This window comes from Thiohalorhabdus sp. Cl-TMA (assembly GCF_041821045.1).
Taxonomy (GTDB): Bacteria; Pseudomonadota; Gammaproteobacteria; order Thiohalorhabdales; family Thiohalorhabdaceae; genus Thiohalorhabdus; species Thiohalorhabdus methylotropha.
Genome location: NZ_JBGUAW010000006.1, coordinates 167,009 through 223,304, shown reverse-complemented (window position 1 = coordinate 223,304; position 56,296 = coordinate 167,009). Strand labels below are relative to the sequence as shown.

Below are 56,296 nucleotides of genomic sequence, written 5' to 3'. Positions count from 1 at the left end.
GGAAGATCCTTTCGCTTTGCGCGAAGGGCATGCTCAGGGGGCCGTACGGCCCCCTTTTTTGTATCGGCTAATGGAAAGGCGGGATATGACCTCTATCGCGGATACGCGTGCGGGGTATCTCCAAATGGTACTTGCCCGCCGGGCTCCCGGGTGGCCTCATGGCCCATTTCGGCTCCAACGCGGCGTATACAGGAGATAGCCCCGGTGCCATACCTCTATTTGGCTTTGGCAATCATAGGTGAAGTTACGGGCACTTCGGCCCTAAAGGCCTCGCAAGGATTTACCCAGGTACTACCTTCCGTAATCGTGGTGCTGGGCTACGCTTTTTCCTTCTTTTTCCTCTCCCTGGCCCTGAAGTATTTGGCCCTTGGTTTTTCTTATGCAATCTGGTGTGGCATGGGCATTATCCTGGTGGCCCTGGTCGGTGTCGTCCTCTACGAGGAGCGGTTGGATGGACCAGCCCTCTTGGGCATATTCCTCATTATTAGCGGAATCGGCGTCCTAAACCTCTTCTCCGGGGCGGCTGAACAGTAATAATCCAATTGGCTATAGCGGGCCCATGTTCACCGCCCTCCCGGCCCGGGCGCGGTGCACCGACAAGATCAGCCCGCGGGCCGGGCTGGGAATCCTGGTGACCCTGCACGGCGGGGGGGCGGGAGCCGGCCTACTGGCTGTTACCGATCGTGCCGGGCCTGATTCGGTTCATGGAGTATCCGGTCTGGGCACACCTGAAGGCTGGCCTCAGCTGGTGGCCCATGATATGGCTGTTGTGGAATTTCCTGCTGGGGCTTGCACTTTCCGTTACGGGAGCGGCCATAATGTCCACGGAGTGCAGCGGGGTCATGGAGGCCATCCGCGCGGTGAAGGCCGGCCCCGCCGAGGCGAAGATCGCCTCAGTGCCCCCGAGTGTGGTGAGCAACGAGGAGGCGTGAATGGCACGCACCATCCCCGAAGGGGAGCAAGGCGAGAGGATGCTGAAGCGCAGAATCGTGGTCGGAAACCTGCTGAGCTATACGGGAATGACCATCGCCCTGGTGGTCTTCTTCGGGTCGGGAGGCGCGGCCCCCTGGCTCTATGGGGTCGGCGGGGCCCTGGTGGGATCAGGCGTGGGTATGTCCTACTTCGCTTTGATGTCACTGCGGCGGAGGCGCCCAGCGGAATAGAGCCCGCCATTTCTCCAGGTTTGCTCACCCGACTGTAGATCCGCCTTCCGCGGACTGCGGGGCCCGCCTTCCGCCGCTGTGCCCCGCGCCTTCCGTGCGGCATCGAAGCACCGGCCGGTCCTCGGCTCCGCAGGCCGGCGTATCCGTTTTCCTTCCTCTCCCGGCGCCCCTGCTTCCCGCTTTTCCAACCTTGCCTGAAGCCCCGAATTCCCCGGCAGTGCGGGATATACCCTCAAAGGTATAACCGGCCTACGCCCAAAGTTAGATTTTTTTTAAAACCAAATATGAAAAGTTGAACAGTGCGGCGAGGGCGAAAAGCCAAGGGCTGAGCCCGAAAACGAATTCGAACCTTTGGGTCAATTCCGGACTAGGAAGCCACTATGGCACATCAACTATTACGGTTCGCGATGTACAAGGATCATCCCGAACCGCGGATGTTCAACACTCCGGATGAGCTACAGGACAGCTACGACGTGGTGATCATCGGAGGCGGGGGGCACGGTCTGGCCGCCGCCTACTATCTCGCCAAGGATCACGGCATCACCAACGTGGCGGTCCTGGAAAAGGGGTATATCGGCGGCGGCAACACCGGGCGGAATACCACGATCGTCCGCTCCAATTACCTGACGCCTGAAGGGGTGCAATTCTACGATAAAAGTGTGCGCCTTTTCCAGGACCTTTCCCAGGATTTCGACCTCAACATCTTCTACTCCACCCGCGGGCACTACACCCTGGCCCATACGGAAGGGTCGCTGAACACCATGCGGTGGCGCGCCGAGGTGAACAAGCATTTCGACGTGGATAGCGAGGTGGTCTACCCCAACGAGATCCGCCGGGATGTCCCCGAGATGAATCTGGAATGCGGCGGGGAGATGCCGGTGATGGGCGCCCTCTACCACGCCCCCGGAGCCATCGCCCGCCACGACGCGGTGGCCTGGGGCTACGGCAAGGGCGCCTCGCTGCGCGGCGCGGAGATCCACCAGAAGACCGAGGTCACCGGGATCAACATCGAATCCGGCCGGGTGACCGGGGTGGAGACCAACCGCGGGACGATCAACACGAAAAAGGTGCTGTGCGCGGTGGCCGGCTTCACGCCCCGCCTCACGGAGATGGCCGGGTTCTCCACGCCCATCCAGATCCGGCCCCTGCAGGCCGCGGTGTCCGAGCCGCACAAGCCGTGGCTGGATACCATCATCGTGTCCGGAACCCTGCATACCTACATCAACCAGTCCTCCCGCGGGGAGCTGGTGATGGGCTCCTCCCTGGATCCCTACGAGCTGCACTCCACACGGTCCAGCCTGGATTTCACCGAAGGCCTCATCGACAACGCCCTGGACCTGTTCCCCTTCACCTCCGAGCTGAAGGTGGTCCGCCAGTGGGCGGGCATGGCCGATATCACGCCGGATTTCGCGCCCATCATGGGTAAGACCCCGGTCGAAGGGTTCTACCTGGATTCCGGCTGGGGCACCTGGGGCTTCAAGGCGACACCGGTGAGCGGCAAGACCATGTCCGAGCTGGTAGCCACCGACCGCGTACCCGAGCTCATCGAGCCCTTCCGCCTGTCCCGGTTCACCGAGAACCGGCTGATGGGAGAACGGGCCGCAGCATCTGTGGGGCACTGATCATGAAACTGGTTCCTTGTCCGTTGAACGGCTGGCGGCCCGCTTCGGAGTTCGCCTACGGCGGCCCGGTGGAAGAAATGCCCGACCCGCAGCAGTGCACCGATGAGGAGTGGATGCACTACGTCTACGGGCACGACGGCGCACCGGGCGTGCAGAAGGAGTGGTGGTACCACAACGCCAGCGGCACCTGGTTCGTGGCTGAACGGGATACCGCGGCGGACAAATTCATCCGGAGCTATCTCCCCTAGAGCAATCCGTCCAGGGAGCATTTGGCATGGCCGAACGCCTGTCTTCGAACCCGAACGAGCGCATCGACCGCAGCCGTCCGGTGACCTTCCACTTCGAAGGAAAAAGCTACACCGGTTACGCCGGGGACACCATTACCACCGCCCTGTGGGCGAACGGGGTACGGATCCTGGGTCGAAGCTTCAAATACCACAGGCCGCGCGGAATCCTCAGTCTGGCCAACCATGACGTGAACGTGATGGTGGATGACGGGGAGACCCTCAACATCCGCGGCGACGTCACGCCCATCCGGGAGGGCCAGAACCTCACCGCGGTGAACACCAGCGGCGGCGTGGCCAAGGACCGCAACCGGTGGGTGAACAACTTCTCCAAGCTCATGCCGGTGGGCTTCTACTACAAGGCCTTCCATACGCCCAAGCGACTGTTCCCCATGTGGGAGCGTCGGATCCGCGAGATGGCCGGCCTCGGCACCCTCAACACCGCGGGTACTCGCACCTGGGCCGACAAGCGCTACGACTTCTGCGACGTGCTTGTGGTGGGTGCCGGACCCAGCGGCCTGTCCGCCGGGATCGCTGCGGCGCAGACGGGCGCCCGCACGGTGGTGGTGGACGAGAACCCCTACGCCGGCGGGACCCTCAACTTTCAGGGCGCCAACGATCCGGTGGTGGCGCAGCGCCGGGCCGAGCTGCTGGAGCAGGCCGAGCAGACGGAGGGCCTGGAAATCCGCACCGGAACCATGGCCGCCGGCTATTACAGCGATCACTGGGTCCCGCTGGTGGACGACCAGTTCCTGACCAAGATGCGGGCAGGCTCGGTGGTGGTCGCCACCGGCAGCTGGGAGCAGCCAACGGTCTTCCGCAATAATGACCTCCCCGGGGTCATGCTGGCCTCCGCCGCGCAGCGGCTGGTGCAGCTCTATTCCGTAAAGCCTTGCAAGCGGCTGGTGGTGGTTGCAGCGAACGCGGACGGTTATCGGGCCGCGCTGGACATGGCCGAGGCCGGGGTGGACGTGGCGGGAATCGCCGACCTCCGCGAGGAAGGGGAGGGCTCCGACCTCGCGGACCAGGTCGCCAAGGCCCGGATCCCCATCTACAAGGGCCATGCCGTCGGAGAGGCCCACGCCGGTTCGGACGGAACCCTCTCCGCGGTCACTCTCGCCCGGTTCCGGACGGAGCGGCCGGATGACTGGAGCGCCGGCGAGCGCATCGAGTGCGACGGTCTTCTCATGAGTACCGGCTGGACTCCGGCCCTGAACCTGCTCTACCAGGCCGGCGCCACGGTCCAGTACGACCCCCGGGTGCATCAGTTCGTGCCCGCCAGCGTCCCCGAGGGGGTGTTCGGGGCCGGCCGGGTGAACGGGCAGTACGTCCTCTCCGACAAGCTTACGGACGGCAAGCGGGCCGGGCTGGCGGCCGCCGCTCAGGTGGGCAAGGCGGTGGAAGAGGTACCCCAGGCGCTCGAGCCGCAGGGCCCGCCGCCGAGCCATCCCTATCCGATCCTGGCCCATCCCAAGGGCAAGAACTTCGTCGACATGGACGAGGATCTGCACCTCAAGGATTACCACAATGCCGCCAAGGAGGGCTTCGACAACATCGAGCTCCTCAAGCGGTATTCCACCAACGGCATGGGGCCGAGCCAGGGCAAGCATTCCAACATGAATGCCGTCCGCATCCTGTCGCGGATCCGCGGCGAGCCCATCGATCAGGTGGGCACCACCACGGCTCGGCCCTACTACCATCCGGTGCCCTTCAAGCACCTGGCGGGCCGCCGCTTCCGCGCCGTGCGCGTCAGCGCCCTGCATTCCAAGCACAAGTCCATGCGGGCCGATGAGTTCCTGCGCGCCGGTGCCTGGCTGCGCCCGGCCTACTACGCGGGCTCCGGCGCCGGCCGGGATGGCGCCATCACCGCCGAGGTGAACCAGATCCGCAATGCGGTGGGCATCATCGACGTGAGCCCGCTGGGCAAGATCGAGGTGAACGGCAGCGACGCTCCCGAGTTCCTGGACCGGTTCTTCACGGGCAAATACAGCAGCCTCCAGGTGGGACGGAGCTCCCTGTGCCTGCAGTGCGACGAGGCGGGGGTGGTCACCGCCGACGGTCTGGTGGGTCGGCTGGCGGAGGACCGCTTCTACGTGACCGTGGGCACCACGCACTCCTCCGGGGTGTACCAGGAAATGCAGCAATGCGCCATCGAATGGGGCATGTCCGACCTGTGGATGGTGAACGTTACGGGGCAGTTCGCCGGCCTGAATCTGGCCGGGCCCTACGCCCGCCGGGTCCTGGAGGGACTGACGGACGTAAACCTCGACGAGGAGCAGTTCCCCTTCCCGCATTTCCGGGAGGGCACCATCGCCGGGGTGCGCGGACGCCTTCTCCGGTCCGGCTTCGTCGGCGAGCTGAGCTACGAGGTCCACGTTCCCAGCCAGTGGGCCCAGCATGTTCTCGACCGGCTGCTGGAAGCGGGCGCCCCGTACGGGATCCAGGCCTGCGGCCTGGAGGCCCAGCGGGTTCTGCGCCTGGAGAAGGGCATCAACATAGTCGGGGTGGACAGCGATCCGCTCACGGACCCCTTCATGCTCGGCATGAGCTGGGCGGTGAAGATGGAAAAGCCCTTCTTCATCGGCCAGCGCTCCCTGCAGATGCTCCAGGACCGGCCCAAGGAGCGGCAGCTGGCCGGATTCTCCCTGCCGGAAGGCTACAGCGGAGCGCTGCCGAAGGAGTGCAACCTGGTCCTCGACGGCAACGAGATCACCGGCCGGGTCACCAGCATCGCCCACAGCCCCACCCTGGGTAAGCCCATCGGGTTGTGCTACCTGGCCCCGCATCAGGCGGAGCCGGGCACGCAGATCCCCATCAAGCTGGGTGATGGCTCCCGGGTCACGGCCACGGTGGAGTCGATTCCTTTCTACGACCCCAAAAACACCCGCCAGAAAGTGGATCCCGAGCCGCTTTCCGGCGGAGCGACGGAGGCGGTCACGCAATGAGCTCTGAAACGCAGCAGACCCCTCAGCGCCGCAGCCCCGTGCACGAGACCCCTGTGGTCCAGTCCGGGCCGCGGCCCGGGGGGGCCGAGGACCCGCTGGTCTGGCGGGTAGTGGATGCCGGGGTGGAGGCCACCGATCCGGCCCGGCTGGCGCTGGCGGACCTCTCCACCCTGCCTCGTATGGGGGTGAAAGGGCCGGATGCGGAGGAATTCCTGCGCACCCACGGTGTAACGCCCCCGGAGGCCGTCTTCCAGTGGCAGGAGCTGGAGGGGGGTGGCCTGGTGATCCGTACCGGCGGCAAGGAATTCATCGTCGAGGATGGAGGCTCCGGCGGACCGGTGGCGCAGATGGACGCCGACCTGGGCTTCGGCCGGACGGGCGTCTACCGCCTGGAAAAGCAGGACGCGGAGCTGGCGCTTACCGGCAGCGCGGCCCTGGAAGTCCTGGAGCGGGTGTGCACTTTCAACTTCCGCGGCCATACGGGCGCTTTTGTATTCACCCAGATGGCGGGCGGCGTCTCCTGCGGGATTCTGCCGCAGGAGAAGAACGGCAGCCCCGTTTATCGCATCTGGGTGGATTTCAGCCTGGGCGGCTACCTCTGGGACACGCTGTACGGCCTGGTCGACGAGCTCGGCGGCGGAGCGGTCGGCGCCGGCTGGGTCCTGGAAGGATAGTGACGCGGGCGGGGGGTGTGGATGGCGGTCGGATGTGGTCGTCACACCCCCGGACAGCTGGATGGCCGGGCGTCCGCCGTGACGGCACGGCATAGCCCGGCAACCGAGAGTCCTTTTCCCGGAGCAGAACGGCTTCGGAACAATCGTGGGCAATCCCACACAGGAGGGTGAGCAATGGCGACGGATCTTGAGAACTTCCTGAATACCCCAGGACGGGATGACAAGGCAAAGGAAGTCCGGAAGAAGATCGACGAGCTGGGCATCGAGTACATCTATTACCAGTTCGTGTCTGTCACCGGCCGGATCATGGGCAAGGGCGCCCCTGCCGACCATTGGGAGCGGATCTGCCAGGGCGGCTTCCAGCTGGTCTACGGCTCCACGGCCAACCTGTTTATCGACCGGAATGAAGACTATATCGGCTACGACGCCGGTGCCTGGGAGCTGGTTGGGCTGCCCGAGCCGGAGACCTTCGTTCAGCTTCCCTGGGATACCCGCGTGGCCCGCGTCTTCTGCACGCTGTTCCGGGGCCGGGAGGAGCCCGAGAATCCGGGGGCCTATCTGACCTCCGACTGCCGGGGCAACCTGCGGCGCATCCACGAGCAGTTCCAGAAGGAACACGGCATGCAGCTGCGCGCCGGCACCGAGCCGGAGATGATGTGGCTGAAGAAGGACGAGAACGGCAAGCCGGCCGGTGGGTACAGCAACCCCTTCTGCTACCACATCGACCAGTTCGAGTCCCTGCGCCCCGTGTACATGAAGTGCATCGAGTACGGGCGGAAGATGGGCCTGGACATGATCCAGGGCGACCATGAGGACGCCCCCGGCCAGCTCGAGCTCAACTTCACCTTCGACGATGTCATGAAGAACGCCGACCGGCTGACCACCTACCGGCAGATCTGCGCCCAGGTGGCCCGGGAGCACGGCCTAATCGCCTGCTTCATGTCCAAGCCCTTCATGAACCTCTCGGCCTCCGCCTGCCACACCAACATTTCTCTGTGGAAGGGCGGCGAGACCGAGACCAAGTCCCTCGGCCACACCGGCGATTTCCCGGGCATGGCGGAGAACTTCCAGTACACCAAGGGCGGCGAGAACCTGTTCATGCCCGAGGGGGACAACCCCCGCATGCCCGGCAAGGTGGGCCTGCAGGCCATGGGCGGCATGATCAAGCACATCCGGGGCCTCACCATCCTCGGCTGCCCCACCGTGAACTCCTACCGGCGGCTGCTGGACACCGGCTTCTGGGCGCCCGTCTATGCCAGCTGGGGCTACCAGAACCGGACCACCTCCATCCGGAACTCCGCCCCCGGCCGGTTCGAGTACAAGGTGGTGGATTCCTCCCACAACCCGTACCTGCTGTCCGCCGGCCTTCTAAAGGCCATGGACGACGGCATCAAGAACGACATCGATGCCGGCGAGCCCGAGCAGCGCAACATCTACGACCACATGGACGACGTGGAAGGGCGCTACGAGAAGCTGCCGTTCTCCCTCGGCGAGGCGCTGGAGGCCTTCAACGCCGACGAAGTGGTCAAATCGGCCCTGCCGGGCGATATGTACAAGGTCTTCCAGCACTACAAGTACGACGAGTGGATGCGATTCCTCTCCGAAGTGAGTGACTGGGACGTGAACGAGTACTTGGACATCCTTCCGTAGGTATTACTAGCCGGCCCCGGCCCGGCATGGCCGTCGCCGGGACCGGCCTTTAGGGCCTTCCGCGACTGTAACGAGGGCCGGAAAACTAAATGCATAGACAAGGAGCCTAAGAATGTGCGGCATTGCTGGACTCATTCATAGGGGAAAGAGCGGCAATGTGGGTCAGGAAATGACCTCCATGCTGCAGTCGCTCTGGCACAGGGGCCCCGATTCCTCCGGGTTCGGGCTGTACGGCACGGCGCAGGCCAACCACTTGGTCATGCGGCTGAAGCTCGCCGAGACCGAGGAGCTGACCCGCGGCTACGGCGTTGAGCGGGAGATCGAGCGGCGGGCCGAGCAGGTTCGGGAGCGGCTCAGCGAGCTGGGCGCCAAGATCATCGAGGAAGACAGCCCGACCGTCTACGCCCATCGCTATGTCATCGACTACAACGGCGACATGAACAAGTTCGCCGAATGGGTCCAAGATGATCACGTGGAGATCCTCTCCATCGGTCATTCCCTTGAGCTCATCAAGGACCTGGGCTCCGCCACCGACGTTTCCGAGAAGTACAACCTGAACAGCTTCACCGGAACCCACGGGATCGGGCACACCCGCATGGCCACCGAATCGGACGTGGACATCGCCTCGGCCCACCCCTACTGGGCGTTCCCGTACAACGACGTCTCCGTGGTGCACAACGGCCAGCTGACCAACTATTGGAAGTTCCGCCGCTACCTGGAGCATCGCGGCCACCGCTTCCACTCCAACTGCGACTCCGAGCTGATCGCCGTTTTCGTCGCCGACCGGATGGAGAAGGGCGACGAGCTCGAGGAGGCCATGAACCGTTCCATCTATGAGCTGGATGGCGTGTTCACCTACATCGTGGCCACCTCGGACAGCCTCGGCATGGCCAAGGACACCATGGCCGCCAAGCCCCTGGTCCTCTACGAAGACGATCAGTTCGTTGCCATGGCCTCCGAAGAGGTTGCCATCCGGAGCGTCTTCCCCCACGAGATCGATACGATTGACCCGTATGAAGAGGAGGTCCGGGTATGGCACGCGTAGAGGATCAGCACAAGTCCCAGGAGATGGGGCTGCATGACGAGCAGCTCACCGGCCGCACCCAGCAGATGTACTTCCGGGTGGAAGGCGAGGAAGAGCGCTTCCAGAAGCCCTTCGACATCGAGGTGGACTTCGACAAGAAGGCGGAGATCGATGCCGAGAATCTCTCCGCCACCGAGGTCAACCGCGAGATCAAGCGGCTCATGATGGACGGCTACGGCACCATCAACATCAAGAATCCCGGCGCCAAGCACTCAATGGGCGTGGGCTTCCTGAACCGGCTGAACCTGAATTTCGAGGGCAGCCTGGGGTACTTCGGCTGCGGTCTGCTGGACGGCCCCAACGTGAACGTGACCGGACGCGTGGGCTGGTCCTGCGGCGAGAACATGATGTCCGGCCGGGTGGTCATCGAGAAGAACGCCGGCTCCACCTTCGGTGCGGCCATGCGCGGCGGTGATCTGGTGGCCAAGGGCAGCGTCGGCTCCCGCACCGGTATTGACCAGAAGGGCGGGACCATCATCGTCGGCGGCGACGCCGGGGCCTTCACCGGCTTCATGATGCAGCGCGGCCGCATGATCATTCTCGGCGACACAGGCAAGAACCTCGGCGACACCATGTATGACGGCCTCATCTATGTGGCCGGAAAGATCAAGGATCTCGGGGTGGACTGCGTCGAGACCGAAATGACCGACCTGGACAAGCATTGGCTCCAGAACAAGCTGAGTCAGTACGGGCTCGAGGCGCCGAATGGCGTGGAGAACATGACCAAGCTTACCTCCGGTAAGAAGCTCTGGAACTACGACAACCTCGAACCCACCGAGAAGAAGCTGATTCTCTAAGCTTGCCAATGCGCTAAGGAGTGCAAAACATGGCTTCGAATCAACAGCCGCAACCATCTCCGGAAGAGGTCCCGGGCGAGGAGCCGGGGGTCGGGCAACAGATGCAGCGGGACCGTTATCGGCTTGGGAACAGCTTCGTTTTCCCGCCCAACGTGATCGATGACATCCACGTCAAGTCCGAGCTCGGCCGGTACCGGATGCGCGGGTTCTCGATCTTCAAGAAGATCCCGCACTGGGACGATCTGACCTTCCTACCGGGAACGTTGACCCGTTTCGTGATCGAGGGCTACCGGGAGAAGTGCGACACCCAGACCGTACTCGGTCCGCAGTGCGCCAATCCCATGAACCTGGATATTCCCGTGTACGTCACGGGCATGAGCTTCGGCGCGCTCAGCTACGAGGCCAAGACCGCGCTGGCCCGTGGCGCCACCATGGCGGGGACCGCCACCTGCTCCGGCGAGGGCGGTATGATCCCCGACGAGCGCCGCTATTCCCAGAAGTGGTACTACCAGTGCATTCAGTCCCGGTACGGCTTCAACCCGCACCACCTGCAGCTGGCGGACGGCGTGGAGTTCTTCATCGGCCAGGGCTGTAAGGTGGGTCTGGGCGGCCACCTCATGGGCCAGAAGGTCTCCGACCAGGTGGCGGAGATGCGCTCCCTGCCCGCGGGCATCGACCAGCGCTCCCCGGCCCGCCACCCCGACTGGCTCGGTCCGGACGACCTGGCGCTGAAGATCCAGGAGATCCGCGAGGCCACGGACTACAAGACGCCCATCCAGCTCAAGCTGGGCGCGGCCCGCGTCTACGACGACGTGCGGATGGCGGTGAAGACCCAGCCGGACATTATCTACATCGACGGCATGGAAGGCGGCACCGGCGCCGGCCCCCACCTCGCCACCGAGGAGACCGGCGTTCCCGGTATCGCCGCCATTCGCCAGGCCCGGCGCGCCATCAACGACCTGGGCATGAGCGACCAGGTCTCCCTGGTGTATGCCGGCGGCATCCGCAACGGCGGTGACCTGGCCAAGGCCCTGGCGCTGGGTGCCGACGCCGTGGCCATCGGCCACTCGGTAATGATGGCCCTGAACTGCAACAAGGACATCCCCGAGGCCGACTTCCACAAGGAGATGGGCGTGGAGCCCGGCTGGTGCTACCACTGCCACACCGGCCGCTGCCCGGTGGGCGTGGCCACCCAGGACCCCGAGCTGCGCAAGCGCCTGAATCCCGACGAGGCGGCCGAACGGGTGTACAACTTCCTGCACACCTTGGCCATCGAGTGCCAGATGATCGCCCGTGCCTGCGGCAAGACCAACGTGCATTCGCTGGAGCCGGAGGACCTGGCCGCGCTCACCTCCGAGGCCTCGGCCATCGCCATGGTGCCCCTGGCGGGCAGCAACCACACCGTCGGCCATCCGGAGATGAAGCGGTTCTGAACCGGCATTCCGAAGGCCTTAACCACGAATGTGATCCGTGCCCGGGCTCCGGGCCCTGGGCGCGGACCTTGGAGGCGATTGGACGATGACGGAAAAGAGTCAAGAGGATATCGACCGTTACCTCAAGGGTGACGAAGGGGTGGACAGCGAGCACGAGCAGTGGATTGGCCGGCATATCGGCTACCGCTACGACGTGAACCTGCTCCCCGATTACTCCCGTATTACCCCTTTCCTGCAGAAGTATATCGATTTCATGGGGTGGGAGGATCTGAACTGGCTGGAAGACGTCCACATGGGGTACGAGGAAGGCCGTCCCGCCGTGTTCGACCGGAACATCAACGGCTGGGTGACCGTGCCAGAAGACTGGGACCTCCCGGACAACCAGCAGGACCGCGACATGCTGGCCCGTGAGCTGCTGGTGAAGTTCCAGAATTCCGAGCGCCACCCCCTGGTGGACCTGAAGAAGGCCTACAAGAAGTTCTAGGCGCCTGCCGCGCCATCCTCGAAGCCGCCCCGTGCCTCCCGGCACGGGGCGGCTTTTTATGCGCTTGGCGGAGGGCGCGGGAGCGGACCGCTGGCGCGAAGCGCCGGCCCGGGAATCCCGTGGGCAGGGCGGAAGGTATCAGCCGCGGGCGGCGGAGGGGTCGGGGTCAGCTTCCACCCGATTCCAGTAGGGATCGAAGGCGAGGACCTGGACGCCGGCGGGCATCTCCGGATTGAACAGGGCGTTATGCCAATAGGTAGCCTCGAAGGCCGGATCCTCCGGCTTGAGAGCGGTCACCTTGCAGGGGAAGCGGTACTTGCGGTGCCGATCGGCGAAGTGGAGGATGCACTGCCGGTCCTGGCGCAGGCGGGCGGCCAGTTCTGATTCCGGGCCGAACAGGGCGGTCAGCCGGTCGGAGAATTCATCGGGATACTGATAGAACCATTCCTGCAGGTGCTCCAGGCCCTTCTTGTAGCGCTCCTGGGGGTCGATGGTCTTCTTGTTGATGAACTGGAGCCGTGCGTTGTCGTCCTGGGGCTGCTTCTTGATGAGGAGGGTGATGATGCGGGTCACAGGCTCCTCGTGGTCCGCCAGGGTCACCCACGGCTGCATGCCTTCCTCCGGGCGCCCCCCATTTTCCCGCACCGCGTGCTGACGAATGCGGCACTGCCATTTCAGGAATTCCTGCTCGATGGCCCGGATGTCTTCGAAGTTGAGGATGTTATCGCCGTTATCCGTCATGCCTTCCTCCAGCGGTGGAGACCGGATCCCTGCCGCCAAGCGAGCGCAGCGGGAGCCTTCCGGGAGGTCTTCCCGCCGCGTTGGATGGGTAGAGGGTGCTTCCTTCAGTCATGGTATGCGCGCCGGTAGACGGGGTCAGTACCCCCTTTTGAGGAGCTCCCGAGGAGCCGCTCCATCCGGTCCACCAGATATTCACTGAAAGGGAAGGCGCAGGTGAAAGCGGGGGAAACGGCGTTGATCAGGTGAAAGGAACGGTGATCGCCCTCGAAATGGAAGTCCATCTCCAGCCGGCGCTCCGCGAGGTTGACCGGCTGGGCGCGGATTCCGGGTCTTCCCCGGATCCGGCACTCCCGGGGATCGAAATCCCGAACCAGGTCCTCCGCCAGACCGGCCAGCTTGCGGCGGTTGTATTTCGGGAGCTCCTGACGGGCCAGGGACCGGAAATTGAACCAGTTGCCGAGTAGCAGCCGCGCCTCCAGGCCCAGGGTTTCGGCCAGCTCGCCGAGCCGAAAATTGCGCAGGCCATTGTAGTGCTCCCGCCAGAGGGCGGGAATGGCCGTGGGGCCGAGCTTGACCCGTCCCGAGACTGTGACCGTGAAATGGACGCCCAGGAAGGGGGTCGCCAGGTCCGGGACGGGATAGACGTTCGTGCGGAGGGGGCCCCGCTCCTGGGAATGCAGTAGGTAGAGGCCCTTGAAGGGGACGATGCGGTGGTCCTGTGAGAAGCCGAAGTCCCGGGCTATGCGGTCGGCGTACAGACCGGCGGCATTGACCACGTATCCCGGCTTGAGCGTCCCGTGGGAGGTCTGTACAGCTTCGCCCCTGCGTCCTTGATAGCCGGTGCCCAGCCGCACATCCACGCCCGCCCCGCGAACCTCTGCGAGGAGGGCGTCCAGGACGGCGCCGGGGTCCACGGACGACGTGGTGGGCGACCAGAGGGCGCGCTCCACCGTCCGGGCATGCGGCTCGATCTCGCGGAGCTGTGCGGCATCGATGGGCTCCAGGGGGACCCCGTTGGCCGTTCCCCGTTCCAGGAGGAGGTCGAGGCCGGCCAGCTCCCGCTCGCTGCGCGCCACCACCACCTTCCCGCAAGGGTTCAGGGGCAATCCCCGCTCCCGGCAATATTCCGTCATTCGCCGGTTCCCCTCCCGGGTGAAGCGGGCTTTCAGGCTGTCGGCGGTGTAATAGAAGCCCGCATGCAGCACGCCGCTGTTCCTGCCGCTGGCATGCTTCCCTGGCCCGCCCTCCTTCTCAAGCAGGCAGATTGCGGCATCCGGAAAGCGGCTGCGGAGCTCGCGGGCCACCATCAAGCCCATTATGCCGCCTCCGATCACCAGGAAATCCGGGTGCCGTGTGCCTTCGGTCGGGCCAGTGGCCATGAGGCTTGCCCTCGTCTGCGTAGTAAGTTCGCGCACAAAGCATTCCTGAAAGACCCGCCCCGGGTCCACCACTGCGCAACCGGGATCGAACTATTCCAAATAGGTAGGGTATCTCCAAGGGAATATTGAGCGCCAGGCAGGGAGCTATGCCAAAAGGTGGATGTTGAAAACGCTAATTTGGATGCACATTCCCATACCTCATTTTGCTTGCGCGGGATAGAAGCTGCGGCTCAAGGAGTGAGGCGCAAGCAACCGCAACAGGGTCTTCTGCATATGACCGATGGCTCCAAGGAAATCAAATGCGTGTGCGGGCCCGGAGGAGGTGGGCCATCCCGGAGCGGAGCTCTTGCACAGGAACGCAGAGGCCGGGCCCGGGACCTGGAAATCGGGCTGGAAGCCCGGCTGGGGGGCTCCTAGTGGTATCCAGGCCTCCCCTTTGCGCAACGGGTTCGGGAGCGCAATCCCGGTGGAAGGCCCCCCGAAGCGCTCCGTTAGGCCCGATGCAGGCCGGCTTGACGGGCCGGTCCCGACCCCCCTCGAACTGGGCAAATCCCGGAGCCCGGTCCTTCGCACTCTCCCAAGCAGCCGTTCGCCCGCCTCTCTCCCCAGCGCTGTCCACGTCGGCCCCCGGCTTTTCCGCAACTTTTTCCTTCGCAGAACCAGAACCACGCCTGACCACGGCAGGGACGCCAACTGCCCAGAAAGCGATCACCCGAGCCCAACCCCTGCGCCAACGGCCGTGGCAGGCCCCTGGCGCGATTCGGGCCGCAGAAGTGATCGCCAATGGATGGTCTTCGGTACACACCGCGGAGGGAGTGCCAGGGGGGCGCTCGCCGGCTAGATCGAAAATGAAAGGGGCTGGATGCCCAAGCCAGTCCCAGCCAATCCATATCCCGAGCGAGGAGAGCCCTATGTAAGAAAATCCATAACGATTGTTGGAATGAGGTTGACGCATTCCGGCTATTCCAACTCCCGGCGTTCGGTTATCGGGGTCGGAATTATTTTGGAACACTAAAAACGAAAATATGCCCAGGAGGTATATTCGTGGCTACAGAAGCAGCAGCCCCATTCGCCGAACAAGTCACCGTAAACATGCTTGTTCAAAATCTTGTCTATGCGTCCGGTACCGTCGGCGCGATATTTATCGTGATTGGCCTCCTGATGATTGATGTGGGCGGTGCGCGGCGCAGGAATAGCTTTAATGCCGTTGTCGAGAAGATAATTGGCTTCTTTATAAGTGTTGCTACCTACTTTTTAGTAGGGTTTTCTCTATGGGCATCGCAGTATTACATCATGGAAGGCGGCACGCTAATGGGCTCCATCAAGCACTGGTGGGCCGGCGGCGCGATGGCCAATTCCATGGCACACAACGTCGACCCGGCTACATTCCCGGGCTTGAATAACTTCCAGATCTTCATTTTCTTCCTTGCCTGCTTTGCGGGCATCGTCACCGTGCTCCTGCATTTTGCGGTATCGGAGCGGATGAAGGCGTCCGCCTTCTATGTGACGGCCTTCGTCGGCACGATCATGTCCTCGCTCCTGAGCTGGTGGACCTGGGGGTCCGTCGGTCCGTTGACCAACGCGGGCTACCACGACTTCTTCGGTGTCGGGTTCGTCTACCTGATCACCGCCGGCATGGCCCTGGTATTCGTCCCGAAACTGGGAGCGCGGCCCGGAGTGTACAGCGAGCATCCCAAGGTCACTGAGGCCCGGGCGCCGAGCATGGCGATGGTCGGCACTGGTCTCATGGTGATTTTCGCCGCATTGCCGATGGTGATTCTGTCGTGTCTGTTCTTCGTCGCCCCCGGGGCGATGGCCGTGAGTGCCACCATGGCGGAGACCAGCGTCGGCATTGCCTTCAACAATTATGCTGCAGCCTGGGCGGGCGGCGCCATCATGGGTGCCATCATTGCCTACGGCACCGGCAAGAGCTCGTACCTCCTTCTTGGTCCCTTGGCCGGGTATGTGTCCGGCGCATCGGGATTCGACGTCTATGTCCCCTGGGAAGTGTTCCTGGTCGCCATGGGGGCGCCGATCGTCTCCTATGCGGTGTATGAGTTCATGCTGAAACGGAACATCGATGAGCACAAGATCATCCCTGTGCTGGGCGGCGCCGGTGCGTACGGATTGATCATGGTCGGCTTGCTCGAGGCAGGCACGCCACGTGGCGGCTACATCGGCATCGAGGAGGGGCCATACGCCTTCCAGCACGGCGAGATCGGCGTCCTGATGCAGATCGTGGGCGTGCTGGTTTCCATCGGGCTTGGTGTGGTCACTGCCCTCGTGCTGTCCTTCGTCCTTGAGCGTACGACGGGGCTCCGGGTTTCCGACGAGGATCAGGCCGAAGGCCTCGACAAGGTCAAGTGGGGCATTGAGCCGGATGTCGCCCCCAGCCTTGAGTATCCGACCGGGCAGGGTTCGGAGGCTCCTCAGGGCGACAAGGGCCAGTTGGGCGTCGGGCCGGATGTCGCTGCCAAGGCGTAACAGCCGTAACTCGCGTGCCGCAAGTGCGGCGTGATCGCTTAATGTAGCGACGAACCTGCGATATATTCGCCAGGAACGCCCGTACCGGGTCCCCCGGTACGGGCATTTTTTTTGTTCTGGTCAAGCCGCAGTGGACACCGGCTTAAAAGACAGCCGCCAATTTGCATTCCGCGGGGCCTGCTGGTCTAGCGGGGTGTGTGGGGTCTTTCGCTGTTGTATTCCATCTGAATTGGGTAGGGGCCCTTGACGGGGGCAATTAATGGTTCCCTGAAAAGCCGGAGTCCGGGCTATGCGGTGGGCATACAGCCCGGCGGCATTGCCCACGTATCCGGGCTGGAATGTCCCGTCGGAGGTCTGTATGGCGTCGCCCCTTCCAGCATGCAGATTGTGGCGTCCGGATAGCGGCTGCGAGGCTCCCGGGCGCTGGGGAGCCCATGAGCCCGCCGCCAAGAATCAGGAAATCCGGCCGGTTGCGGTTTCCCGGCAGCGGATAGGAATTGTTTCTATTGGTCTTTCCGCGCATTCCTCGTTTGCTATCCCCGGAAGAAGAATTCGGATCGTTCTGAAGCCGGGAGTTTAACTTTAGTAAAAATTTTTGCAAATTATTATAATAAATGCCGGCATCCCGGCCTTCTAGAAGGTGTTTGTGATTAAAATATGGACTCGAGTTCATTATCAGCAAGAAATTTTTTGTGCAATATTTACCTGGTGCTATCCCCTATTGGGTAATCCTGCTACCCCAAATGCCGGATATAAGTTTTCATATTTCCTGTGAAAGTTTTGTAGGTGGACGGTGCAGATTGCATCAGAACATACGGCCATAGTGATCAAGCGGGTTTTTATTGCTGGAATTACTGAATATTGGCTTCTTAAACGGTTGCGGGGAGCGCGATCGGTTTACGGGCTGCTCCAGAATCCAACGGGCCGCGATGCGGCCGTGCAAAAGCGAGCCCGGTCAGGGCGGGGAGACCCGGCGTGGCTAATTGGGAGCTTTCCGGTCCGCTGGAGCCTCCCGAGAAGGAGGTCCAACGCGCGCGTGATCATGCCCGCTATCTGGGTCGCAGCGTATTCCTGTTCCATGGCGAACGGGGGTGGACCGTTGAGACCGATATCCGGGCCGTGCCGATGACGGGAACCACGCTGGAAATCCATCCCGAGCCCCAAGGGGGAGAAATGGATAACCAGGGCGGATGCTGAATCAGGAAGCCATGGACCGGAGGCGATCTCCGATCCTGCCAGGAGGATGGTTATGAGTGTCCATGCCCCGGGGGCCATGCGGGCCGCGGAGGTGATTCTGAACGGGAGGCGGGAAATCACCACTTCCGAAGGCGCGAAAACGCCAGGAGAGCTTGCGGATTACATCGAGGCGGAAACCCGGATCGTCGAGCTGATCGACGCTTCCAGGCGTCTCCTGCAATGCCTGGACGACAATCCGGATGCCTTGCAGGACGAGAAAGCCTCCGCGTCGGGGCCGACCCCGGAGCAGCGGGTGGAGCAGCTACGCGCCGCCCTGCGGGCCGTTATCGGCAGCGAGGAGGGTTCGGGTGCCGGCGGGGGCAAGCACTAGATCGGCTTGGTGCTGGATGGACGAATGTGGCCATTGGCAAAGGAGGGAACGGGAGCAATCAACCGTAACGGATCCGGGGGCGGCGGCCGGCATGCACGAGGGCGCGTGCATGCCGGCATCCCCGGAATCCCCCACACATCCCCTGCGGGTTAAAGGAGGATAAGCCAAGCGCGGAATCGTAAAGCGGAAAACAATCAGGGTTTTCTCTTCCCGAGCCTAAGCGCATGGCTATGCTTGAATATTAGCATAAATTTAGGAAATGGCCAACCGCCCGGAACAATTTCGGAGGGCTCGGAAAGGGAAGAGCAGCGCAATATGTCTGTTTAATTCAGGGAGAAGAATATGGCCAGCGAAACTGTAGCGGGCCCAACAGTCGCAGCCCCTTCGGGGGAGGCCCATGAGTTACACCGCACAATTAGCTGGACGCACGCCTTCTGGGTGGCAAGCGGCGTTCCCGCCCTTGTCCTGTTCTCCATTGGAGCCATTTCGGCCACCGTGGGAGCCCCCTCTCCCCTGGTCTGGTTCTTGTCCGTATTGTTCGGGTTTTTGCAAGCGTTCACTTATGCGGAAATCGCCGGGATGTACCCGGAAAAATCCGGAGGCGCCTCCGTTTACGGCGCCATGGCCTGGGTACGATACAGTAAGCTGATCGCCCCCCTTTCGGTCTGGTGCAACTGGTTCGCCTGGAGTCCCGTGCTGGCCATCGGTACCGGCCTTGCGGCGGGTTATATCCTGACCGGACTGTTCCCGGCCGACGCCGTCATCAACACCTGGTCCATGACCCTGGTGAATCTGGCCTGGATCAAGGAGGGCCTCACTCTCCGGATCAATGCCCAGTTCATTCTCGGCGCCTTGGTCCTGCTGGTGGTGTTCGGCATGCAGCACCACGGCATCCTGCGGGCCGCCAAGCTGCAGAAGATCGCCGCCCTCTCGGCCCTGATCCCGCTGCTGCTGGTGGGCTTGGTTCCGCTGATCACCGGCGACATCCCCAGCCAGAACTTCGCGCCTTTCGTGCCCCTGGAAACGGTGACCGCCGGCGGCGAGGTGGTGCCGGGCTCCTGGGATGCCCACGGCTGGACGCTGTTCATGGGCGGACTGTTCATCGCCGCCTGGTCGGCCTACGCCTTCGAGACGGCCGTCTGCTACACGCGCGAGTTCAAGGAGCCGGAGAAGGACACCTTCAAGTCCATCTTTTATTCCGGTCTGCTCTGCATCGCCGTGTACACGCTGGTGCCTTTCTCCTTCCAGGGATTCTTCGGGCCGGAAGGGCTGGTCGCGCCCCGGATCGCCGACGGTACGGGTGTGGCGGCGGCCATGTCGGAAATGGTGGGCGGCGGTGCCGTCATCCAGAATATCCTGGTGGTGATGCTGATCCTGGCCTTGCTCCTGGCCATCATGACTTCCATGGCGGGCTCCTCCCGGACCCTGTACCAGGGCGGTCTGGACGGCTGGCTGCCGCGGTACCTGGGCAAGGCCAACCAGCATGGCGCCCCCACCAATGCCATGTGGACGGACCTCGGCTTCAATCTCATTCTGCTGCTGATGTCCAACTACGTGTTCCTGCTGGCGGCGTCCAACGTTACCTATATCATCTTCAACTTCCTCAATCTGAACGCGGGCTGGATCCACCGCCTGGACCGCCCCGACTGGTATCGCCCGTTCCGCTGCCCCACCTGGCTGCTCGGCGTGGGCGTGGTCCTGTCCTTCGTGAACGCCGTGCTGCTCGGGGTGGGCTCCGGCGTCTGGGGCGAGAACACCCTGTTGGCCAGTGTGGTCTTCGCCGCGCTGATCCTGCCGGTTTTCTGGTTCCGGCACTACATCCAGGACGGTGGCAAGTTCCCTGAGGCCGAGCAGAAGGAGCTTCAGGCCGAGGAGAAGGTGCAGCTCCGCGCCGGTTATCTGCCCTATGTGGCCATCGCACTGGGTATCGCGGTGGTGCTCATCTCCCGGCAGTTTGCCGTGTACTCCTGACCGCACGCGGATGCGGCCAGCGGGCAAAGAAAAAGGCGATGCGGGATATCCCCGCATCGCCTTCTTTATGGGTCCGGCTTTCGGAGTCTCCCTTTGACCAAGCGTCCAGTCTGGGAAGGCTCCAAGAAAGCCGGAGCTAGTGGAGCTTGAGGCGGGGACGATGGCGATGCCCGATCCAGTCCCCCATGATGGCGATTCCCGTACGCAGCGTGCCGTACAGCACACGCTGATGCATGCGGTACAGGGATCGGTACGCTACCCGAGCGGCCCATCCCTCGATGGTGATAGAGCCGGCCAGATTACCCATCAGGTTACCGACGGTATTGTAATGGCTCAGGTTAATCAGCGACCCGTGGTCGTGGTAATGGAATTCCGCCGGCGGCTTGCCCTTCAAGCGGTTCTGTGCGGTGCGCAGCAGAGTGGTTGCCTGCTGGTGGGCCGCCTGCGCGCGTGGCGGAACGGAAGTCTCCTTCTCGGGCCACGGACACTGGGCGCAGTCCCCCATGGCGAAGATGTTGGGGTCGCTGGTCTGCAGGGTCTGGTCCACCACTAGCTGGTTGCGCCGGTTGGTTTCCAGTCCTTCCAGCTCGCTGAGGAAGTCCGGGGCCTTGATGCCGGCCGCCCAGACCTTCATGCGTGCCGGTATATAGCGGCCCGATTGCGTGGTAATGCCTTCCGCGGTGATCTTCTCGGCGGCCTCGCCGGTGACGATCTCGATGCCGAGGTCCTCGAGCTGCTTCCGGGTCTGCTTCGCCACCCGTCCGGGAAGGGCGGGGAGGATGCGGTCCGCGGCCTCGAGGATGGTGATGCGCATGTGCCGTTCGGGCGTGATGCGGTCCAGCCCGTACTCCACGAACTGCTGGGCGGCATAGTTGAGCTCGGCCGCCAGCTCGATTCCCGTTGCGCCCGCACCCACGATGGCCACGTTGAGCTGGCCTTCGTGCGGCGTTTCCTCCTGGGTCTGGGCATGGAGGAACTGCTCCAGGAAGACCCGGTGGAACTTGTCCGCCTCGTCGCGGTGGTCGAGGAAGTGGCAGTGCTCCCGCACGCCTTCCAGCCCCAGGTCGTTGGTCACGGAGCCAACGGAGATGATCAGGGTGTCGTAGCGGAAGCGGCGCGCGGGAACCACCTCCCAGCCGTCATCATTGCAGATGGGCGCCAGGCGGATCTCCTGGTTTTCCCGGTCCAGCCCGTTCATGCGGCCCATCCGGAAACGGTAGCCGTGCATGGCCCCCAGGGCGAGGAAGTCCACCGCGTCGCCCTGGGAGTCCAGGGTGCCTGCGGCCACCTCGTGCAGCAGGGGCTTCCAGAGGTGGGTCAGGGCACCGTCCACGAGGGTTACGGCGGCGTGGGAGGAATTCTTCAGCTTGTTGCCGAGCTGGGAGGCAAGCTCCATTCCTCCGGCGCCTCCGCCCACGACGACGATCTGGTGACGTTCATCGCCTTCACCGTAGGGGGAAGGTGCGGGTTTTTTAGGCTGGGCCATAGAAGCGATTTCCTGGTTGGTTTGTGGATTGTGGTTGGCGCGTTCTTTCTTTACAGGCGCTCGCGGCGCAGTCGTTTCGCATTTGTACGGGGTTCAGATTACAAGAGCTACAAACGAGGACGGTCCCGAGCTTGTGCCGGGACCGCCTCCTGACCTCCATCCGAATGGGATGCGTCCCCGTCAGCCCGTCTGCACGGTTGGCTCCTCGGGGGTCAAGTGCAGGTCCTGTTCCGCAGAGGGCTGAATCTGCACGGCGCAGTACTTGAACTCGGGGATCTTGGCATCCGGATCCAGAACATCCGTGGTCAGCAGGTTCGCCGCCGCTTCGTGATAGGCGAAGGGCAGGAAGACCTGGCCACGGTGCAGGCCGTCGTCGGCACGGGTGGCCAGATCGACGGATCCCCGCCGACTGTAGGTCCGGACCTTGTCTCCCGGCTGCAGGCCCATCTGCCGCAGGTCCTCCGGGTGCATGCTCAGGGTGGCCATGGGCTCGATGGCGTTGAGCACCTGGGTCCGACGGGTCATGGAGCCGGTATGCCAATGCTCCAGCTGGCGACCGGTGATCAGGACGAACGGATATTCGTCGTCCGGGAGCTCCTTGGCCCGGGTGAAGTCGGCGGTCTGGAAGTGCGCCTTGCCGTCCTGCGTCCAGAAGGTCTTGTCCAGGAACAAAATGGGCGTTCCCGGATGATCCTCGGTGGGGCAGGGGTAGGTGATGGAGTCCTCCCGGTCCAGTCGCTCCCAGCTCATGCCGGCGATGGAGGGCATGCACTGCCGCATCTCTTCCCAGACCTCCCGGGGACCGGAATAGTTCCAATCCAGGCCCAATCGGCGGGCGATTTCCTGGATCAGGTCCAGGTCCTGCCGGGCGTCACCGGGCAGGGAGAGGGCCGGGCGGCCCATCTGCACGCGGCGATCCGTGTTGGTATAGGTGCCGAGCTTCTCCTGGAAGGCCGAGGCCGGCAGCACCACGTCGGCGTAGAAGGCCGTCTCGGTCAGGAACAGGTCCTGGACGGTGAGGTTCTCCAGGTGCACCAGGGATTCCCGCGAATGCCGGAGGTTGGGGTCCGACATGGCCGGGTTCTCGCCCATGATGTACATGCCCTTGATGTTGCCTTCATGGGCCTCGTTGAAGATCTCGACCGCGGTCAGGCCAAGCTGGTCATCGAGCTTGCTGCCCCAGAACTGCTCGAATTTCTCCTGGGTCGCCGTATCGTTCACCGGCTGGTAGTCCGGATAGACCATGGGAATCAGGCCGGCGTCGGAAGCGCCCTGGACGTTGTTCTGGCCGCGCAGGGGGTGAAGCCCGGTGCCGGGGCGCCCGATCTGGCCGGTCATGAGGGCCAGGTCGATGAGGGCCCGGGCGTTGTCCGTGCCGTGGCTGTGCTGGGAAACGCCCATGCCCCAGAAGATCATGGAGCCCTCGGAGGTGGCGTAGAGCCTGCTCACCTCCCGGATGGTCTCCGCGGGGATCCCGGTGATGGGCTCCATGTGATCCGGGCTGTAGGCGGCCAGGTGCTCCTGCAGGGCCTCGAAGCCCGAGGTATGGCTGCGGATGAACTCCTCGTCCACCAGCCCCTCCTCGAGGATGGCGGCCATCATGGAGTTGAGCAGGGCCACGTCCGTGTCGGGCTGGAACTGGAGCATGTAATCTGCGTGCGGAGCCATGTCCGTGCGCCGCGGGTCGATGAGGATCAGCTTCTTGCCGTTCTGGGCGGCGTTCTTCATGAAGCTGGAGGCCACCGGGTGGTTGACCGGCGGGTTGGCGCCGATCACCACGATCACCTCGGCCCGGGCGACGTCCTCCACTTGGTTGGTGATGCCGCCGGTGCCGATCATCTCCAGCATGGCCTTCACCGAGGAGGCGTGGCACAGCCGGGTGCAGTGATCCACGTTATTGGTCCCGAAGCCGGTCCGGACCAGCTTCTGGAAGAGGTAGGCCTCCTCGTTGCTGCCCTTGGCGGAGCCGAATCCCGCCAGGGCCTGGGAGCCGTACTTGTCCCGGATATTGCGCAGGTCGTAGCCAGCGCGGTCCAGGGCTTCCTCCCAGGTGGCCTCCCGGAAGTGGGTATAGGGGTTGGCCGGATCGATCTGGGGATCGGCCTCCTTCGGAGCGTCTTCGCGCCGGATCAGCGGCTTGGTGAGCCGCTCGGGGCTCCGGGAGTAGTCATAGCCATAGCGCCCCTTGACGCACAGGCGGTTGTGGTTGGAGGGCCCGTCGCGGCCGTCCGTCCACTGGATCTTGTCGTCCTTGACGTGGTAGGTGAGCAGGCAGCCCACGCCGCAGTACGGGCAGACCGACTCCACGTCCTTCTCGGATTCGTCCTCGCCGACCGCCGACTGCGGCATCAGGGCCCCGGTGGGGCAAACCTGGACGCACTCGCCGCAGCTCACGCAGGTGCTCTCGCCCATGGGGTCGCCCAGGTCGAAGACGATCTCCGCCTCGTTGCCCCGGAAGGCGTAGCCGATCACGTCGTTTTCCTGCTCCTCACGGCAGGCGCGGACGCAGCGGGTGCACTGAATACAGGCATCCAGGTTGACCGAGATGGCCGGGTTGGAGCTGTCCGATTCGGCGCTCTTCTCCGCGGGGAAACGGGATTCGGCGACTCCGAGCTTCTCCGCCCAGTAGGTGAGCTCGCTGTGCTTGGTGTACTCCGCCGGCCCCTGATCGGCGAGCAGCAGCTCGAGGACCATGCGCTGCGATTTGCGGGCCCGCTCGCTGTCGGAATGGACATTCATGCCCTCCTTGGGGGCACGGCAGCAGGAGGGGGCCAGCACCCGCTCGCCCTCCACCTCCACGACGCAGGACCGGCAGTTGCCGTCGGCGCGCAGGTTGTCGTGGTAGCAGAGGTACGGGATCTCGGTGCCGTACCGCTGGGCCGCTTGCAGAATGGTCTCGCCGGGCTCGGCAACCAGGGTTTCCCCGTTGAGCGTAAAGGTCACCGGGTCGCCATCCTTCGGCGGGGTGGTTTCCGGGCGAGTGTAATATATTGGTTTAACGCCCATTGTCGAGCTCCTCACGGAAGTACTTCAGCACGCTGTTCAGTGGATTCGGCGCAGCCTGTCCGAGGCCGCAGATGGAAGCATCCACCATGGAGTCGGCCAGTTCGCTCAGGAGTTCCTCGTTCCACTCCGGCTCCGCCATGAGGTAGGAGGCCTTCGCGGTTCCCACCCGGCAGGGAGTGCACTTGCCGCAGGACTCGTCGGCGAAGAACCGCATGGCGTTCAAAGCCGCATGGCGGGCGGTGTCATGATCGGACAGCACGACGATGGCGAACGATCCGATGAAGCAGCCATGCTCCTGCAGGGTATCAAAATCCAGCGGAACGTCCGCGAGGCTGGCGGGCAGGATACCGCCCGAGGCGCCGCCGACCAGGTAGCCGTAGAGCTGATGCCCCGGGAGCATGCCGCCACAATGCTCTTCGATGAGCTCGTTGAGCGTGATGCCGGCCGGGGCCTGGTGGACGCCCGGATTCTGCACCCTGCCACTCACGGAGAAGGTACGCAGACCGCTGCGCCCGTTGCGGCCGTGGCCCTTGTACCAGTCCGAGCCCTGCTCGAGGATGTCGCGCACCCAGTGCATGGTTTCCATGTTCTGTTCCAGGGTCGGCGCACCGAACAGGCCCACCTGAGCCACCAGGGGCGGCCGCAGGCGGGGCATGCCGCGATGGCCCTCGATGGACTCGACCATGGCGGATTCCTCGCCGCAGATGTAGGCGCCGGCACCCCGCCGGAGCTGGATCGGCGGAAGGTCGGCCGGCGGATCGGCCTGCAGGGCGGCGATCTCCTGGTTGAGGATCCGGTGGCCCTCGTCGTACTCGTCCCGGAGATAGAGGTAGACACCGTTGGCGCCCACCGCGTGGGCGGCGATCAGCGCGCCTTCCAGGAACCGGTGCGGATCGCGCTGCAGGTAGTAGCGGTCCTTGAAGGTTCCCGGCTCGGATTCGTCGATATTGATGGCTACCAGCGCCGTGCCGGGCTGGTCGCGGACGGTGCGCCATTTGATGGCGGCGGGGAAGCCCGCTCCGCCCAGGCCGCGCAGGCCGGCGGCTTCGATCTCGTCGATGACCGCGTCGGAGCTGCGCTCGCCCGCCGCCACCTCGCGGAAGATCCGGTAGCCGCCGTCGGCCACATAGGCCTGGTAATCGGTGTAGTCGGGTACCTCGGGCTCAAGCTGCCCTTCCTGCAGGGCATTCACTACCTTTTCGGTGTCCGCGTGCCCGATCTGCCGCCGTCCGGCCACGGCCACGGGGGCCTCGGCGCACAGCCCCACGCACGGGGCGCGCTCCACCCGGACCTCGCCTTCCAGGCGGTTGGCGAGGGCTTCCATGAGAGGGCCGGCACCCGCCATGTCGCAGGCTACCGAGTCGCACACCTGGATGGTCACCGGCGGGGGAGGCTCCTCGTTCTCCTTGACGATATCGAAGCGGTCGTAGAACGAGGCCACTTCGTAGACTTCGGTATGCGCCAGATTCAGGACACGCGCCAGGGCCACCACGTGCTGGGCGGAGACGTGGCCGAAGCGGTCCTGAATTCGATGTAGGTATTCGAGTACCCGGTCAGCCTCGCGCGGGTCCGCTCCGATCAGCGCTTCCACCGCTTCCTGGGCCTGTGGCTCGGTAGGGCGGCCCTTCGGGAAAGGACGCGGCCGTTTGAGGTCGGTACCGGTTTTGGAATTTGCCAACTTCGCCCCCTGCTAGGGATAGGAAGCCCGTGATGGGCCCTTGAATCGCATAAGTTATCCAGTGATAAGACGCAAACTCCGTGCCGGGGTTCAACGGCCTGCGAGGCAAGCGTTCACCGTCGGCCTGTCTGTATGGTGGTGCAGTCCGGCGTCAGAGTGTGTCATGCGCGTTACACTGGATTTACGCTATTCCCCTCGCGTGCTCCATAATGCAATGGAATGGCCATTGCACGAAAGGGTGCACATGGACGCGTAACCGCAGGGAGGATGCTCCCATGAGCGATGAGCCCGTATACAGCGAGGAAGAGGTCCGGCAACGGCTGGAGGAGGAGCTGCCCCACTGGTATTACGAGGATGGCTGGATTCGCCGTAAATTCAAGACCCACAACTGGAAGTCCACCTTGATGGTGGTCAATACGGTGGGGCACCTGGCGGAGGCGGCCTTCCATCACCCCGATCTGACCGTGTCCTTCGCCTTCGTGATCGTGAAGCTGCGGACCCACCGGGCCGACGGCATCACGGAAAGCGATTTCGCCCTGGCGAAGAAGATGGAGGAGGTGGTGCAGTGGCAGCCTTGGCAGGAGGAAGGCTCGCCGCTTTCCGGGCCGCCTGACGATCCCAGGTTCAAATACCTCAAGTACGGCAAGTGAGCCCCGCACCCTCCCGGACCGGGTCCGGGAGGGCATCTATAGTCCCTGCTCCCTGAGGCGCGGAGGGTCATAGAACGGGGTTCCGCTGCCGATGGCCGGAACGTCCACCGGTATTCGAACCCGATGCCGTCGCGGGTGTGCACGGCCACATGCGCAACGAAGGGGCTGGAGGTATAGTGCCAGGGCACGGCGGCGCCTCTCCAGCTCGTTCGGACTGCCGCCCATTTCCGGCGTGACCCCGCTCCGCCGGAAGGGTGGGCTATCGGGCCGGTACCAGCACCTCGCCCCGGCCGTCGTGGGAGCGGTCCCCCATCCACCGCTCCACCCGGCCCAGGTCCATGAGGGGCGGGGTGGCGGCGCCGAGCTGCTGCTCCACATGGCGGGTAAGCAGGCGCAGGAAAAGCAGCTCATGCTCGCCGGAGCGGTTGAAGGCCGCGGGCAAGGACGCCGGGCGCTCGGAGAGCACGAGGGTTCCGCGGATCATACCGAAGCCCGGCTCCTTGCCGACGTGCCCGAGCACGATCAGGGTGCCGGCCCGCATGCGGGATGCCGGGTAGTCGCCGGTATCGTTGCCCACCAGCACGAGGCCGCGCCGCATGCGGTCGCAGACCCGCTCCCCGGCACGGCCACGCACCAGGATCGTCCCGCCCCGTGCACCGCTCATCTCCCCGGGTATGGCACCGGCCAGGTAGGCACCGGCGTCGCCCTGGATGTCCAGCAGCCCGTCCTTCAGGTCCGAGGCGGCGAAATTCCCGCAGGAGCCTTCCACGCGGATGGTGCCCGAGCGCATCCCGTGGGCCAGGTGGTCACCCGCGTCGCCGTGCACGATCAGGGTCCCGCCGGCCATTTCCGTACCGATGCCGTGGATCCGCGCCCCGTCGGTGAAGATCTCCACCTGCTTCGGGTCTTCCCCTTGTATCTCGAAAACCTCTCCGGCCTCGAGGGGGCGGCCGCCCACGCGGACCCTCGCGCGGGCGAGTGCGGCCGCGGGCTCCGGGTCGTCGGGAGGCAGCCGGAGGTCCGAAAGGTCCACCGGTTCCGAAAGCGGTTGCCGTAGCTTCAGGGTAAGAGGGTTCATGCCAGAACTTCGTGTAGGGAGAATTGGAATTGCCCCAGATCGCCGCCGAAGTTGCCGGCGGTGATGCCCAGGATGCCGTTGTCGGGACCGAAGGCGCATACGGTCTGGATGCCCATGGCCATGGCGCGGGACACGGAATCCGGGTCCAGGCCGTCGATAACCACCTCCATTACCGCGCCCACCTCCGGGCCGATGTTGGAGTCGGTGAGTCCCCGCAGGGTGGGGCAGTAGGCGTCATTGGTGGAGGCCGGCAGGGCCTTGTATTTGGAGCCCACCTTGGAGCCGGAGCGCACCACGCCGCCGGGGAAGGGCATGATGATGCCGGGAGCGCGGCTCATGGCCTCGATGGCGGCCTCCAGGGCCCGCAAGGTCTCTTCCGCGGAGCGTCCCAGCACCAGGAAGTTGCCGCCGCCCACGGCGTTGACCCGCCCCGTGGTGGCCTCGCAGACGAACTCCCCGTCCATGACGGGCACCCGCCAGAATCGCCGCTCGCCGAACAGCTTGGAGATCTGGTAGCCGTCGCCGAAGTAGCGCACGCCTTCGCCCATGGGCGTGGCTTCCCCGTCCAGGCCGGAAAAGACGGCGGTGGTGGGACAGGTAAGGACGCTCTGCCCGATGCGGTTCTGCAGGTGCTTGGTGAGCTCCTTGCCGGAAACGGCGAAGAGCAGCACCGCCACGCCGGGACGCCCGTCGGGCGTCTCCTCGGGCTCCAGGTATTGCTCGATGCCCGCCTCGAGGCCGCACCCGATCACCGAAGTGGCGAAACCGGTCATGGTCTCCGCCGCGTGGGCCACCCAATTGCGGTCCATGGCAGTGATCACGATGCGCGTGGCCCGCATCTCGAAGGCCTCGGCGAAGGTGTCCTCGATTGTGACGCCGTTGATGTTCATTCCTGCCTTCCCCGAGCCGTGGCTACCGGAAGGATCCCCGGCCGCTGGGGGCCGGCAAGCTCATCGGCACCGATCTTGAAGTTCTCCAGGCGGACGGTGTGGTAACGCTCGAAATAGTCGGAGAGCCGGTTCTCGATTCCCGCGTCGTATTCCGGCTCCACGGCGTGGGTGCCGCCCCACCGGACCTGCACGAGCCGGCCGTCCTCGATTACGGGCTCGCCGTCCTTGAAGACCAGGCTGGGGCGGGCGAACATCTCTTCGGGATCGCTCTTGTGGTCGTACACCGCGATATCCGCGGCGGCGCCTTCGCCGAGGTGGCCCCGGTCGGAGAGTCCCAGGATCTGGGCCGGACCCGCCCGGGTCAGGATGGCCACTTCGTAGAGGGAATATTCCCGCGTCATGGCCTTGAGGTTGCTGTGGTCCGCCACGTCCGAGTGCAGCTGCTCGAGGTTATCGTTGCGGAAGCTGCGGTCCATGAGCAGCTTGATCAGGTGCGGATAGCTGGTGAACGGCCCGCCGTTGGGGTGGTCGGTGGTCAGGAAGACCCGCCACGGATCCGCCACCTGCAGGAAGATCTCCAGTCCGATGGCCCACTGCAGGGCGTTCACGAAGTTCTCGTCGCGGTACTGGAAGGGCACCACGCCGCAGCCCGCATCGCACTCGATGTCCATGCCCACCCACTTGTTGGGGTGCGCGTGGCTGTGCTGCGCGTGCTGCCGCATGAAATCGCCCGAGGCGGTCACGGTCTGGCCGAACATGATCTGCCCCACGTCCACGGAGACGTTGGGGTTGTCGTTGACCGCTTCGGCGATCTCGGCCGCCGCCGAGGAGAACCCGCGGCTCCCTTCCGTCCCGTAGCTGTGGAACTGGACGTGGGTGAGGTGGATGGGCAGGCCCTCCGCCGCGCGGATGGTATCCAGCGTGGAGGCCACGTTCCCCGGCACCCCGAGATTGCTCGAATGCACGTGCAGCGGGTGGGGCACCCCCAGATCGTGCAGGGCCCGGGTCAGCCGGGCCAGGATATTCCGGGGCGTGACGCCGTAATGGGGGCCCTGCTCGTCCACGTCCAGCTTGCGGCCGTTGAACTTGAAGGCGTTGATGCCGCCGGGGTTCACCACCTTGATGGCCACGCAGCGCGCGGCGTTCAGGGTCCAGGCCACGTAGTCGTTGATGCGCGCCTGGTCCTCGCCGTTGGCGAGCATGCCGAGCAGGAAGTCGTCATTGCCCAGCAGGGCGTAGCCGCCCTTGTCCACCATGGGGGTGTCGCCGAGCTCCATGTGCGCGTGGCGCGCGTTGGACGGCAGCAGGGCCGGCTCGAAGCAGGTCGTGTACCCCATCTCCGAGTAGCGGTAGCCGGTGAGGAAGGTGCTCGGCGTGACGTGGCCGCTGCCGCTGCGCCGGCCCTCCTCGCTCAGCTCGGGATGGTCCCGGTGGTCCTCCGGAAGCAGGGTCCGGCTCAGGTTCACCTTGCCACCGCCGATATGGGTATGGATATCGATGCCCCCCGCCATGACCACCTTACCGCGGACATCGTATTCCCGGTCGGGGGACTCGGCGGGCGGCGCAATCATGCGGCCGTCGCGGAAATAGAGGTCGCGGACCTCGCCGTCGATCCCGTGCTTGGGATCATAAACCGTGCCGCCGCTTAGCTTGACCAGCATTCCTATTCCTTGCCTCTACAGCTGGGATTCAATACGAGCGAGAACTTCCCCCACCGAGGGAACGGGGGCGGTGCGCAAGGCCCGCAAGGGCAGGCTCACCCCTCCGTCGGTCCGGAACAGGGGGCCGCCGTGATCCACTCCCGGCGTGCCGACGGGGATGAGCACGGCGGGCGTCTCGGTGGGCTTCATCCCGCTCTGTCCGAGCACCACGGTGGGCACGTCGGTCGCCGGCGGGTGGGCCTGGCTGTTCAGGGCGGAGATCCAAACCAGCGCATCCGGGTCGCCGCTGGCCAGCAGGTCCCGCGTGCCGCCTCCAATGGGGTCGTATTGGGGATAGCCGCCGCGGAACTGGACCCGTACGGGGAAGCCCGTCTGCCACGTGGTGGCCTGCAGAGCCGTCTGCGCCCCGTCCTCGCCGCCCAGCGCGAGGCCGGCGCACCGCGTGGTCTCGTTGAGGTCCCGGACGAGGCCGCAGATGGAGCCCACGGTCAGGTCCCTGTTGGCGTGCTCCATGGCATCGGCGGACCAGGCGACCACCCCGTAGTCGGCATTGCGCAGCTCCTCCGCGAGACGCGCCAAAGCCTCCCGTCGGATCCCTGCCACTTCCTCGGCCTGCAGGTCGTGGCCGTTGAGCAGGGCGCGCAACGCCTCGGCTACGTCGCCGATGGCCGCCGGGTCGCAGGCCAAGCTCTCGTCGATGTCGCCCGGTGCGGCTGCCGTTTCCGGGGCGCCCACGGCGACAACCCGGCGCCGGTCCAGGCGGTCCGGGAACAAGCCCTCTTCGGGGCGGATGAATCGCTCGAACAGCCGCGGGACGTGCTCCAGAAGCGGTGTGCCCAGCACAACCACCAAGTCCGCCCGGTTGCGCAGCTCCGTCAGGGTGGTGGTGACCCAGCCGCTGTCCTGCAGGGTGTGCACGTGATTCATCAGGGCATCGCCATGCAAATGGTCGACCGCGCCGTTCAGGCGGTCGGCCAGCTGTATGGCGGCCCGGATTCCCTGTCCTTCCGCGCCCAGGCCGCTAATCAGCGGAAATCGGCTCTGCTTCAGGAGTCGGGCCGCTTCGCCGACGGCATCCTCCAGCGAAGCCGGCTTGCCGCCGATCATGGCCTCGCCGTCCTCATAGGGGGCGGCCGCGGCCTTGCGGAATCCTTCCTTGCTGCGCTCGCATCCCCGCTCCAGAACCTCCACGGCCTCGCCCTGCACGGAGACCGTCAGGTCATCGCAGACGAGCCCGCAGAAAGGGCACGGGACATTGCGGTGAACGGTGCTATCTTCGTTAGTACCCAAAGGCGCCGATTCTCTGCATGTTGAATGGTTGGAAAGGGAGGTACCCCTGACCGGTCTGGACCGCCGCGTCTCCTTTCACAAAGCATGCCAAGCCGTCTAACCTGATTGAGGCCAGACCCGACAGGGCTTCCAGGAAAGCCGGGCGTCACGTATTTGAGATACAAGGGTTACACTCTGAAACGGAACCGAGGCAGTTAGCCAGGGGGGTAACTATGGGATCCCCCACATGGCGTAATTAATGCAATGGCATGCCCTTTGCCTTTAGAGGATGCGGGCGACCTTTCGTTCATCCCTCAGGCGATTCCATCATGGGTATACACGGGTGATGAACTTCGGGGTCGTGCGGAAGGCCCCAGAGTTTATATGCCCATGAGGAAGAAAGGGGCGTCTATTTCCCATAGACCCGCTACTGGGAGGTGGTAATGGATTCGGAAGTGGCCCTGGAGGCGTCCGGCGGGCGAGCGGTCGTGTCGGTCGAGGCTCCTGCGCGTCTGCACATGGGCTTCGTGGACCTGAACGGCAGCCTGGGGCGTCGTTTCGGGAGCCTCGGGCTGAGCTTGGATGGCATCACTACCCAGGTCAAGGCGGCCAGGTCCTCCGGAGGGCTGAGCGTCGACGGGCCCGAAGCCCGGCGTGTGGAACGGGTGGCCAGGACGCTCGGCGAGTACGTGGGAAGCCCTCCCGCCGCCGACATCCGGGTTACGAAGGCCATCCCGCCCCATATCGGCCTCGGGTCGGGGACGCAGATGGCCCTGGCGGTGGGCATGGCCCTGAACCGGCTACTCGGCTGGGGACTCACAATCGAGGAGATCGCCTCCGTTACCGATCGGGGTGCCCGGTCGGGGATGGGGGTCGGCGCCTTCTGTGAGCCCGGGTTCTTCGTCGATGGCGGCAAGGGGTCGGGGGATGCCCCGCCACCGATCGTGGCGCGGGCTCCCTTCCCGGAATCCTGGCGCCTCCTCCTGGTGTACGACGAGGCGGGGCAGGGTCTGCACGGCAAGGGGGAAAAGGAGGCCTTCGAGACCCTCCTCGCCTTTCCGGAAGCGGATGCCGGGCATCTGGCCAGGCTGATCCTGATGCGGATCCTGCCCGCCCTCAAGGACGAGGACGTGGATGCCTTCGGTATGGGGGTCGGCGAGCTCCAGGCCATTATCGGGGACTATTTCGCGCCCGCCCAGGGAGGTCGCTATACCAGCCCGAAAGTGGCGGAAGCCATGGGCTGGCTTCAGGAACAAGGGGTCGCGGGAGTCGGGCAAAGCTCCTGGGGCCCCACCGGCTTCGCGGTATTCGGGGATGCCCGCCAGGCCACGCGGTATCAGCAGGCCCTCCAGGAGCGATTCAAGGGGGTCGAAGGGCTGCAGACGCAGGTGCTGGCCGGCGCCCGCTCGGGTGCCCTGATTCAGGAGCACCCGGGGAGCGGCGCCGATGCGCCCGAACCGCAATCGGCTACTTTCTAGCAAGGCATTAGAGGACGATAGGACACCATGGAACAACCGTACCTGCTGCACATGTTCGATCCCGAGAAGAACGTGAGCCCCTTCGATATCAACATGGCTTACGACGCCGGCTGGGATGCGGTGACCCCGTATACCGAGGTGGAAGAGGGCGATATTACCGACCTGGTGCAGGATGCCATCTTCTCCCGCCCCCCCAAGCTGGGCGCGCGGACCGGCATCTTCATCGGCGGTCGGAGCGCCACCGTGGCCAAGGACATGGCCGAAAAGGCCCGTGGCGCCCTGGTGCCTCCGTTCGAGGCTTCCATCATGGTGGACCCGAGCGGTGCCTTCACCACCGCCGCCGCCATGCTCGCCATGGTGGAGTCCCGCCTGAAAAGCCATCACGGCGGCAGCGGCCTGGGGGGCCGGAAGATCGTGATCACGGGCGGAACGGGCCCGGTGGGTACCACCGCCGGCATTCTCGCCGCCCAGGACGGGGCCAAGGTGGTTCTCGCTGGGCACAGCAGCCTCTCCAAGACCCAGGGCGTCTGCGACGAGCTGAACAAGCGCCACGGCGTTTCCGTGGAAGCGGGTGACGGAAGCAGCGATGAGGCGAAGGAAGCCCTCATGAGCGATGCCGAGATCGTGCTCAACTGCGCCGCTGCCGGCGTGCAGATCCTGAGCAACAGCCAGCTCGCCGCCGCGCCCAAGCTGCTCGTCGCCGCCGACGCCAATGCCGTGCCGCCGCTCGGCCTGGAAGGCGTGGATGTCCAGGCGGATGCCGCCCCCATCGAAGGTTCCGGCTCCGGCGCCATCGGCATCGGCGCGCTGGCCCTGGGTCCCCTGAAGTCCCAGGTGGAGCAGACCCTGCTGGAGCGGATGCGCCTCTCCGAGAAGGCGGAATACTTCCATTACGAGCATGCCCTGGAAGAGGCTCGCCGCAACGTCGACTGATCGAGGGTCCGGATCATGCTGGTGATCGCGGCTTCGGGAAGGATCCTGGCGCAGGCTGCCCACCGGGCGGGCAAGCCGGTCCGCGTTATGGACCGGTACGGGGATCTCGATACCCGGGCCGCCGCCGGCGAGGTCAAGGTGGAGCCCTTGGTGGGAGACCGCACCGCCGGTCCCGCGCTCATGGAGGCCATCGACCGGTTTTCCCCCATTTCCCGGGGCGAGTCGGTGGTCTGGGGCGGTGGCCTGGAAGGCCAGGCGGAGCTGCTGGAGCAGCTCGCCGAGCGCCGCGAGGTGCTCGGAAACTCCGGCGAGCAGGTGCGCCTGGTGAAGGATCCCGGCTCGTGGACCGCCTTGCTGAGTCGGCTGGATCTGCCGTACCCCGAGACCCGCCGGGAGCCCCCGGCGGATGGGGCCGGGTGGCTGAGCAAGATGCGCGGCGCCAGCGGCGGCTGGCACATTCGTCCGGCCGATGCGGAGGATGCCGGGGCGAACCGCTACTTCCAGCGGCAAGCCGCCGGCGCCCCCCATTCGGTCCTGTTCGTGGCCGACGGGGAACGGGCCCGCATCCTGGGCATCACGGAGCAGTGGACCGGCCGGGAGCAGAGCGGTTCGGCCGGGGATTTCCGCTACGGCGGCGCCCTGAGCCATGCCCCGCTTGCCGCCGACGTGGCCCGGGGCCTTACGGAAGCGGTGTCGGCCATCACCGCTGCCGTCGGCCTGCGCGGACTCAACGGATTGGATTTCGTGACCGACGGTCGCGAGCTCCAGCTCCTGGAGGTCAATCCCCGTCCGGTGGCCACCCTCGATCTGTATCGGGAGGGGCTCAATCCGAGCCCCTTTCTACTGCATCTCAGCGGCTCCCGGGGCAGCCTGCCGCATTTCCAGGCGCAGCCCCCGGGGGTGTATAGGGGACATGCCGTGGTTTACGCCGAGGAGTCCGTCCGGATCCCCCAGGGGCTCCTGGAGCACCCCTGGTGCGGGGATCGTGCCCCGGGTGGCACGTTCTTTCCGGAAGGCGCCCCGGTTTGCACCGTCCATGCCCGTCACGCCGACCGCGAGCAGACGCGGCGCCAGCTTTGGCGGAGGCATCGGTGGATCCGCGAGCAATTGCGGCAGGCCCCTGTTTCTGAACCAGCCTTTTCGGCCTGACTTAAGGAAGCCAGCTTATGGGAACGGTTGAAGGTACAGCGGCCAACTGGCCGCAAAGTGGTCTCAATGCCCAGGTCCAGCCCCTGGTGGAGGACCTGCTGCGGAATCGCGACTGGCTGCGGATCAAGACGGAGCGCACCGAATCCGGGGCGACTCTGGTGGATGCGGGCATCGATACCCTCGGCGGCCTGGAAGCCGGTCGGCGGATCGCCGAGATCTGCATGGCCGGTCTGGGCCGCGCCTCCATCAGCTCCAGCCAGCCCAGCGACCAGTGGCGGTGGCGGATCGGGGTAACCACCTGCGATCCCGTCCTCGTCTGCCTTGGCAGCCAGTATGCCGGGTGGATGCTCTCCTCCGAGGACGACGGCGGCTTTTTCGCGCTGGGCTCCGGCCCGGCCCGCGTTCTCGCCGGCAAGGAGGAGCTCATCCAGGAGCTGGGCGTGACGGATTCCGCCGACCAGACCTGCCTCGTCCTGGAGACCGACCAGCGGCCGCCCAACGGCCTGGTGGAGCAGATCGCCAAGGATTGCGGGGTGTCCCCCGGGAACCTAACCCTGATCCTTACCCCCACCTCCTCGCTGGCCGGCGCCGTGCAGATCGTTGGGCGCGTGGTGGAGGTGGCCATGCACAAGGTGCATGCGCTGGAGTTCCCCATGGGGCAGGTGGTGGACGCCGCCGGAAGCGCGCCCCTGCCGCCGCCGTCGCCCGACTTCATCACCGGGATGGGCCGCACCAACGACGCCATTCTCTTCGACGGCGAGGTGCACCTATTCGTGAACGGTCCGGACGATCAGGCGCGGCAGCTGGCCAAGGAGCTGCCCAGCTCGGCCTCGCGCGACTACGGCCGGCCCTTCGCGGAAGTCTTCCAGGCCTACAACGGCGATTTCTCCAAGATCGATCCGCTGCTGTTCAGTCCCGCCCGGGTAACCATTACCAACCTGGAGAGCGGACAGACCTTCCGCGGCGGAGAGGGCAACCGGAACGCCCTTAACGCCTCCTTCGGGGAAGGTGCATGAACGGTGAGGAGGTAGCCCTCCTCACCCATGAATTCGGCTGGCACGGGGAAGCGCTGCAGCGCGCCTTCTCCGAGCGGGCCATGCGGGCGACCTGGGTGCCCATCCAGGATTGCCAGCTGTCCACGGAAGCGGGGAGCCTGGGCATCCGGCTCCCCGGCTTCGAGCGGGGGCTCCCGGACGGCGCGTTCGTCCGCGGCATTCCCTCGGGAACCCTGGAAGAGATCGTTTTCTGCCTGGATATCCTCTACGCCCTGGTGCATGCGGGCGTGCCCGTCTACAACCACCCGAGCGCCATCGAGCGGAGCGTGGACAAGGCCATGACCAGCTGGTTCCTGGCCCGGGCGGGTATACCCACGCCCCCTTCCTGGGCGCTGCGCGACGCGGATCGTGCCGAGGCCGTGCGCAAGCAGGAGGAGGCCGCAGGCCACCAGCTGGTCCTGAAGCCCCTGTTCGGCTCCATGGGCAAGGGGGTGCGGCTCCTGGAGCGCGGCGAGCCCCTGCCGTCCCCCGAGGAGCTGGACGGGGTCTACTATTTCCAGCGATTCATCCCGCCCGCCACGGAGATGGGGTGGTGCGACTGGCGGGTTCTTGTGATCAACGGCTCGCCGGTGGGAGCCATGCAGCGCTTCGGGGATTCCTGGATCAACAATCGGGCCCGGGGCGGCTCCTGTCGTCCGGCGGTGGCCCCCGAGGCGGCGGAGCGCATGGCCATCGCCGCCGCCGAAACGGTGGGCCTCGACTACGCAGGTGTGGATCTGATCCAGGATCCGGCGGGCGGCTTCCAGGTCCTGGAGGTGAACGGCGTGCCCGCGTGGCGGGGACTGCAATCGGTCCTCCGGGAGGATCTGGCGGGGCGACTGGCCGACGGTTGCCGGGCCACCTGGACGACGGCGGTCCCCCGGGAGGTGGCGGAGTGACCCAGCTGGTGAGCGCCCGGCGCCTGTTGCCGCTGGTGCGGGGGGCCTTCCTGGCGGATGTGCGCTGGCTGAAGCCGGGCAATGTGAGTCGTTCCTCGCCGGGACACGGCATGACCGCCGTAGATTTCGAGCGCAGCGCCGGCCCCGCCGCCGAAGCGGTTGTCGCCGGCTCCGCCGGAGTTGGAGCGCGGGTCCGGGCCGGGGTGGAGGCCACCTGGCAGGTGGTGGACTGCAACACCAACCTGGGCATTCTGCTGCTGACCGCGCCCCTCGTGGAGGCGGCGCTGGCCCCCGCGGCTTCCGGGGACCTCCGGGCGCGTCTGGAGGGGGTTCTGGGCGGCCTTACCCGGGAGGACGCGACCGAGGCGTTTGCCGCCATCCGGATGGCCTCTCCCGGCGGGCTGGGGTCGAGTGCCCGGCACGATGTGGCCGACGCGCCCGACTGCACCCTTCTTGAAGCCATGGCGGAGGCCGACGATCGGGACGTGATCGCCCGTCAGTACACCACCGGCTTCTCCGGCCTGCTGGACATCGGGCTGGATACGCTTGGGGAAGGCCTGCGTCGCTACGGCCGCCGGGGACCTGCGGTGGCGGAGCTGCAGCTCGCCTATGTAAGCCGATTCCCGGATTCCCACGTGCGGCGTAAACATGGAACGCTAGCCGCAGAGAACCTGCAGGAGCGGGCAGGGCACGTACTGCGGTCGGTGCGGTCCGCCCACGATTCCCGCGCCCGGGAGCGGGTTCTCGCGGAGCTTGACCAAGCGCTGAAGGAGGAGGGAATCAATCCAGGAACGAGCGCGGATCTCACGGTTGCCACACTGATCGCGTTCCGCTTGGCGCGTATCGCGGAGCGCGCCGGCAGCACGGGGGGCTCGACGACCCCCTAGCGGCGGTCGAGCCCTCCGGCCGGTTTCTGCAAACGGATATCGAGGAGTAGTGCAATGGCGCAAGTAGCCAAGACGATGGTCGGAGAGGCCCTGGTAGGCGACACCAACGAGGTGGCGCACATCGACCTGATCATGGGCCCGGCCGGCACCGCCGCCGAGACCATGTTCTGCCAGACCCTGACCAACCAGAAGGAAGGGCACAACGGCCTGCTGGCCATCGTGGCCCCGAACCTGATGGTCAAGCCGGCCACCGCCATGTTCAACAAGGTGACCATCAAGGGCGAGAAGCAGGCGGCCCAGATGTTCGGCCCCGCCCAGCGCGGCGTCGCCATGGCCGTGGCGGATTGCGTGGAAGACGGCACCATCCCCAAGGACCAGGCCGACGACCTGTTCCTGAGCGTGGGTGTGTTCATCCACTGGGAGGCCGAGGACGACAACAAGATCCAGGACTGGAACTACGAGGCCACCAAGCAGTCCATCAAGAGCGCGATGGCCGGCGAGCCCAAGGTCCAGGACGTGCTGTCCAAACGGGGTGAAATGGGCCACCCCTTCGCCGCACACGAGTAGAATCCCCGGCGCGGGCCGGGTAGGGCGCCGCGCCCTACCCGGCCATTGAAGCCAGGTCTGCCGCGTCCAGACGGTTATCGTGGAGGGCGGACGCCACGAGCGCCCCCCGCGCTCCCGCCGCGCTCAGCCTCTCCAGGTCCCCGGACCCGCGTACGCCACCCGCCGCATACCAGTGCCGATCTGGGGCCAGGCCGCGGAGCTCTCGGATACCTTCCGTATCGGGTCCACGATCCGAGCCGACTCGCTCCAGCGTCATGAGCAGGATAGTATCGGGCCAAAGCTGAGTGGCCCGGAAGATGTCCTGCGGTCCGCGGAAGCCTTCGGGGCCGAAATCCAGGGAGAGAATGGGGCCGGGATCCAGAGGGGAGGCGGCCTCCAGGGGGGTCAGGTCGGCGAGGCTCTCCGAACCCAGTATCGGGCGGCACTGCCCCTGGAAGGGGAATTCGTGCACTGAGCGGGCATCGCGCAGGCCCTGGTCCAGCCAGAAGGTGACCCGGGGGTGACGGGCGATGAGCTCGGAAATTGGCCCAAGATTATCCCCCCGGCCCATAATGGCATCCAGGTCGGCCAGATAGACGGCCCGGAACGGATGCAGGTCCAGCAGGGCGTCGGCCACCGCCGACGGGTCGCTGCTTCCGGCCAGGGGGCTGATCCAGGGCGCGTAGGAAGCCCGGTGGCCGCCTTCGCCGCGGACCACATGGCCTCCCAGCAGATCGAGAACGGGTATCAGGTCCAAGGGAATCCACATGCGGGTGTTCGTTTACGAGCATTTTACGGGAGGGGGCTGTCGGGGCGAAATGCCTACCCCGGAGCTGATCGAGGAGGGCCGGGCCATGGTCGCCGCCCTGGTGGCGGACTTGGCGGCGATTCCGGAGGTGGAGCCCCAGGTAGCCTGGGACTTCCGCCTCGCCATGCCCGACCTGCCCGCGGAGGTGCTGCGCACCGTACCCGGAGAGCGCCGCGATCATTTCTGGGACCGGGCGATGAACGGATGCGGGGCCGTGTGGCCAATTGCACCGGAAAGCGGTGGAGAGCTGGAACGGGTCTCCCGCATGGTGCTCGAGGAAGACCGGGTGCTGCTCGGCTGCCGGCCGGAGGCGGTGCGACTGGCCGCCAGCAAACGGGACACCGCCCGGATCCTGGAGGAAGCGGGGATCCCCGTGGCGACCACCCGGGCCGCGGACGAGCCTCTACCGGAGTCGGAGCATGGCTGGGTGCTCAAGCCCGATCAAGGCGAGGGCGGACTGGACGTCCAGCGCTTCCCCTCCCGGGCGGGGATCGAGGGGGCCCGGGCCCGTCTCGCCGATCCGGAAAACTGGGTGGTCCAGCCATTCATTCCCGGCAGGGCATGCAGCCTGTCGCTGCTGATGGATGGCGTGCGGGGCCGCATGATCAGCAAGAACCATCAGCACGTATCCTTCCGTCCGGGGGATGCCTGCCTGGATGCGGTGCTTCCCGGGCCGCCCCCGGAAGGGGCGGCGCCCTGGTCGGAGCTGATATCCGCCATGGCCCGGGGGTTCCCGGGCTTATGGGGGTACGTGGGCATGGACTTCGTGGAAACCCCGGAGGGGCCCGTTGTGCTCGAGATCAATCCGCGGTTGACTACGGCCTACGCGGGTCTGGACCGGCAGGTGGTCGGCAATCCGGCCCGGGAAATCCTGCGGACCGCCGGCCTGGTTCCGGGCGGCGGTCACGCCACGCGGCAAAGGGCGGCCAATGACCCGTGAGCGTGTCATGGGATGGGATATCGGCGGGGCGCATCTGAAAGCCGCCGTCCTCGAAGGAGCGGATAACCTCCGGGTGCACATGGAACCGTGTCCGCTCTGGAAGGGTGTGCCCGAGCTTACCCGGGCCATGGGGCGCATACTGGAGCGGACCGGCTCCGGGGTGGCCCATGCGGTGACCATGACCGGTGAGCTGGTGGACCACTTCCCCGACCGTGCCCAGGGGGTGCGGGCCATCGTCCAGGCCGTGCGGGAGCGGCTGGCGGAGGAGGCGGAACCGCTCTTCTTCGCGCGCGACGGCGGGCTCCTCGACGCGGAAGGCGTTCTGGAAGCGCCGGAGGAGGTGGCTTCGGCCAATTGGCGGGCCACGGCCCAAGCGGTGGCGCGATCCTGCCCCTCCGCGCTGCTGGTGGACATCGGCAGCACCACCAGCGACCTGGTTCCCCTGCGGGCGGGGAGCGTGGCCGCGGCGGGTGATTCCGACGCCGCCCGGCTCCGGGCGGGGGAGCTGCTCTACACGGGGGCCGTACGCACACCCGTAATGGCCCTGGGTGATCGGGTGCCCGTGGCGGGTGCCTGGGTCCCGCTCGCGGCGGAGTGGTTCGCCACCACCGCCGACGTGCATCGGCTGCGCGGCGTGCTTCCGGAGGGGGCCGATCTGGGCCCCACGGCGGATGGTGCCGCCGCTGATCGGGAAGGCAGCGCCCGGCGCCTGGCGCGCATGGTCGGAAACGACGCGGAGGCCGGTGATCCGGCCCCCTGGGAGCGGTTGGCGGAATATCTGGCGGAAATGCAGCTCCGCGACCTGCTGGACGCCGCCTACCTGGTGGAAGGGCGCCTCGGCCTCGATCGCGATGCACCCGTGGTCGGGGCCGGCGTCGGCCGCTTTCTGGCGTCGGCCATGGCGGAGCGGCTGGGCAGGCCGTACCGCGACTTCAAAACGCTGGTGGCCCCGGGTGCATACAAGGCCGGCCCCGATCCCGCTGATTGTGCCCCGGCCGTCTCCCTGGCCGTCCTGGCGAAAGGAGCGTTCGAGTGAAGGGCTGGCCCCGGATCCATGAAATCCCCTACTTCCCGGATAGCGCGGACCGCTTCTCGCTGATCGCCGATCACCCCTGGGCGATCTTCCTGGACAGCGGCTCCCCGTACGGCGCGCATATTCCCAATAGCCGCTTCGATATCCTGTCCGCGGATCCCTGGGCAACCCTGACCCAGAAAGAGGGACGTATCACGGTCCGGACCCGGGAGGGGACCCACATCCACCGCGAGGATCCCTTTACCGTACTTCGCGAGTACCTCCGGCCGGAGCCCGTGAACCGGCTCGATCTGCCGTTTACCGGTGGCGCCATGGGCTACTTTTCCTACGACCTGGCCCGGTCCCTCGAGTCGCTGCCGAGCACGGCAGAGGACTCCGACCACCTTCCGGAGATGGCGGTGGGCATCTACGACTGGGCCGTGGTGGTGGACCATGCCGTGGGCAAGGCTTGGCTGGTGGGCTACGGCCGCGACCCCGAGACCGCCCGAAAATGGTCCGACCTGGTGCGGCTCTTCAAGGCGCCGGTGCCGCGCTCCTATGGCTCGGGGCTCGAGCTCCGCTCGGAGATATCCTCCAATCTGGACGACGAGGGCTATGGGCGTGCCTTCGAGCGCGTCAAGGAGTACATCCGGGCGGGGGACTGCTACCAGGTCAATCTGGCGCAGCGCTTTTCCGCCCAGACCGAGGGCCATCCCTGGAGTGGCTACCGTGCGCTCCGTGCCTCCAACCCCGCGCCCTTCGGGGCCTACCTGAACGTGCCGGGCGCCCAGATCCTGAGCAACTCGCCCGAACGATTCCTTCAGGTGGCTCAGGGCAAGGTGGAAACCCGGCCCATCAAGGGCACCCGGCCCCGCTCGGAGAGCGCCGACCGGGATCGCGCCTTGGCGCGGGAGCTGGTGCACAGTCCCAAGGACCGGGCCGAGAACGTCATGATCGTGGACCTGCTGCGCAACGACCTGGGCCGGGTCTGCACCCCTGGATCGGTGCGCGTTCCCGAGCTGTTCGGGCTGGAGAGCTTCCCGACGGTCCATCACCTGGTCAGCACGGTGACCGGTACGCTGCCGCCCGAGCGGGACTCCCTGGACCTGCTGCGCGCCTGCTTCCCGGGCGGCTCCATTACCGGTGCCCCCAAGATCCGGGCCATGGAGATCATCGAGGAGGTGGAGCCCCATCGGCGCGGCGTCTATTGCGGCAGCATCGGGTATGTGAGCTATGACGGCACCCTGGACTCGAACATCGCCATCCGGACCCTGGTGCACATGGACGGCGTGGTGCGGTTCTGGGCCGGCGGAGGACTGGTGATGGACTCCCAGCGAAGCGACGAATACACGGAGACTTTCGACAAGGCCGCGGCCATGCTCGAGCTGCTGAATCATGCGAGGGCGGAGAATGTGGGTCATTAAGGTAGGCGGAAGCCTTTATGACAAGCCTTCCCTGGGCGCCTGGCTGGACCAGCTGGCCTGTTACGGGTCCGGTCAGGTGGTCATCGTTCCCGGTGGCGGGCCCTTCGCCGATCAGGTCCGGTCCGCGCAGCGGGATTGGGGCTTTCCGGATTCCATGGCGCACCGCATGGCCATGCAGGCCATGGACCAGTTCGGCCATATGATGATCGGCCTGCGCCCGGACCTGGTGGCCGCCAATTCCCTCGGGGAGATCCGGGAGGTCTTGTCCCGCGGACAGGTACCCGTATGGATGGCGGGCCGGGATGCCGCGGGCACCCAAGTGCCGGCCTCCTGGGACATCACCTCGGACAGCCTGGCCGCCCATCTCGCCGGGCGCCTGGAGGCGGGGCGGCTGTTGCTGGTCAAGTCGGCCTCTTCGGGGGATGGTCCGAAAAGCGCCAGGACCCTCTGCCGGGAAGGGCTTGTAGACCCGGCCTTCATGCATTTCCTCACCGAGGGGGTGTTTTCCGCCTGGGTCGCCGAGGAAGGCGATTACGACCAGCTCAGGGACATGCTCTATGCGGGGGTTCCCCTGGGTGTGCAAGTTGTACTATCCTTAAATGGTGCGGCCGAGGCGTGACGTAGGTCGTGAACTGTATTCAGAGGAAGGCTGGATACGCGGCGAATACCGCCCGACACTAATTCCTATCTCCTTCCGTTTGCAGCATCACTCCCCCGGGTATTCCTTCCGGACCACCAAGAAGGGGTTCGGGGCCCGTTACCAGAATGGAAGCTTCTGGGCTGTACCAAACGCCCTCGGGACGTTCTCCCGCATTGCCGAGCGCATTGCATGGTACAGAGGGCCAGGGTATGCCATTTTACTTATTGAAGCGCGTCATCCCTCATTCTTGAATGAAGCCTGGGGACGGGTCCCACCGGGAGCCGGGAAGGGTTCTGCATGCACGCGGATACCCGGCATGAGCGCGTTACGGTTCCCGGAAACCGGCGGGTCCAGATCAATCATTCAAGGGGTTCAGCCATTACTGCCGAAGTTCAGGAACCGAGTCATAACGAATGGGTCTGGACAGCGGTCCACCAGCCCTGGAGCCGTCCTCCTTCGCTGACCAAGGAGGTGCTGCGCTCCTGGACGCGCTGTCTGGACGAGCTCGGCCTGGATCCCGGCAGCCGACACGAAACCGTTTACCTGGCCGACCCGGAGCTGCGTGCCCGGCAGGAGCGTCTTCAGACCCTCCTGGAGATCAGCAAGGTGGAGATGAACAATCTCTACCAGCAGGTGGCCGCCTCGGGCTATGCTATAATCCTGTCCGACGCCGAAGGCGTGGTGCTGCACCAGGTTAGCGACCCCGAGCTGTCCCGTACCGTCTGCAGCCGCGGGCTGCGCCCCGGAGCGGTATGGAGCGAGCGCTTCGAGGGGACCAACGGCATCGGCACCTGCCTGTTCGAGCAAAAGCCCATCGTCATCCATCGCTCGGAGCATTTCCTCACCCGGAATATTGAGCTGACCTGCTCGGCGGCCCCCATCTTCGACTCCCAGGGGCAGCTCATGGCGGTGCTGGATATTTCCGGTTGCTCCACCATGGCCCAGCAGCACTCCCAGGTGCTGGTGCACATGGCCAGCCAGATGATCGAGAACCGGGTTTTCCTCAACAGCTTCCGGGACCATTACCTGATCCGTTTTCACAGCCGGCCGGAATTCGTGAGCACCCTGGGAGAGGGGATCCTGACCTTCGACGAGGACGGCAAGTGCCTCGCGGTCAACGGCAGCGCCCATTTCCAGCTGGGCTACGAGTCGCGCGCGGATCTCGTCGGGCGCAACATCGAGGAAGTGCTCCACCTTTCCTCCGAGGAGCTGGTGGACCGAGCCCTGCAAGGTATGCTGCGCACCCAGCCCGTTCACGAGCGGCAGCACGGCAAGCGTTTTTTCGCCGTCGTTCAGCCCCCGGAGGGGAGCGTCCGCATCGGAGGAGGCGGTGATCCGGGCCGGCGGCCCCGGGATATTCAGTCGAAGGACTCGGGCCCGTCGGAGCCGGGCGGGGAAGGTACCGGCCTGGATTTCGGCGATACGCGCATGGCCCGCAACCTGGCCCTTCTGCGCAAGGTGGCCGACCGGGACATCCCCGTATTGCTGAACGGTGAAACCGGAACCGGCAAGGGCGTTCTGGCGGAGACCTTCCACAAGCTCAGCCATCGGGCCGAGGAGCCCTTCGTCGCGGTGAGCTGTGCGGCCATCCCGGAAGAGCTTATCGAGAGCGAGCTGTTCGGGTATAAGCCCGGCGCCTTTACCGGCGCCAGCCGCCACGGACAGCAGGGTCGAATCCTTCAGGCCAACGGCGGTACCCTGTTTCTGGACGAGATCGGGGACATGCCCCTGAATCTCCAGGTCCGCCTCTTGCGGGTCCTGGAGGAGCGGGAGGTGGTGCCTCTGGGGGGCGATTCGCCGGTCACGGTGGATATCCAGATCGTCAGCGCCACGCACCAGGACCTCGAGGAGCTGGTGGCCCAGGGGGGCTTCCGGGAGGATCTGTACTATCGCCTGAAGGGGGTTCAGGTGCTGGTTCCCCCTTTACGGGAGCGCGAGGACAAGGACGCGCTCTTCCAGCATCTGGTGGAGGAGGAGAATACCGAGGACGTGCCGGTAACGCTCGATGCGGAGCTCCTGGAGGTCCTGAAAAACGAGCCCTGGCCGGGCAACATACGGCAGGCGCGGAACACCTTCCGAACCATGCTGGCCTTGCGGGAGTCCGACCGATTGACCACCGCGGATCTGCCTCCGGAGATGCTGAGCCGCCCGAAGGCGGTTCAGCAGGGCGCGGAGGTCCCCGACGCCGGACCCCGCGGCGCCCTGGAGATGGCCGAACGCGAAACCCTGCAGCGGATGCTGGACGAGAACCATTGGAACGTGAGCGCAACGGCCGAGCAGCTAAATCTGAGCAGGAACACGCTCTACCGGAAGATGAAGCAGTACGGGATCAAGCGTCCCAAGTAAGCCCGCCCTTTGCAGACAGCCAACCGGGAGGTGAGGCGATGGCCCAGGAAACGGAATCGCCGGCCAGGATGGCCTGGGCCCTCACCGGCTCCGGCCACTTCTTCGCGGAAACCCTGGAACTGATCGACAGCCTGGAAGGCCAGGTGGACATCTTCCTCAGCGGCGCCGGTGAGGAGGTCCTTCAGCAGTACGGATACGATCTCAAGGAGATCCGTGCCCGGCACCGGGTGTTCCGGGACAATGCGGCCAGCTCGCCCCCCGTGGGCCTCTTCTACTACGGGCATTACCACACCGTCGTCATCGCTCCCGCCACCTCCAACACGGTGGCCAAGTGCGTGTTCGGCATCTCCGACACTCTGGTGACCAATATCTTCGCCCAGGCGGGCAAGTGCCGGATCCCCAGCGTGGTGTTCGCCTGCGATTCGGCGCCCCATCACTGGACCGAGGCGCCCGGGGGTACGGTCAGCGTCTACCCGCGGCAGGTGGACCTGGAGAATACCGAGAAGCTGCGGGCCTTCGAGGCCACGGAGGTGGTTACCGATCTGGCCTCCCTGCAGTCCGCCGTGCGGGCGCGGGCCCGGACCGAGGACGCCCATGCCTGAGCACATCCTCTTCCTCACCGGGCGCCTGGCCGAAACCCATCTGGCCCGGGTCCTGGAGGAAATGGGCGAGATATCCTTCTCCTACGAGATCCGGCAGATCGGTCTCCAGGTGGCGGCCCTGATGACCTCGGACCAGATCCGGCGCCGGGTCAAGGATACCGGCGGGGCCGACCGGATCGTAGTGCCGGGGTGGTGCCGGGGCGATCTGGAAGCCCTGTCCGGGGAGCTCGGGGTGCCGGTGGAGCGGGGACCCAAGGAGGTGAAGGACCTTCCGTGGTATCTGGGCGGCGAGGAGGTGGAGCTGACGCTCTCGGAGCGCCCCGGGCTCCTGTTCGCCGAGATCACCGAAGCGCCCGACATGTCCGTGGACGCGATCCTGGCCCAGGCAGCCGGTTTCCGGGAGTCCGGGGCCGATGTGATTGACCTGGGGTGCCTTCCCGAATCAGAATTCCCGCACCTTGAGGAGGCCGTGGATCGGCTGCTCCGGGAGGGATACCGGGTCAGCGTGGACAGCCTGGAGGAAGAGGAGCTGGTCCGGGGGGCGCGGGCCGGGGCCGAATTCCTGGTCAGCCTGACCGAGGATACCCTCTGGCTGGTGGACGATTTCCCCCACTGCACCCCCATCCTCATCCCGAGGGAGCACGGGGACCTGGACTCCCTTGGGCGTGCCATCGTCGCCATGGAAGAGCGGGGACTGCCTTTTCTGGCGGATCCCATCCTGGATCCCTTCCCTTTCGGGATCATGGAATCCCTGGCGCGTTTCAACGAGATGCGGCGACGGTTTCCTGCGGTGGATCTGTTCATGGGGATCGGCAACGCGACCGAGCTCATGGACGCCGATACCGTGGGCCTGAACGCGCTGCTGACCGCGATCGCCCAGGAGCTGGCCCCGGTGCACCTCCTTACTACCCAGGTCAGCCCCCACTGCCGGCAGGCGGTCAAGGAAGCGAATCTGGGCGGCCGGCTGATGGCTACGGCGGCCCAGGCCAACACCCTGCCCAAAGGCCTCAATGCTTCCCTGCTGGTGCTGCGGGACCGTAGACCCTTCCCGTACTCCCGGGAAGAGATCGGCGCTCTGGCCGAGCAGGTTCGGGATCCAAGCTACCGGATCCAGACCAGCGAGGAAGGTATCCACATCTTCAATCGGGACGGGCTCCACACCGCCACCGATCCCTTCACCCTCTACCCGAAGCTCGGGGTGGAGGACGACGCCAGTCACGCCTTCTATCTCGGCGCCGAGCTGGCTCGCGCCCAGATCGCCTGGCAGCTGGGCAAGGCGTATCACCAGGACGAGCCTCTGGGCTGGGGAGGGCTCATTCCCCCGCCGGAGGACGAGAGTGACGAAACCTAGGCAGCGCATAAGGGAAGGGTGCCCCCTTGATCCGAGAATCCATCCTCACCACCCGGTTAGCCGACGGTGGTACCCATATCGCCCCCATGGGCGTGCATGAGCGGGAGGGGGGCTTCCTGGTGCTGCCGTTCCAGCCTTCGGCCACCCTGGACAACCTGCTGCGTGAGGGCTTCCTCGTCATCAACTTCACCGATGACGTGCGGGTGATCGCGGGCTGTCTCACCGGACGGCGCGATTGGCCCCTTACGCGCGCGGACCGGGTTCCGGTTCAAAGGCTGGAGAGCACCCTGAGCCACATGGAGCTCGCGGTGGAGCGGTATTATCCCGACGAGCAGCGCCCCGGGCTGTTCTGCCGTCCCGTGCATGTGGCCAACCACCAGCCTTTCATGGGCTTCAACCGGGCCCAGTGGTCCGTGGTGGAGGCCGCCATCCTGATAAGCCGCCTGCACATGCTGCCCATGGAGCGGGTGGATAGCGAGATGCAGTTCCTCAAGGTGGCCCTGGAAAAGACCGCCGGTGAGCGGGAATGGGAGGCCTGGGGGTGGCTGGAGGAAAAGGTGGCCGCATTCAAGGCGGAGAATCTGGAACAAGGGGAGCATTCGTGACCGGGCTGCTGGCGAGCGTCAAGAATCCGGAGGAAGCCCGTCAAGCTGCGGCCGGGGGCGCGGACCTGATCGATTTCAAGGATCCTGTCCGGGGGGCCCTGGGCGGGCTGCCCGGGGAGGTGATCGCCCGGGGGGTGGAAGCCGTGGCCGGGCGGAGACCGGCAAGCGCCACCGTGGGTGATCCGCCCATGGAGCCCGATCAATTGATGCCGGCGGTACGGGAGATCGCCGAAGCGGGCGTCGACCTGGTCAAGGTGGGGCTGGACGGGCCCGCCGACCTGACGCGCTCCGTCATAGATGCCCTGGTGCCGGCGGCGGAGGATGGCGTGGCGCTGGTGGCGGTGCTTTTTGCCGACCGGAGCCCGGATCTGGGGATCATCCCCGCGCTCGGCGCGGCCGGATTCCGGGGGGTCATGCTGGACACAGCGGGTAAGGGAGCCGGATCGCTGCCTGCGCACATGACGCAGCCGGAGCTCGCGGAGATGGTCGCCGAGGCGCGGAAGCAGGAGCTTCTCACCGGTCTGGCTGGCTCGCTGCGCGTCGCGGACATCCGTGATCTGCTGGTCCTGGAGCCGGATTTCCTCGGTTTCCGGGGTGCCCTGTGCGGCCAGGAGGGACGGGAGGGGATTCTCGATCCCGAGGCCCTGGCCGACGTCCGTTCGCGTATTCCGGCAAGTGAGGGTCTGCTGGGAAAGGCGTGCGCGGATGCGGAGGGCGCCGCGGCGCGGTGAGCCCGGTTTCAGAGTCCGGAGCAGGCCGGGAAACGGGCCAGGGAGGCGCCGAGCCGTTCGAAGGCGCGCAGGTAGTGCGGGAGGCGCCGGAAGAAGCCGTCGAAGTCCTCGATTCCGGAAGCCGTTGAGCGCCTCCAGTCCTGGTACATGGCCACCCACATCTCCTCTTCGTGAAGCCATCCTGCCTGGAAGGCCAGACGCAGGTAATGGAGGGGCGGCTGGCTCCCGGCTTCCTCCTCGCGGAGCTCCCCGCGAATGGCCTCACAGGCCAGATCGAAGCACTCTCGGAAGTGGGGCAGGAGGTGCGCCTCCTCCTTGGCCACCTCCGGGGACAGGAGGGCCTCCTCCAGGCGGTCCAGCGCGCACTCGAGGTCGGCCAGGGCCGGGTTCAAAGCTCCATCCCTTCCCGTTGCATCCGCTCGCGGCGCGCCGCTTCCGTCTGATCCAGATCCACCACATTGAAGGAATAGAGCGTATCCAGGGCTTCCACGCGCTCGCGGGCCCGGGATAGGGCGCGGGTGTCCAGGAGGCTCGGGCTCTCAATCGCCAGCTCGATGGGAGCGCCTGTTCGGGCTTCTCCGCGCGGCCAGGCGGAAAACCAGAGGATACGGGCCTCCATCCCGAGCTCCTTGCGCAGGGCTTGCGCGGCGTGCCGTGCCACGCTGCGCACTCGCTGAGGGATGACCGCTCCGGGTGCGGTGGCGATGGGGGCGTCTCCCATGGAAAAAACCTTCGGTTCCCGTGGGCCGTCCGGGTCGTAGGTGCCCTGCAACCGCCGGGAAGGACCATGGCAGTGAAATGGTCGTCCCGACCCCGCGGGGGGAAAGGAAGAGAGCCGCGAAATGGGGCCGGGGCGATCCTCGATTCAGGGTAAGCGGTCCCAAACGGCCCAGAAATCGACCCGATGGATTATCCAACTAGGCATAGGCCCTAAAGCCCGCTCTAGTATAAGGAAGGCCGCCGGATTTGGCCATATTCCGCCGCTCCGGGCCGCATCCCCTGCCCATTCGGAAGGAGCGGGCTGTTCCGGTATCCTGTGCGGCCCCTCATTTACCGGGAGCCATTTTCCGGCACAGGAGCAGCCGTGCGATTAACCCATTTCCATAATTCCTGGGCGCAATTGCTCGCCCTTGTCCTGGTCACCCTCCTGGTTATTCTCTTCGTGGAGATGTCCGGGGTGGCCCCGCAACGGGCGGAGGAGCCGGAGCCCGCCGTGGAACCAGATCTCCCCGATTTCACCCGGTTCAATGACGTATCAAAGCGGAAGGCCGAATTCTTCGGGTTTCTCCGGCCGGTCGCCCGGGCGGCCAACCGGGAGGTGGAAAAGCAGCGGACGCGCCTGAAACAGGCCGCGGCCCGGCTGGAGCAGGTGGGAAGCCTCCCGGATGGAGAATCGGGATGGATTCGCCGCATGGCCGAGCGCTACCGGGTTGCCGGCCGGGAAAAGTCGCAGCGGACGACCATCCAGGACCTGCTGAAGCGCGTGGATACTATTCCGGTTTCCCTGATCCTGGCTCAGGCGGCGAAGGAGTCCGCGTGGGGAACCTCGCGCTTCGCGCGGCAGGGGAATAACCTCTTCGGGGAGTGGTGCTTCAACCCGGGCTGCGGCCTGGTTCCGGCCCGCCGGGACGCGGGCAAGACCCACGAGGTGGAGCGGTTCGACACGGTCCGGGCATCCGTGGCGAGCTATATACACAATCTGAATAGCCATCCGCGCTATGAGGACCTCCGGGCGATCCGGGCGAGACAGCGCCGGTCCGGCGGCCCGGTTACGGGGTTCGCCCTTGCCGCGGGCCTGGACGGGTATTCCGCCCACGGCCAGGAATACGTGAAGTCCGTGCGCGCGATCATACGCCACAACGACCTGGGGCCCATGGCCAATGCAGATGCAGAGCAGAGCGAAGGATAATCTCCTGCACCGGATCGTCTTCCTCGGAGGGCTCCTCCTGGGGACCGGGGCCGCCGCTCCTGCGGCTGCGGACAACCACGCGGTGATCCTGGAGTACCACAATGTCTCCACGGAGACACCGCCGAGCACGAGCGTTACTCCAAAGGCCTTCGACCGCCACTTGGCCTTTCTCGAGGAGCAGGACTTCACCGTCTGGCCGCTTATCCGCATCCTGCGCCATCTGGACCAGGACAAGCCCCTCCCGGACAACACGGTGGCGCTGACCTTCGACGATGCCTATAAATCCGTCTACACCGAGGTTTTCCCGCGCCTCGAGCGGCGGGATTGGCCCTTCACCGTGTTCGTCAGCACGGGGTACATCGACAAGGGGTTCGGCAACTACATGAGCTGGGACCAGCTCCGGGAAGTTGCCGCGGGTGGCGCCCACCTGGGTAACCATAGCCGGTCCCATCCCCACCTGGTGCGGCGCAAGCCCGGAGAGGGAGAGCAGGCCTGGCGGCAGCGAATCCGCGAAGAGATCAACGGAGCGCAGAAACGGCTGGAGGCCGAAGTGGGCGATCCGGTCCCGGTGTTCGCCTATCCCTTCGGTGAATTCGCCCCCGACGTGGAGGCGGTGGTCGCGGAGCTCGGCTTCTATGGCGTGGGCCAGCAGTCGGGGGCCGTGGGGAAGGTCTCCAACCTGCGGGCGGCACCGAGATTCCCGGTGGCCACCGGCTATGACGACCTGGACAGCCTCGCCACCAAGCTGCGCAGCCGCCCCCTCGGGGCCACGGTGCTCGCTCCGGAGGACGGAATGCTCTCCGCAGGGACGCAGCGGCCGGAGCTGCGTATGCGGCTGGGGGACGGGCCCTACCGCCTGGGTGCCCTTGCCTGCTACGCCTCCGGCCAGGGCCGCATGGACGTGGACTGGATTGACCGGGCGGCGGGCGAGGTGGCCGTGCGTCCCCGCAAGCCTCTGTCCCCGGGGCGCACCAAGTACAACTGTACCGCCCCCTCCACGGAATCCGGCGGAGTCTTCTACTGGTTCAGCTTCCTCTGGATGAAGCCCAATCCCGACGGGAGCTGGTACCGGGAGTAGGTGGTCTTCCCAACTAGGGGACCGGCATCCGTTTCCGTTACACAGGGAATTCACCCCTGGTTCGGAAATGGATACCTTCATGGATGCCGGTTCCTCTTCCCGCTGGACGTCCCGACTCGCCCCCGTGGTGTCGTTGTCCGCCGCGCGCTCGGGCGGGGCGGGCCCTGAGGGTCGTGAAGAGCCCGGGCCGGAGCCCGCCGACAAGGTGCAGCCCGCCGAAGGGCCCGCCAAGCCTTCGGGAAGGGGCTTCTCCAATACCCTTGCAGAGCAGTATCTCGCCCGGGAGCGGCGCCGAATAGAGGCGCAGCGGGAACGGCACAAGCTGGAGGCCGGGGAGGACCCCGTTCAGCATCCCCATCCGGAAGCCCCGCCGGAGCCCGCTCCTGGTGGGCGTACCTACGAGTACGTGCGGGGCGCGGATGGGCGTTTCCACCTAGCGGTGGAGGCAAAGGCTCCGGCGGATTCGTCGCGACGCAGCCATCCGGAAGAATCGGGCACGCAGCAGGCAGCCGGTCAGGCGCCGGCCTCCTATTCCCCCGGGCGGGCTGATCGCCGGGCCGCCGCGAAGGCCTATCTGGCTGCCGCCGAGCCCGGAGACCGCGTTCATCGCGAATCACCCCCCTCCCCGCGGAACCTCCGGGGGGAAGCCGCCTATCAGCGCTGGGAATCGCCTACCGGCCCCCTGGAAATCCTGGGACGTTTCCTCAACCGCACCATCTGAATGGCCGCGCCCGTTTCGGGAAGAACCTTTCCGTCTCCCGGGAAAGCGCAGCGGCGTTGCCGGTCTAATTCCGAAATCCCTGAGGAATTCTCTTTGGAGAGCGCGGCATGAGCGGTCGGATCGTAACCCTTACTCCGAATCCCGTTATGGATATCCGGACCCGGGTCAGCCAGGTGGTCAGCGACAGGAAGCTCCGCTGTAGCGAGCCGGTTCGGCAGCCGGGAGGCGGGGGGCTCAATGTGGCCCGGACCATAAATTGGCTGGGCGGACGGGCATGCGCCTTGTTCCCCGCCGGGGGCGGTACCGGGGAGGACCTGCGACACTGCCTGGACACCGAGGGCGTGGCGTACGAGGCGATCCCCATCGCCGGTGAGACCCGGGAGAACATGATCGTGCTCGAGGAGAAGAGCGGGCACGAGTACCGTTTCGCCATGCCCGGGCCCGTCCTTTCCCAGGAGGAATGCGGGGCTCTCCTCGATCGCCTTCGCAGCCTGGATCCGCCCGTGGACTTCCTCGTGGCCAGCGGCAGCCTGCCGCCGGGGGCGCCGGAGGATTTCTTCGCCGAGGTGGTGCGGGTGGGAAACCAGCTGGGCGCCCGGGTGATCGTGGATACCCATGAGCGCCCCCTTTCTCACGTCGCGGTTCCGGATAGCGGCGTCTTCCTCCTCAAGCCCAACCGGGGGGAGCTGGAGCGGCTGACCGACCGAACCTTGTCCAGCGAGGAAGAGGAAGAGGCCGCGGCCCGGGAGCTCATCGCCGACCAGCAGGCCCGGGCGGTGGTGCTGTCGCGGGGTGCCAAGGGGGCCATGCTGCTGACCGCCGACCAGACCATCCGCTACCGCAGCCCGCCGGTCGGCGTGATAACCCGGGTGGGCGCAGGAGACAACCTGATCGCCGGCCTGGTCCACAAGCTTTCCCAGGGGGCTTCCCTGGCGGAGGCCGTCCACTTCGGGGTGGCCGTGGGGGCCGCGGCGGTGGCCAGCATCGGCACCGGTATCGGCGGATGGGTGGACCTGGAGGAATTCCTCCAGCAGACCGAGGTGGCCTGACCGGGGAGCTGTAAAGAAAAGCCGGAAAGGCCCGCCGGAGCAGTCCGTGGCGGGTCAGGGATCGGGCTCGCGAAGCGAGGGGGAGGACGATGGAGGAGGCACGAGGAAAACGACCCCGACTGTTGCTCCTGCTGGCCGTGGTCTCGCTATCCGGGCTTTCTCTCCCGGTCCGGAGCGCGAATCCCGATGCCGCAGTGGATCAGGGGCTGGAGGCCTACCGTTCCGGTGACTATCCGGAGGCCCGCAGGATCTGGCTGGAGGCCGCGGAAGCGGGGGCGGACCGGGCCCAGTTCGGGCTCGGGGCTCTATACGCCCGGCAAGGGCGTATAGAGCGGGCGCGAGAATGGTTCCGGAAGGCGGCTGAGCAGGGCAATCCGGCCGCTGCCTTCCGGCTAGCCCAGGCCTACGCCGAGGGGGACGGCGTGGAAGCCGAGCCCGAAAGGGCGAGGCATTGGTACCGGGTGGCAGCGCGCAATGGCCATCCCAACGCCTACACGGTGCTGGGTATCCGCTACCGGACCGGGGTGCCAGGGGACCAATCCCGGATGTTCGCGTTTTATCGCCAGGGGGCGGAGCACGGCTACGCCGATGCCCAGTTCAGCCTGGGCGGCTTTTATGCCGGCGGGCAAGGTGTGGAGGCGGATCCCCAGAAGGCGCTGACGCTTTACCGCAAGGCCGCACGCCAGGGGCACACCGAGGCCGCGCTGGTCCTCGGCGGCCTATACGAGGATGGCCGGGGTACGCCGAAGGATCCCGCCAAGGCGGCCGAATGGTATCGTGTCGCCGCGGAGCGCGGCAGCGTGCCGGCCCAGTTCTCCCTAGCAAAGCTGTATACCCGGGGCAAAGGCGTTCCGAAAGATGCACGGATCGCCTACCGCTGGTACCGGCTGGCCGCCGGGGAGCAGAGCGCCTTGCAGGTTTCCGCGAACAAGGGCGCCGAGGCGGTGGGCGAATCGCTGTCGGAGGGAGAGCGGGACCGTGCCCGGGAGTGGGTGCGTGGCTGGCACGCGGAAGGAATCTGGACACGGTAGCCCGAAGGCAGCGGGTGGAGTCTAGGGCGCCAGGCCGAGGAGGGCGCGGAGGCCTTCCGAGAGCACCTGGACAGAATCCATCCCACCGGCCATGTGGGCGACCCTGAGGATACCGCCAACGGCGTTCTCAACCGGCCTTCGGGTAGTCCCGCTTCATGACCGTTTCGGAGTCTGGTCATGGACGGAGGGTAAACCGCGCGCTGAGAACGGTGGGATTTCGCCTACCCGATCCTGCCCATTCCTTCGAGGGGGGTGATCCAGTACTCCAGGCCGGCCTGCGGAAAGTCCACCCGCAGGCCGGCGAGGATCTCCTCCGCGGCTTCCCGGGGAGTGCGTACCCGGACCAGCAGCTTGCGCTGGCTGCCGGTGACCTGCTCGCCGGCGGACATGGTCCCGGGATGCGCTCCGTAGTGATCGATCTGCTGGCTGGTGAAGGTGAGCGCCTCGTGGAAGGCAAGGAGCCAGTCCGTCAGGTTGTCCCGCAGCTCGGGCGGGGCCAACAGGGCGAGGATGCAGCTATCCATGGCGCGCCTCCTTGGGCTGGCCGAAGCGCCGGTAGAGCACCGGCAGCAGGAACAGGGTGAGCAGGGTGGAGGTGACCAGGCCGCCGATCACCACGATGGCCAGGGGCTTCTGCACCGAGGAGCCGGGCCCGGAGGCGAACAGCAGGGGCACCAGGCCCAGGGCGGCGATGCTCGCGGTCATCATCACCGGGCGCAGCCGGCGCCTGGCGCCTTCCTCCACTACCCGCGCCATGGGCAGGCCCAGGGCGTGGAGCTGGTTGAAGTAGGTCACCATCACCACCCCGTTGAGCACGGCGATGCCGAGCAGGGCGATGAAGCCCACCGAGGCCGGCACCGACAGGTAGGCCCCGGTGCCCCACAGGGCGAACACGCCGCCGATGAGGGCGAAAGGCACGTTGAGCAGCACCAGCACGGCCTGGCGCACCGAGCGGAAGGTGGTGAACAGCAGCACGAAGATCAGGCCGATGGCCACCGGCACCACGATGGAGAGGCGCTGGGCGGCGCGCTGCTGGTTCTCGAACTCGCCGCCCCAGGCCAGCCGGTAGCCGCGGGGCAGGTCCACCTGCTCGGCCACCGCCCGGCGCGCCTCCTCCACGAAGCCCA

The 56,296-nt window shown here is 65.8% G+C and carries 51 protein-coding genes (1 of these 51 only partly in view); 37 read left to right on the top strand and 14 right to left on the bottom strand.

Annotated elements, in window-relative coordinates:
• The first annotated feature begins 204 nt into the window (after window positions 1-204).
• The 11 genes from ACERLL_RS10305 (at window position 205) to ACERLL_RS10255 (ending at window position 12,136) form a co-directional block, all read left to right on the top strand.
• Window positions 205-534: a DMT family transporter gene (locus tag ACERLL_RS10305; protein ID WP_373656003.1), complete on the top strand. Its 330-nt coding sequence runs from the start codon at window positions 205-207 to the stop codon at window positions 532-534.
• Window positions 535-932: 398 nt separating this feature from the next.
• A complete protein-coding gene (locus ACERLL_RS10300; RefSeq protein WP_373656002.1) occupies window positions 933-1,163 on the top strand; it encodes a hypothetical protein in 231 nt (76 codons plus the stop codon).
• A gap of 380 nt (window positions 1,164-1,543) precedes the next feature.
• The gene (locus ACERLL_RS10295) at window positions 1,544-2,785 is read left to right on the top strand and encodes an FAD-dependent oxidoreductase (RefSeq protein WP_373656001.1); all 1,242 of its coding nucleotides are present in this window, start codon (window positions 1,544-1,546) and stop codon (window positions 2,783-2,785) included.
• A gap of 2 nt (window positions 2,786-2,787) precedes the next feature.
• Entirely contained in the window at window positions 2,788-3,033 is a 246-nt protein-coding gene (locus ACERLL_RS10290) for a sarcosine oxidase subunit delta (protein ID WP_373656000.1), read from the top strand.
• A 26-nt stretch (window positions 3,034-3,059) separates the two neighbouring features.
• On the top strand, window positions 3,060-6,014 hold the full coding sequence (locus tag ACERLL_RS10285) for a 2Fe-2S iron-sulfur cluster-binding protein (protein WP_373655999.1): 2,955 nt from the start codon (window positions 3,060-3,062) through the stop codon (window positions 6,012-6,014).
• A complete protein-coding gene (locus tag ACERLL_RS10280; protein WP_373655998.1) occupies window positions 6,011-6,688 on the top strand; it encodes a hypothetical protein in 678 nt (225 codons plus the stop codon). Before ACERLL_RS10285 ends, ACERLL_RS10280 begins: the two co-directional genes overlap by 4 nt.
• Window positions 6,689-6,862: 174 nt before the next feature.
• Complete coding sequence (locus tag ACERLL_RS10275) at window positions 6,863-8,338, top strand: glutamine synthetase family protein (protein WP_373655997.1); 1,476 nt, start codon at window positions 6,863-6,865, stop codon at window positions 8,336-8,338.
• 112 nt (window positions 8,339-8,450) lie between these two features.
• Complete coding sequence (locus ACERLL_RS10270) at window positions 8,451-9,383, top strand: class II glutamine amidotransferase domain-containing protein (protein WP_373655996.1); 933 nt, start codon at window positions 8,451-8,453, stop codon at window positions 9,381-9,383.
• Window positions 9,371-10,219 (top strand): GltB/FmdC/FwdC-like GXGXG domain-containing protein, encoded by an 849-nt coding sequence (locus ACERLL_RS10265; RefSeq protein WP_373655995.1) that lies wholly within the window; start codon window positions 9,371-9,373, stop codon window positions 10,217-10,219. The genes ACERLL_RS10270 and ACERLL_RS10265 overlap by 13 nt, the downstream gene beginning before the upstream one ends.
• A gap of 101 nt (window positions 10,220-10,320) precedes the next feature.
• A complete protein-coding gene (locus ACERLL_RS10260) occupies window positions 10,321-11,652 on the top strand; it encodes an FMN-binding glutamate synthase family protein (protein ID WP_373656068.1) in 1,332 nt (443 codons plus the stop codon).
• Between the two features lie 85 nt (window positions 11,653-11,737).
• A complete protein-coding gene (locus ACERLL_RS10255; protein ID WP_373655994.1) occupies window positions 11,738-12,136 on the top strand; it encodes a hypothetical protein in 399 nt (132 codons plus the stop codon).
• 138 nt (window positions 12,137-12,274) lie between these two features.
• On the opposite strand, the gene ACERLL_RS10250 is transcribed toward ACERLL_RS10255, so the two are convergent.
• Entirely contained in the window at window positions 12,275-12,877 is a 603-nt protein-coding gene (locus ACERLL_RS10250) for a hypothetical protein (protein ID WP_373655993.1), read from the bottom strand.
• Window positions 12,878-12,981: 104 nt separating this feature from the next.
• The gene (gene lhgO / locus ACERLL_RS10245; protein WP_373655992.1) at window positions 12,982-14,256 is read right to left on the bottom strand and encodes an L-2-hydroxyglutarate oxidase; all 1,275 of its coding nucleotides are present in this window, start codon (window positions 14,254-14,256) and stop codon (window positions 12,982-12,984) included.
• A gap of 1,044 nt (window positions 14,257-15,300) precedes the next feature.
• Here lhgO and ACERLL_RS10240 point away from each other — a divergent pair.
• The 4 genes from ACERLL_RS10240 to ACERLL_RS10225 all read left to right on the top strand — a co-directional run bounded on the left by ACERLL_RS10240 (window position 15,301) and on the right by ACERLL_RS10225 (window position 20,278).
• Window positions 15,301-16,740, top strand: a complete 1,440-nt coding sequence (locus tag ACERLL_RS10240; protein ID WP_373655991.1) for an ammonium transporter — start codon at window positions 15,301-15,303, stop codon at window positions 16,738-16,740.
• Window positions 16,741-17,715: 975 nt separating this feature from the next.
• Window positions 17,716-17,937 (top strand): hypothetical protein, encoded by a 222-nt coding sequence (locus tag ACERLL_RS10235; RefSeq protein WP_373655990.1) that lies wholly within the window; start codon window positions 17,716-17,718, stop codon window positions 17,935-17,937.
• Between the two features lie 52 nt (window positions 17,938-17,989).
• The gene (locus tag ACERLL_RS10230; protein WP_373655989.1) at window positions 17,990-18,307 is read left to right on the top strand and encodes a hypothetical protein; all 318 of its coding nucleotides are present in this window, start codon (window positions 17,990-17,992) and stop codon (window positions 18,305-18,307) included.
• A 342-nt stretch (window positions 18,308-18,649) separates the two neighbouring features.
• Entirely contained in the window at window positions 18,650-20,278 is a 1,629-nt protein-coding gene (locus ACERLL_RS10225; RefSeq protein ID WP_373655988.1) for a trimethylamine N-oxide permease, read from the top strand.
• Window positions 20,279-20,414: 136 nt separating this feature from the next.
• Here the strand turns inward: ACERLL_RS10225 and ACERLL_RS10220 are convergent, their stop codons facing one another.
• From ACERLL_RS10220 to ACERLL_RS10210, 3 genes are all read right to left on the bottom strand, one after another.
• Window positions 20,415-21,764, bottom strand: coding sequence for an NAD(P)/FAD-dependent oxidoreductase (locus ACERLL_RS10220; RefSeq protein WP_373655987.1), 1,350 nt, complete (start codon window positions 21,762-21,764; stop codon window positions 20,415-20,417).
• A gap of 180 nt (window positions 21,765-21,944) precedes the next feature.
• Window positions 21,945-24,770, bottom strand: a complete 2,826-nt coding sequence (fdhF, locus tag ACERLL_RS10215) for a formate dehydrogenase subunit alpha (RefSeq protein ID WP_373655986.1) — start codon at window positions 24,768-24,770, stop codon at window positions 21,945-21,947.
• Window positions 24,760-26,448: an NAD(P)H-dependent oxidoreductase subunit E gene (locus tag ACERLL_RS10210; RefSeq protein WP_373655985.1), complete on the bottom strand. Its 1,689-nt coding sequence runs from the start codon at window positions 26,446-26,448 to the stop codon at window positions 24,760-24,762. The genes fdhF and ACERLL_RS10210 overlap by 11 nt, the downstream gene beginning before the upstream one ends.
• 275 nt (window positions 26,449-26,723) lie before the next feature.
• On the opposite strand from ACERLL_RS10210, the gene ACERLL_RS10205 reads away from it, so the two are divergent.
• Window positions 26,724-27,098, top strand: a complete 375-nt coding sequence (locus ACERLL_RS10205) for a 4a-hydroxytetrahydrobiopterin dehydratase (RefSeq protein WP_373655984.1) — start codon at window positions 26,724-26,726, stop codon at window positions 27,096-27,098.
• A gap of 259 nt (window positions 27,099-27,357) precedes the next feature.
• Here the strand turns inward: ACERLL_RS10205 and ACERLL_RS10200 are convergent, their stop codons facing one another.
• Genes ACERLL_RS10200 through ACERLL_RS10185 form a run of 4 tightly spaced genes read right to left on the bottom strand, consistent with a single transcriptional unit; the run spans window position 27,358 to window position 32,017 of the window.
• Entirely contained in the window at window positions 27,358-28,176 is an 819-nt protein-coding gene (locus ACERLL_RS10200; RefSeq protein WP_373655983.1) for a formylmethanofuran dehydrogenase subunit C, read from the bottom strand.
• On the bottom strand, window positions 28,173-29,066 hold the full coding sequence (gene fhcD / locus ACERLL_RS10195; protein ID WP_373655982.1) for a formylmethanofuran--tetrahydromethanopterin N-formyltransferase: 894 nt from the start codon (window positions 29,064-29,066) through the stop codon (window positions 28,173-28,175). Before fhcD ends, ACERLL_RS10200 begins: the two co-directional genes overlap by 4 nt.
• The gene (locus tag ACERLL_RS10190) at window positions 29,063-30,727 is read right to left on the bottom strand and encodes a formylmethanofuran dehydrogenase subunit A (protein ID WP_373655981.1); all 1,665 of its coding nucleotides are present in this window, start codon (window positions 30,725-30,727) and stop codon (window positions 29,063-29,065) included. The genes fhcD and ACERLL_RS10190 overlap by 4 nt, the downstream gene beginning before the upstream one ends.
• 15 nt (window positions 30,728-30,742) lie before the next feature.
• On the bottom strand, window positions 30,743-32,017 hold the full coding sequence (locus tag ACERLL_RS10185; protein ID WP_373655980.1) for a formylmethanofuran dehydrogenase subunit B: 1,275 nt from the start codon (window positions 32,015-32,017) through the stop codon (window positions 30,743-30,745).
• Window positions 32,018-32,439: 422 nt separating this feature from the next.
• Between ACERLL_RS10185 and ACERLL_RS10180 the strand changes: the two genes are divergently transcribed.
• Genes ACERLL_RS10180 through fae form a run of 7 tightly spaced genes read left to right on the top strand, consistent with a single transcriptional unit; the run spans window position 32,440 to window position 38,943 of the window.
• Window positions 32,440-33,474: a beta-ribofuranosylaminobenzene 5'-phosphate synthase family protein gene (locus ACERLL_RS10180; protein ID WP_373655979.1), complete on the top strand. Its 1,035-nt coding sequence runs from the start codon at window positions 32,440-32,442 to the stop codon at window positions 33,472-33,474.
• A gap of 27 nt (window positions 33,475-33,501) precedes the next feature.
• Complete coding sequence (locus ACERLL_RS10175; RefSeq protein WP_373655978.1) at window positions 33,502-34,407, top strand: NAD(P)-dependent methylenetetrahydromethanopterin dehydrogenase; 906 nt, start codon at window positions 33,502-33,504, stop codon at window positions 34,405-34,407.
• A gap of 15 nt (window positions 34,408-34,422) precedes the next feature.
• Window positions 34,423-35,556, top strand: a complete 1,134-nt coding sequence (locus ACERLL_RS10170) for an ATP-grasp domain-containing protein (RefSeq protein ID WP_373655977.1) — start codon at window positions 34,423-34,425, stop codon at window positions 35,554-35,556.
• Window positions 35,557-35,573: 17 nt separating this feature from the next.
• Window positions 35,574-36,572, top strand: coding sequence for a methenyltetrahydromethanopterin cyclohydrolase (gene mch, locus ACERLL_RS10165; protein ID WP_373655976.1), 999 nt, complete (start codon window positions 35,574-35,576; stop codon window positions 36,570-36,572).
• Window positions 36,569-37,489, top strand: coding sequence for an ATP-grasp domain-containing protein (locus tag ACERLL_RS10160; RefSeq protein WP_373655975.1), 921 nt, complete (start codon window positions 36,569-36,571; stop codon window positions 37,487-37,489). Before mch ends, ACERLL_RS10160 begins: the two co-directional genes overlap by 4 nt.
• On the top strand, window positions 37,486-38,376 hold the full coding sequence (locus tag ACERLL_RS10155) for a triphosphoribosyl-dephospho-CoA synthase (protein WP_373655974.1): 891 nt from the start codon (window positions 37,486-37,488) through the stop codon (window positions 38,374-38,376). Before ACERLL_RS10160 ends, ACERLL_RS10155 begins: the two co-directional genes overlap by 4 nt.
• A 54-nt stretch (window positions 38,377-38,430) precedes the next feature.
• The gene (gene fae / locus ACERLL_RS10150; protein WP_373655973.1) at window positions 38,431-38,943 is read left to right on the top strand and encodes a formaldehyde-activating enzyme; all 513 of its coding nucleotides are present in this window, start codon (window positions 38,431-38,433) and stop codon (window positions 38,941-38,943) included.
• Between the two features lie 34 nt (window positions 38,944-38,977).
• Here the strand turns inward: fae and ACERLL_RS10145 are convergent, their stop codons facing one another.
• The gene (locus ACERLL_RS10145; RefSeq protein ID WP_373655972.1) at window positions 38,978-39,691 is read right to left on the bottom strand and encodes a HisA/HisF-related TIM barrel protein; all 714 of its coding nucleotides are present in this window, start codon (window positions 39,689-39,691) and stop codon (window positions 38,978-38,980) included.
• A 49-nt stretch (window positions 39,692-39,740) separates the two neighbouring features.
• Here ACERLL_RS10145 and ACERLL_RS10140 point away from each other — a divergent pair, with 49 nt between their 5' ends.
• The 9 genes from ACERLL_RS10140 to ACERLL_RS10100 all read left to right on the top strand — a co-directional run bounded on the left by ACERLL_RS10140 (window position 39,741) and on the right by ACERLL_RS10100 (window position 49,381).
• On the top strand, window positions 39,741-40,670 hold the full coding sequence (locus tag ACERLL_RS10140; RefSeq protein WP_373655971.1) for an ATP-grasp domain-containing protein: 930 nt from the start codon (window positions 39,741-39,743) through the stop codon (window positions 40,668-40,670).
• Window positions 40,660-41,706, top strand: a complete 1,047-nt coding sequence (locus ACERLL_RS10135) for a hydantoinase/oxoprolinase family protein (RefSeq protein WP_373655970.1) — start codon at window positions 40,660-40,662, stop codon at window positions 41,704-41,706. Before ACERLL_RS10140 ends, ACERLL_RS10135 begins: the two co-directional genes overlap by 11 nt.
• Window positions 41,703-43,106, top strand: a complete 1,404-nt coding sequence (gene pabB / locus ACERLL_RS10130) for an aminodeoxychorismate synthase component I (RefSeq protein ID WP_373655969.1) — start codon at window positions 41,703-41,705, stop codon at window positions 43,104-43,106. Before ACERLL_RS10135 ends, pabB begins: the two co-directional genes overlap by 4 nt.
• A complete protein-coding gene (locus ACERLL_RS10125; protein ID WP_373655968.1) occupies window positions 43,093-43,725 on the top strand; it encodes an amino acid kinase family protein in 633 nt (210 codons plus the stop codon). Before pabB ends, ACERLL_RS10125 begins: the two co-directional genes overlap by 14 nt.
• 318 nt (window positions 43,726-44,043) lie before the next feature.
• Window positions 44,044-46,092 (top strand): sigma-54-dependent Fis family transcriptional regulator, encoded by a 2,049-nt coding sequence (locus ACERLL_RS10120; protein ID WP_373655967.1) that lies wholly within the window; start codon window positions 44,044-44,046, stop codon window positions 46,090-46,092.
• A gap of 38 nt (window positions 46,093-46,130) precedes the next feature.
• Window positions 46,131-46,694, top strand: coding sequence for a flavoprotein (locus tag ACERLL_RS10115; RefSeq protein ID WP_373655966.1), 564 nt, complete (start codon window positions 46,131-46,133; stop codon window positions 46,692-46,694).
• Window positions 46,687-48,045, top strand: a complete 1,359-nt coding sequence (locus ACERLL_RS10110; protein ID WP_373655965.1) for a DUF6513 domain-containing protein — start codon at window positions 46,687-46,689, stop codon at window positions 48,043-48,045. The genes ACERLL_RS10115 and ACERLL_RS10110 overlap by 8 nt, the downstream gene beginning before the upstream one ends.
• Before the next feature lie 26 nt (window positions 48,046-48,071).
• Window positions 48,072-48,650: a DUF447 domain-containing protein gene (locus tag ACERLL_RS10105; protein WP_373655964.1), complete on the top strand. Its 579-nt coding sequence runs from the start codon at window positions 48,072-48,074 to the stop codon at window positions 48,648-48,650.
• The gene (locus tag ACERLL_RS10100; protein ID WP_373655963.1) at window positions 48,647-49,381 is read left to right on the top strand and encodes a (5-formylfuran-3-yl)methyl phosphate synthase; all 735 of its coding nucleotides are present in this window, start codon (window positions 48,647-48,649) and stop codon (window positions 49,379-49,381) included. The genes ACERLL_RS10105 and ACERLL_RS10100 overlap by 4 nt, the downstream gene beginning before the upstream one ends.
• 8 nt (window positions 49,382-49,389) lie before the next feature.
• Here ACERLL_RS10100 and ACERLL_RS10095 read toward each other — a convergent pair whose 3' ends face one another.
• Window positions 49,390-49,773 (bottom strand): hypothetical protein, encoded by a 384-nt coding sequence (locus ACERLL_RS10095; RefSeq protein ID WP_373655962.1) that lies wholly within the window; start codon window positions 49,771-49,773, stop codon window positions 49,390-49,392.
• Window positions 49,770-50,102, bottom strand: a complete 333-nt coding sequence (locus ACERLL_RS10090; protein ID WP_373655961.1) for a nucleotidyltransferase domain-containing protein — start codon at window positions 50,100-50,102, stop codon at window positions 49,770-49,772. The genes ACERLL_RS10095 and ACERLL_RS10090 overlap by 4 nt, the downstream gene beginning before the upstream one ends.
• Window positions 50,103-50,465: 363 nt before the next feature.
• On the opposite strand from ACERLL_RS10090, the gene ACERLL_RS10085 reads away from it, so the two are divergent.
• The 5 genes from ACERLL_RS10085 to ACERLL_RS10065 all read left to right on the top strand — a co-directional run bounded on the left by ACERLL_RS10085 (window position 50,466) and on the right by ACERLL_RS10065 (window position 55,169).
• Window positions 50,466-51,290 carry a glucosaminidase domain-containing protein gene (locus ACERLL_RS10085; RefSeq protein WP_373655960.1) on the top strand — a complete coding sequence of 275 codons (825 nt, stop codon included), beginning with the start codon at window positions 50,466-50,468 and terminating at the stop codon, window positions 51,288-51,290.
• Window positions 51,262-52,368 (top strand): polysaccharide deacetylase family protein, encoded by a 1,107-nt coding sequence (locus ACERLL_RS10080; RefSeq protein WP_373655959.1) that lies wholly within the window; start codon window positions 51,262-51,264, stop codon window positions 52,366-52,368. The genes ACERLL_RS10085 and ACERLL_RS10080 overlap by 29 nt, the downstream gene beginning before the upstream one ends.
• A 79-nt stretch (window positions 52,369-52,447) precedes the next feature.
• On the top strand, window positions 52,448-53,089 hold the full coding sequence (locus tag ACERLL_RS10075; RefSeq protein ID WP_373655958.1) for a hypothetical protein: 642 nt from the start codon (window positions 52,448-52,450) through the stop codon (window positions 53,087-53,089).
• Between the two features lie 107 nt (window positions 53,090-53,196).
• Window positions 53,197-54,138, top strand: a complete 942-nt coding sequence (locus ACERLL_RS10070; RefSeq protein WP_373655957.1) for a 1-phosphofructokinase family hexose kinase — start codon at window positions 53,197-53,199, stop codon at window positions 54,136-54,138.
• Window positions 54,139-54,227: 89 nt separating this feature from the next.
• The gene (locus ACERLL_RS10065) at window positions 54,228-55,169 is read left to right on the top strand and encodes a tetratricopeptide repeat protein (RefSeq protein WP_373655956.1); all 942 of its coding nucleotides are present in this window, start codon (window positions 54,228-54,230) and stop codon (window positions 55,167-55,169) included.
• Window positions 55,170-55,390: 221 nt separating this feature from the next.
• Here ACERLL_RS10065 and ACERLL_RS10060 read toward each other — a convergent pair whose 3' ends face one another.
• Both ACERLL_RS10060 and ACERLL_RS10055 read right to left on the bottom strand, forming a co-directional pair.
• Window positions 55,391-55,693 (bottom strand): DUF3240 family protein, encoded by a 303-nt coding sequence (locus ACERLL_RS10060; RefSeq protein ID WP_373655955.1) that lies wholly within the window; start codon window positions 55,691-55,693, stop codon window positions 55,391-55,393.
• Window positions 55,686-56,296 carry the 3' end of an efflux RND transporter permease subunit gene (locus ACERLL_RS10055; RefSeq protein ID WP_373655954.1) on the bottom strand. 2,473 nt of this gene lie beyond the right edge of the window, so the window shows 611 of its 3,084 coding nt (coding positions 2,474-3,084); its start codon lies beyond the right edge, outside the window; it ends in the stop codon at window positions 55,686-55,688. The genes ACERLL_RS10060 and ACERLL_RS10055 overlap by 8 nt, the downstream gene beginning before the upstream one ends.

What these genes read in the sequence shown, in the direction of transcription:
- ACERLL_RS10175 (WP_373655978.1), top strand. Translation starts at nt 33,502, where the DNA reads ATGGAACAACCGTACCTGCTGCACATGTTCGATCCCGAGAAGAACGTG.
- ACERLL_RS10090 (WP_373655961.1), bottom strand. Translation starts at nt 50,102, where the DNA reads ATGGGAGACGCCCCCATCGCCACCGCACCCGGAGCGGTCATCCCTCAG.
- ACERLL_RS10300 (WP_373656002.1), top strand. Translation starts at nt 933, where the DNA reads ATGGCACGCACCATCCCCGAAGGGGAGCAAGGCGAGAGGATGCTGAAG.
- mch (WP_373655976.1), top strand. Translation starts at nt 35,574, where the DNA reads ATGGGAACGGTTGAAGGTACAGCGGCCAACTGGCCGCAAAGTGGTCTC.
- ACERLL_RS10120 (WP_373655967.1), top strand. Translation starts at nt 44,044, where the DNA reads ATGCACGCGGATACCCGGCATGAGCGCGTTACGGTTCCCGGAAACCGG.
- ACERLL_RS10225 (WP_373655988.1), top strand. Translation starts at nt 18,650, where the DNA reads ATGGCCAGCGAAACTGTAGCGGGCCCAACAGTCGCAGCCCCTTCGGGG.
- ACERLL_RS10140 (WP_373655971.1), top strand. Translation starts at nt 39,741, where the DNA reads ATGCCTACCCCGGAGCTGATCGAGGAGGGCCGGGCCATGGTCGCCGCC.
- ACERLL_RS10250 (WP_373655993.1), bottom strand. Translation starts at nt 12,877, where the DNA reads ATGACGGATAACGGCGATAACATCCTCAACTTCGAAGACATCCGGGCC.
- ACERLL_RS10220 (WP_373655987.1), bottom strand. Translation starts at nt 21,764, where the DNA reads ATGGCCCAGCCTAAAAAACCCGCACCTTCCCCCTACGGTGAAGGCGAT.
- ACERLL_RS10265 (WP_373655995.1), top strand. Translation starts at nt 9,371, where the DNA reads ATGGCACGCGTAGAGGATCAGCACAAGTCCCAGGAGATGGGGCTGCAT.
- ACERLL_RS10205 (WP_373655984.1), top strand. Translation starts at nt 26,724, where the DNA reads ATGAGCGATGAGCCCGTATACAGCGAGGAAGAGGTCCGGCAACGGCTG.
- ACERLL_RS10190 (WP_373655981.1), bottom strand. Translation starts at nt 30,727, where the DNA reads ATGCTGGTCAAGCTAAGCGGCGGCACGGTTTATGATCCCAAGCACGGG.
- ACERLL_RS10290 (WP_373656000.1), top strand. Translation starts at nt 2,788, where the DNA reads ATGAAACTGGTTCCTTGTCCGTTGAACGGCTGGCGGCCCGCTTCGGAG.
- ACERLL_RS10260 (WP_373656068.1), top strand. Translation starts at nt 10,321, where the DNA reads ATGCAGCGGGACCGTTATCGGCTTGGGAACAGCTTCGTTTTCCCGCCC.
- fdhF (WP_373655986.1), bottom strand. Translation starts at nt 24,770, where the DNA reads ATGGGCGTTAAACCAATATATTACACTCGCCCGGAAACCACCCCGCCG.
- ACERLL_RS10065 (WP_373655956.1), top strand. Translation starts at nt 54,228, where the DNA reads ATGGAGGAGGCACGAGGAAAACGACCCCGACTGTTGCTCCTGCTGGCC.
- ACERLL_RS10075 (WP_373655958.1), top strand. Translation starts at nt 52,448, where the DNA reads ATGGATGCCGGTTCCTCTTCCCGCTGGACGTCCCGACTCGCCCCCGTG.
- ACERLL_RS10170 (WP_373655977.1), top strand. Translation starts at nt 34,423, where the DNA reads ATGCTGGTGATCGCGGCTTCGGGAAGGATCCTGGCGCAGGCTGCCCAC.
- ACERLL_RS10180 (WP_373655979.1), top strand. Translation starts at nt 32,440, where the DNA reads ATGGATTCGGAAGTGGCCCTGGAGGCGTCCGGCGGGCGAGCGGTCGTG.
- fhcD (WP_373655982.1), bottom strand. Translation starts at nt 29,066, where the DNA reads ATGAACATCAACGGCGTCACAATCGAGGACACCTTCGCCGAGGCCTTC.
- ACERLL_RS10295 (WP_373656001.1), top strand. Translation starts at nt 1,544, where the DNA reads ATGGCACATCAACTATTACGGTTCGCGATGTACAAGGATCATCCCGAA.
- ACERLL_RS10145 (WP_373655972.1), bottom strand. Translation starts at nt 39,691, where the DNA reads ATGTGGATTCCCTTGGACCTGATACCCGTTCTCGATCTGCTGGGAGGC.
- ACERLL_RS10275 (WP_373655997.1), top strand. Translation starts at nt 6,863, where the DNA reads ATGGCGACGGATCTTGAGAACTTCCTGAATACCCCAGGACGGGATGAC.
- ACERLL_RS10135 (WP_373655970.1), top strand. Translation starts at nt 40,660, where the DNA reads ATGACCCGTGAGCGTGTCATGGGATGGGATATCGGCGGGGCGCATCTG.
- ACERLL_RS10280 (WP_373655998.1), top strand. Translation starts at nt 6,011, where the DNA reads ATGAGCTCTGAAACGCAGCAGACCCCTCAGCGCCGCAGCCCCGTGCAC.
- ACERLL_RS10060 (WP_373655955.1), bottom strand. Translation starts at nt 55,693, where the DNA reads ATGGATAGCTGCATCCTCGCCCTGTTGGCCCCGCCCGAGCTGCGGGAC.
- ACERLL_RS10070 (WP_373655957.1), top strand. Translation starts at nt 53,197, where the DNA reads ATGAGCGGTCGGATCGTAACCCTTACTCCGAATCCCGTTATGGATATC.
- lhgO (WP_373655992.1), bottom strand. Translation starts at nt 14,256, where the DNA reads ATGGCCACTGGCCCGACCGAAGGCACACGGCACCCGGATTTCCTGGTG.
- ACERLL_RS10125 (WP_373655968.1), top strand. Translation starts at nt 43,093, where the DNA reads ATGTGGGTCATTAAGGTAGGCGGAAGCCTTTATGACAAGCCTTCCCTG.
- fae (WP_373655973.1), top strand. Translation starts at nt 38,431, where the DNA reads ATGGCGCAAGTAGCCAAGACGATGGTCGGAGAGGCCCTGGTAGGCGAC.
- ACERLL_RS10200 (WP_373655983.1), bottom strand. Translation starts at nt 28,176, where the DNA reads ATGAACCCTCTTACCCTGAAGCTACGGCAACCGCTTTCGGAACCGGTG.
- ACERLL_RS10255 (WP_373655994.1), top strand. Translation starts at nt 11,738, where the DNA reads ATGACGGAAAAGAGTCAAGAGGATATCGACCGTTACCTCAAGGGTGAC.
- ACERLL_RS10230 (WP_373655989.1), top strand. Translation starts at nt 17,990, where the DNA reads ATGAGTGTCCATGCCCCGGGGGCCATGCGGGCCGCGGAGGTGATTCTG.
- ACERLL_RS10285 (WP_373655999.1), top strand. Translation starts at nt 3,060, where the DNA reads ATGGCCGAACGCCTGTCTTCGAACCCGAACGAGCGCATCGACCGCAGC.
- ACERLL_RS10080 (WP_373655959.1), top strand. Translation starts at nt 51,262, where the DNA reads ATGCAGATGCAGAGCAGAGCGAAGGATAATCTCCTGCACCGGATCGTC.
- ACERLL_RS10270 (WP_373655996.1), top strand. Translation starts at nt 8,451, where the DNA reads ATGTGCGGCATTGCTGGACTCATTCATAGGGGAAAGAGCGGCAATGTG.
- ACERLL_RS10110 (WP_373655965.1), top strand. Translation starts at nt 46,687, where the DNA reads ATGCCTGAGCACATCCTCTTCCTCACCGGGCGCCTGGCCGAAACCCAT.
- ACERLL_RS10115 (WP_373655966.1), top strand. Translation starts at nt 46,131, where the DNA reads ATGGCCCAGGAAACGGAATCGCCGGCCAGGATGGCCTGGGCCCTCACC.
- ACERLL_RS10160 (WP_373655975.1), top strand. Translation starts at nt 36,569, where the DNA reads ATGAACGGTGAGGAGGTAGCCCTCCTCACCCATGAATTCGGCTGGCAC.